Here is a 56,211-nt window from a genome sequence, read left to right as displayed (position 1 = left end):
CAGATTTTTTTCATATTGTTTGCTTAGACTAATGATGAAACTCAATATGGAAGGAGACCTCCTATGCGATATTTAAAATTTTTTGGGATAGTATTGGTAGTTATATTTTTTATGTATGATGTAAATCCCATTTATGCAGATGATATTTTTGAAGGAAAAGATGAGTATGATTATGAGGATAACGGTAGACAACAACACGAGGAAGGACGTTATGAGGATATTGGTGAATTAATTGGTTGGTGTACATTTATAGGAATTGGTGCAGCTGGTATGATTTTTCCTATTCGAACCTTCATGAAGTCTGTAATTCGTACATTCCCACAATCTAAAGGGCTATATTTATCTGCAGCAAAGTTAATAGGTAGATATCATATTCTTTTTGGCACAATGGCATTGTTGTTAGGTATAGGTCATGGGTTAATCATGTACTTTAATGAGGGTGAATTGGAGAATGAAGGAATTATTGGCTTGATTGCAATTATTCTTTTGTCTATTACTGCTATCGCAGGAATGAATTTTTTCAACTATAGAAAAAATCGAAGCTTACGAACAATCCATATCTCCATAGCCGCATTAAGTGTTATTGCAGGAGGGATTCATATTTTTATCTCTTAGTCATGTAAACATGACTCGGCTCATAATTACTCAGCTTAACATTTTTGTTGCCTATTGTATTCTTTTCTATATTTGTTTTATAAACAATGTCTTAGACAAAGAATCTCTAGTATTTGAGCTAAATGCAAAAAGATCGCACTAGGGAAGTGTGATGTGTAATTATATTTAAGTTTATAGTTCTTGTATTGGTTAAGGTATTTTTCCGTATAAGAATTCTACACCTCAACTCGCTGTAGGTGGACAAAACTTAGTCACCGACACGACCCCAAAATAACGAAAAAACTAGGTACGCCAAAGAGGGGTACCTAGTTCTATTATGCAAAGGGACACTTGGGATGGAGTGACCCTAGTACAATTTCGGAGGTGTAAGGCTAATTTAGCTTTACACTACTATATATATGTTGTGATTGCTATAGTTGAATAGTTAATTGCCTGAGAAATAATAAATGAAATGATAAATAGTTTGGGTATTTCATTGATTATCTAGGATAGAAATGGTAAAGTGAACATAACTTTAGGGACAAGGAGGAGAATTCACATGAAAAAAAGAGCTATTCGTTTTTTAAGCATGGGTATAGGGTTCTCCACAGCTGTTTTTTTCTAAAATCAACAAACGAGGGATAAGTCTGCCCTTTTTTAGAAAAATACGATCCTAAAGGAGAAAAGAATATGAAAACAAACATAATACGTAAAAATCCAATACAGGTACCTAGCCCTGTGGGGGAATATAGCCACATCACAATCATTCCGAAAGATGCAACATTGTATGCATTTTCTGGACAAATAGGGGTTGATCAAGATGATCAATTGCCTGTAGGATTAATTGAACAAACGACCAATACATTTAAAAATATTGAAACGCTTTTAGCAACTGAGGGATTGGATGCTTCTCATGTGGTAAAGGTGAATATATGGGCGACAGAGGAGATTGATTGGCATCATTTCGATCAGCAATGGGAAGTAATGTTTGGTCATTCCTATCCCTCTATGACTATTGCTTATGTATCAGCATTAGGGCTACCAGAATTAAAAATAGAGATTGAACTTTGGGCTGCTAAATAGCCTAAAAAACGACAATATCCATGTGGTATTGTCGTTTTTGTATAACATGGTATTAACGTAACATCCTTTTTAATTGTTTCATTTCATAATTTAATTCATCAATTTGCTTTTGTAGTTTGTCAATATCATTGCTATTACTTTCATTTTCCTTTTCCTTCAACTCATCTTCTAGCGCAAGACCAGCCGCAATGGTCGCTAGAGCGTCTCCAAGTGTTGTGATCGCCCCTGCAATGACAGCCAGCTTAGCTGCTTGACTCACGGATTCCAATCCCTCACTATTCCGATTATCTTTATTTTTCTTCATATAATCCTCCCTACAAAAAAGGGTATTATTTGCATTGTATGCTTAGGATAAGTAACAGGTGAAGAATTTATGGGCATCAAAGTATGTAACAAGGGAAGTTGGTTTTTATAAGGCATTTTTCAGAAGTTTATGGTCTTTTCAAAGATGATTCCAATGACATTCAGAGGATAAATGAATATTTTAACTCATGTAAAAATGAGTTGTCAATAATAAATTTGTAATTTTATTAAAAAATGTTATAATAGTATTACGATAATTTTTTATAAACGTATTTCGAATTCCGATGTCCTATTTTGCAGAAAGAATTTGGATACGTTTTTTTATTTTTTAAACGGAAAAAAATCGAAATTGTTTAAAGAAGTTATTTGGAAAAATTTACTATCTAATAGTAACTTAATTTTTATTCCATAAGGAGGACTAGATGAATGAATCTAATTAATAAGAAAGTTACACACAAGCGTTTTGGCATAGGTAGTATAGTTAATCAAAATGATTCAAGTATTGAAATCCATTTTGCATCAGAAAATAAAAGGTTTGTTTTTCCAGATGTATTTGGAAAGCACCTAACAATACATGATAAAAGTGATGCTAAGTTACTTGAGGAAATCATACAAAAAAAGGAAATTGAACGAAAAGAAGAAGAATCGCGGATGGAAGAGGTAAAAGAACTTCAACGGAAAGAACTCTTGCTTCGCTTGGAACACGAAAAACTTATGAGTAATCATAAACTTCATCCCGCATCCCAGATGGTTTTTTGGTGTGATTCAGAGGAACAGAATAGTTCTGTTTCAGAGTGGAATGTTTTTTCAGGTATATTAAAGAGTGGTAATAACAAAGGGAAGCCAAACAAGCCGAGCCGCTTGCACCAAAATAGCGCTGTCCTTTTAACAGCAAGAGATTCCAGCCAGCCTGAAAGTGATAGACGCATCTTAGGTATCTATATGGTGAATGAAAAATTCGTTGGCAAGCTGTGTGAAGATGGACATATTCCTGCCCATTCAAAATACAGAATTCAACTGACAGAGCAGGAATCGGATCAGCTGCTTTTCTGGCAATATTATATAAATGAAAAATTCCCTGAAAAAATGACATGGAAAACAGGGAAATATCGTTATTTTGAAAATTTATGGATGGCTCAAATTTTACTTGATATCATTTCATTAAAAAGTGACCCGAAAGAACGGGAGTTGGCACAACAATTCTTTAAACATTTTTGTAAAATGAATCAGATAGCAGTTCAAGAAATACCAAAGCCTACTGGCGCATTAACCCGCATTTAGAACAGTGAACCAATTTTCAAGATGAAGAGACATACTCGCTTGCAAGAGAAAAATAATGGCAATGAATACAAGTCACGGGATTTTATAATCCCGTGACTTGTATGTTTATGTCCCAGTAACTTTATTTGCTTTTAATACCTATTCCCCACAAAGTACCCCCAATGATTCACTTATTAGGTTTAATAAAAGTAAAAGAAACAGCGTTAACAATGGATTAACGCTGTTTTTAAATTAGTCACTTCGGTGACCAAATAAAATGGGGATGTGTTTCTTGCTGAAGATATGAGCAAAGATGGAAAGCGAGTAGGGTACATTACCAATATATGATGTTTACCACCAAGCTGATAGGTATTTATCCTTTACGATAAATAATCTTTCTTACTTTGTCGTAGGGGAGGAATTGTCCAATATGTCCCGATTCGCCATAGCCATTCCATAGGGCCAAAGCGGAAAAAGTATAGCCATAGCTTACTAAAGAGCAATTGGCAAACATAAATGCCTAAACAAATCCACAAAGATTCAAGATAGCGAAGTTGTCCGATTAAACAGAAAGCATGGCCAATTAAGAGAATGAGCACTGTTTGCCCCAAGTAATTAGTCAAGGCCATGCGCCCATATGCTTTTAACGGTGCCAATAGTCGCTGGAACAAGGTACTTTGTAATAATAGGATAATTGTTCCCATGTAAAAGGCAGAAGCAAATGGGCTAAACTGTAGTCCAATTAATGAAAATTGCTCGATATTTGTAATATGAGGCTCTAGCTGATCCTTGGGCAAATGTTGGATATTAACAAGAGGCTCAGGGACATACTGCCATTGATAAAACCAGCTAGCCATGCTTATAAAGCCCATTACAATCGTCACTAACCTGATTTTATTTCGATGTAACGAGATATTTTCAAATAAATGATATTGACCCGCAGCTAGACCAAGCAAAATCAGTGGAAATGGCATTAAAATTTTTAGACCAAAATAGGCGGTGATGGCTAGTAGGATGAATCCAAGGATGAGATTGATGTCTTTGCGCATTTTATAAAAAGGTAAGGCTACAAAGCCAAAGATAGCATAGACAGTTAAGGCTTCACCTGGTTGGAAATAAAAATGCACAAGCCCCATACACAGTAAAATCAAAAGTCTACGACTAAATAAGGCATAGGCTTTTTCGCCCCTTGCCTGAGCGCGTGAAATAAAGAGATAGAATCCTATTCCAAATAAAAATGAAAAAATGATAAAAAATTTACCCTCTACAAAAAGTGTTAGAAAGCGGCTATAGGCAATATCATTAGCCAATTCAGGTGGTTCAATCCACATTAATGAGGGGATATTGACTAAAATAATGCCTAGTAAGGCGAACCCTCTTAAATAATCTAATGTATCAATTCGTTTATTACTGTTGGTCGGTTGCAACGTATATCTCCTCCTTCAAAACCAATTATAAGGAAGATCTTTTAAAAGTAGTAACGATGAATGTTACGTGAATCTGACAAAATTGTCATCTTATAGAGGCTCTATTGGCTCAGGGTAAATCGCTAATAGCTCATGTGCATGCTGACGCATAAGCTGAATTAATGCTTGCGGTTCTTTAACAATCGCATGTTGTCCAAGGCGAAAGAATAGGGAGCTATTAAAGTGGAGCTCATGTTGATCGATGATCGTATCGATATAACCTGTTCCATCACTTTGATGAACAACCGCTTTTTCAAGATGGGGCTCACTTAAACATTGACGAACGCCCTCGCTTGATAATTCAACATATAAGCGAATAGGCTGCTGAGGCTCATAGTCATTTTCAAGCCATTGCTGCAAATTCATCGTCGTTTTACGGTTTGTTTCACTAACTTTTATGTTTTTAATTCGATCTACACGGAAGAGTAATATTCTTTCATTTGATAGTAGTAGCGCAGGCATATACCATAAGCCATCATGAGCGTACACGCCAATAGGCTGGATATGTTTAGAGGTGATACCAGACTTCGATTCATATTGGATATGCAATTGTGATTGGTTGATGATAGCCTCTAAAACGTCCGTTAAGAGTGGTGTTGTTATGGTTCTTTTAGGGTTCCAAAAAGCAATATAGGATTGCAGCGTATCCACCTTTTTCTTGGCTTCCTTCTGTAAGGATTCATACAGCTTGTGAGAGACAGACTTCATTTCAGTATTAAAAGGTAAATCACGATAATAGTGCAAAGACTGAAATGCAAAGAAAATGGCGACCGCCTCTTCCTCGGTAAATAATATCGGTGGGAGAATGGCATTTGATAGCACCGTATAGCCCCCATGTCTTCCTTGTTCCGCGTAAATGGGTAGCCCCATATCACTTAAATCCAAAAGGTAACGATGCACCGTTCGCACGGAAATATGGAAAGTGTCAGCAATTTCCTGCGCTGTAAATTTCTTTTGCGCACTGACAAATAGCAAAATATCAATTAATCGTTTAGCTTTGGTCATATTTTTTTCACCTTTTTATTTAATCATGCCAAGAGTTGTCATGTTTTATATTTAGTATAGAGATTGTAGAAGAGATTTTCAAAAGAAGAGGAGCTGACATGATGTCACGAGAAATACTAGTATTTATTGCAGGGAGTTTAGATGGATTTATTGCCAAGGAAAATGATGATCTACAGTGGCTAGAGGAAACAGAGGGAGAGGGTGATAATGGCTACGCTGATATGTATCAAACCATTGATACCGTCATTATGGGAAAACGAACATATGATTATATCCTAGAACATATGGAACCTTTCCCCTATTCTGATAAAAAATGCTATGTGTTCTCAACAACTCGAACTGGGGAAAATGAGCATGTGACGTTTATCCAAGAGGATGTCATCACATTTACAAAACGTTTAAAAGAGCAAGAAGGCACAAAGATTTGGATGGTAGGGGGAGGGGACATTTTGGATGCTTTTTTACAGGAGCGGCTAATTGATGAATGGATTATTACGCTTACACCGCATTTACTGGGCTCAGGAATACCCTTGTTTAAATCGCCACGTCCATTCGAAAACTTAAGGCTATTGGAAACAAAGCGATATGGTCAAATGGTACAACTGCATTATGAGGTAAGGAAAGAGGCTTAAATCAAGCCTCTTCTTTATTTGATAAAGGAACGATAGATTTCTCCTAAGAGACCTTGCATTTGATGGACGCCTGTATCGGTGTTAATCATGGCAACAAAGCCTTTGTCTAGGTGGGGGTAGGCCACTAGCATACATTGATAGCCAACGCCCCAGCCAAGCGAGGATATTTCAAGCTGCTCACCAGCACCGTCAAGAAATACACCAAGGCCCAGCCATTCTTTACAGCCCTGAGGACGAATTAGCTCATGGATTGAAGCTAAACCAAGTGTACCTTTTCCCTTTAAGGCCTGCATTACCTCTTGTAATAATTTTGCTAGATCTGACGGTGTTGTCCATAATCCACAAGCTGCATCATACGGGTAAATAGGGTATCTTTGTGCTGTTACGGTGCCATCTTTATGATGACCACTTGCTGTATTGGCAGTTGGAACTGCGGAAGAAAAAAAGCTATTTGTCATGGCTAGTGGTCGAAAAATCAGGTCAGTCATAAGTGTTGAAAAACTTGAACCCATTGTATCCTCAATTAGCAATTGAACAATACAAAAGCCAGCATCTGAATAGTGAAATTCTTGCTCGGCCTCAAAAGTACTATCGATTGGTATGGAACAATAAGGAGTTGTACCTTTTAATAAGTCGACCATCGAAGGCGTCTGCCATAGTGAATGTAAGGGAGAGAAGCTGCCTTTAGGGTCAATAATCCCCGCCTGATGACTTAACAAATGTCGTAATGTTACTTTTTTTTTCTGAGTGTAGCTATGATCTGGCATCTTCCAAGATGTAAGCTTTTGATTAATATCCTCATCTAAATCTACTATCCCTTGCTCGACCAGCTTCATCACTAAAATGCTTGTAACTAGTTTACTAATTGAACAGGCATTGAAGATGGTTTCGGTATTGATTCTGTTAGTTTTCCCGACCTCTAATAGACCAAAGCAATCTGCTTTCTGAAGCTCACCATCCTTTATATAGGCAATGCTGAGGCCAGCTATTTGTTGTTGCGACATTTGCTCAAGTATTGTCATGAATAAAGATCTCCTAGTTTTTCCTTCATCATACCATAAGAGAGAACGAACGTTCTTGGGAAACTATCGTTATGTAAGCTGAAATCTATTGTATAATAAAGGAATTATTTCTACAAAGATACATCTAATGGAGGGGTTCTGTGACAAAAGCGTTTCCACAAAAAATACATATCATTGGGTCCGTTGGCAGTGGGAAAACGACATTGGCGAGGAAATTATCTAAAACCTTGCAGATTCCTTATTATGAGCTTGATAATGTGGCATGGATGCGAAAGGAATCAGGGGATATTCTAAGAAAAGATGAAGAAAAAAAGGAGCACTTACAAACCATTCTTCAAACGAACAGTTGGATTATAGAGGGGATCCATCAGGAGGAGTGGGTTGTTGATAGCTTTCAGCAAGCTGATTGCATTATCTTTCTCGATATCCCTTATAAAATTCGAGTCTTTCGTATTTTAAAAAGATTTATGAAACAGAAAATGGGCATCGAAAAAGCTCACTATCAACCTACTTTTTCGATCTTTTTTAAAATGTTTCGTTGGAATAAACGCTTTGAAAGGGTAGGAAAGCCTAAATTCTTTAAACAGCAACATGCTGTATTGGCTAAACTTTTAATGATTCAGCGCAAAAAGGATTTAGATTCCTATTTTCGACAATTTTAAAGCGTATCCAAATGTCAGGATACGCTTGTTCTTAGGCATTTTTCTTTGTCCGTGTTGTCCGTTTTCTTGTAGCGGGCTTTTTTGTTTTTTCTAAAGAGGCCTGTAGTGCTGTCATTAAATCCGTGACATTTTCAGGAATTGGACGTTGTTTATCGCTTGTAGCGATCGAATTTGTAGCTTTCTTTTCTTCAATTAGTTCTAATAAAGCATTGCGGTAATCGTCTGTATATTTTTCAGGGTTGAATGTAGTTGTTAGCTGTTCCACTAACATGAGGGCTGTATCGAGCTCCTTTTGTACTACATCCTGTTCGCTTGGAATATTAGGTACATCGCCAATACTTCTTACCTCATCTGGATAGTGAATTGTTTCCATCACGAGGGCATTTTGATAAACACGCACGATGGCAAGCTGCTCTTTAGAGCGGATAATGATTTTGGCAATGCCAATTTTTCCTGATTGTTCTAATGTTTTTCGTAACAATGAATAGGCTTTGGCACCCGTCGAATCGGGTGATAAAAAATAGGTGCGTTCAAAATAGATGGGATCGATTTCAGTTAATTGCACAAAATCAATAATTTCCACAGCCTTATCTTCATTTTCCTTACGCAAGTTTTCTAAATCGTCTGGATCCAACACAACAAATTTATTTTTGGCATATTCATAAGCCTTCACGATATCCTCATCTTTTACCTCTTGGTTACAGCCCTCACAAACCTTTTTATAGCTAATCGGCGTATGGCAGTCTTTGTGAAGCTGACGCAATTTGACATCTTTATTTTCAGTAGCAGCATGTAGTTTCACAGGAATATTAACAAGTCCAAAGGAAATACTGCCTTTCCACACTGTATGCATTGTTGTCACCTCGTTTTTCTTACTATGATGTATTTTGAGGTTTTTTATGTATCTTAAAATGAAATCTTCAAACACTGAATATAAAAAGCAAAGTAGGTATAGCGGAATGAAACCAATGCATTTATCGGAAACAAACGATATTCCTAGTGGAGATGAATGGCTATTTGAAACGAAATATGATGGTTTTCGCTGCTTATTAGTTTGGGATGAGGAGCCGAAGCTCATTAGTAGAAATGGGCGACAATTAAATCACCTGTTTCCCGAAATTTTAGCTTTTTGTCAGCAAATATCTGCATCCATCCAAACCTTTTTACCCCTAACCTTAGATGGTGAGTTAGTTTATTTACGCAATCATTATAAAAGCGATTTTACCGTTGTTCAAAAGAGGGGGAGAATGCAAAATCAAGACGTGATTCAGGAGCACGCTCATTTGTTTCCTTTTCACTATCTAGCATTTGATGTTTTAACCCTTAAAGGAGAATCTCTCCAAAACCACTATTTAAAAACGCGTAAGGAGCAATTGGTCAAGCTTGCTACGAAGTTCAAATGGCCAAGCGTTAACTATGAGAACCCAACCCCTATCCAAGTCATACATGGTAGTGAGGAACATGAGAGCTTATGGCAGTCCATCAAGCTTTACAATGGAGAAGGCATTGTTGCTAAGAAGAAAACAAGTAAATGGCTTGAAAACATACGATCAAATCATTGGTTAAAGATAAAAAATTGGCGTTATGTCACAGTCATTGTCACACAATACGATCATAGCAATAGTTATTTTCATGGTGCAGTTTTTGAGAACAATCAATTACGAGAAGTCGTTACGTTTAAGCATGGTATGACAGAGGAAGAGCATCAAACACTTGTCAAATTCTTTCAGACTAATGGACTGCGTAAAAAGCAGTTATGGGTACTTGAGCCTTCTATTTGTGTTGATATTGCCTGTATTGATTTTGATGGTAGTAAGCTTCGTGAACCTAGATTTCATGCCTTTCGATTAGAGATGTCACCTGAGGAATGTCATTGGCTGCACATGCAACGTCAACTGTATCCTATCCCTGAATCAGTTGCTATCACACATCCAGACAAGCCTGTATGGCCAAAAATGGGTATTACAAAGGATCAATACTTGTTCTATTTGCAAAATATCTCGTCCTATTTAATGCCATTTCTAAAGGATCGCCCTCTAACGCTAATACGCTATCCACATGGTGCTCCAGGTGAAAGTTTTTATCAAAAAAGTAGGCCAGAGAAAATACCTAATTTTATGGCAACAGCTGTGATGGATGATATTGATTATATCGTGTGTAATAACTTGGAAACGTTATTGTGGCTTGGAAATCAGCTGGCATTAGAGCTCCACATTCCATTTCAAACACATCATTCTCAATACCCGACAGAAATCGTTTTCGACTTAGATCCTCCCTCAGTACAAGATTTTTCATTAGCCGTTTCAGGAGCACTTGATTTAAAGAACATTATTGATTATTTTCAGCTACAGTCCTTTGTTAAAACATCAGGTGGAAAAGGTTTACAGCTATATATTCCTTTACCAGAAAATACATTTACTTATGAAGAGGTACGTATATTTACAGAATTCGTTTGTCGCTTTTTATGTGAGCAAAAGCCAAATTTATATACAATTGAGCGTTTAAAGAAGAATCGTCATGAAAAATTATATTTAGATTATGTGCAGCATGCAGAGGGCAAGACCATCATTGCCCCGTATTCCACTCGTGGCAATGAAATGGGTTTAGTAGCCACACCGCTTCTGTGGGAGGAGGTTAATGAAAACCTAAAACCCACACTTTTTACGATTCCTTTTGTCATGGAGCGCATGAAAAAAATGAGCAATCCCTTTCAATTATTTCGTGAAGTAGGGGAGCAACAAAATTTTCAAGCAGTTCTAGATCAATTAAAGGAATGAAGACAAGGAAAAGCCTCTATATGTGGAACAGGGCATGGTCACTACTGATGAGATTTGGTGCGCTTTGATCAGAAAAGAGAGCGGGTTCACCTGAAAAAAGAGCACTTTGCGATAAAAAAAGAGCGGATTTTCCAAAAAAAAGATCGCTTCGGCCAATATTATTAGCGAATCTAAAAAAAGGTGTCCACAAAATCATTGGAGACACCTCTTTTCCTATTAAAGTGGAACCTGTGCATTTGCTTTTTCGAGGTAATCCAGTATTCCCATTGCGGACACAATGGTATCGAATGGGATGGTTTGATAGACAGGATGATCGGACGGAATGCCGTTTTCCTGTAGATAGTTGAATAAAAGTTCCTTTAAGCGAGCATCTAAGTAGTGAACTTGTTCTTGGAACTGGCTGGATGCTGCTTGCGCTTTTCTACCTTCTTCTAAAAAGAGCGGTGTCCAATAGCGCACCTGACGATAGGCTTCTGCTGGATTTTGATAAGCCCCATAGTGACCGAAGTATAATTCACTTGCTTGTAGCTTTTCGTACAATTTTAAAGATTGTTCCATTGTTTCAGGGTTGTATTGATTTGGAGAGGTGGACGGAATGATTAAATCAATTGCTTCCTCATCCATTTCGGGATAGCGAACACCTGTTGTATCACCTACAAACAAGCCATTTGTAGCGGAATAAAGCATTGAAACATGATGCTTAGCATGCCCCTCAGTATGATAAAACGTTAAATGATGTTGACCTAATTGCAAACGCTGTTCGTGATGAATTTCAATAATTCTTGCAGCGTCAATGGGCACAATTGGATCAAAAAGGCGGTCAAATTCAGCGCCATAAACCCCTTTAGCACTGAGGATAAGACGACTTGGATCAATCATATGGGCTACGCCTCGTGGATGAACCACGAATTTAGCATTGGGACAGCTTTGCAAAAATAACCCTGCTCCGCCTGCATGGTCTAAATGAATATGTGTCACGATGACATAGTCTATATCCTCTACTGCAATATTTAATTTCTGTAACCCTTCCATAATATAAGGTACAGATGGGCTGGCTGAAGTTTCAATGAGAGCTATCTTTTCATCGATTAATAGATAGGAGCTTGTTCGCTGCTCTCGACCTAAATCATGTGTATCGATACAGTAGAAATTTGGTGCGATTTGTTGGACGCTAGTCAATTTAATTTCCCCCTTTTATTTCAAAAATAAGCTAATTCTGCTTATAAATACAATATTTAGCTACAAAAAGTAGTTGTTATACTATATAATAATAGAAAATTAAACTGAATGTCTATTCATTTTTTTAGGGGGATAGTAATGGAGCATAAAATTCGTTATGATACACGAAAAGTTCATCGTGTAAATTTGGCTATTATCTTAATTTTGGCCATTCTAATATGTGGACCTATGATTCTATCAAAGGGCATACATTTTTTATTTATTGGGTTAGCTGTCATTGCCTTGGCAGTATGTAATTATTTTTTACCTATAAAAACGTATGTCAAAGGCTTTATTTTTGGCCTCATTCCATCAAGTGTTGTGTTTACCTTATTTTTGCTTGATAGCTTTTCATTAAATAAACATTATATTTTACTGTGTACAGTGGCTATTATTGCCCTGTATTTTAAAAAAGAATTGATTGTTTTCTTTGGGATTTTAACTAATCTTAGTTTTTTCATTTTATATATGGTCAACTCGTCATCCTTGTTAGGACCATTTGATGACACCATTGTCTTTGTGACACTTCTTGCAATCATGAATGGGGTCATTATTGCTTTTTATTTGCTGGCAAAATGGGGGAATGAATTGATTCAACATGCAGAAATCCAGCAAAATGAAGTGCAAGCATCCTTCAATCAACTACAAAATACATTTCAGGAAATCGAAAAGAGCAGTCAGGCATTGGACAAGCATGTCACACAATTCCAACAAACAATGCAAAAGATTTCTGGCTCTAGTAAGCAAATTTTAGTAGCAACAGAGGACATCTCTGCAAGTATTCAGCAGGAGGCATCCAGTTTACAAATGATCCACGGTACAATGGGTGACTCGGTTCATTTTGTCAATAAAACATTGACAATTTCGAAGGATACGGTCGTTAAATCTACTGAGCTACAACAAGAAGTATTAGCAGGATGGGATAAAATGCAGGATGCAATGACTCAAATGAGCGTCATGAGTCATGCGATGGGCTCAACTGCGGAAACTGTCAACGAGCTACAACATAGCCTACAAACGGTGGATAGTTTATTAAAGGGAATTACCCATATTGCAGAACAGACTAATTTATTGGCCTTAAATGCGGCAATAGAAGCGGCTAGAGCGGGAGAACACGGAAAAGGATTTGCGATTGTAGCAGATGAAGTGCGTAAGCTAGCAGAAGAAAGCGCTGCAATAACTGTCAGCATTACCAATGTGACGAAAACCTTGTTTGAAAAATCAACAGAGGCCCATAAACGTTCTGATGACGGTGAAAAGGCACTCCAGCATGGAGAACAGCTTTTACAGGATGTCAGTCATTTCTTTAATAGTTTAAAGGATTCTTTTACGGAAACGAATACAGATTTAACAAGAGGGATGCATGAATTAAGCAGTGCCATCTCACAATTCGAGGTAATCCAAAAGCAAATTGAAAAACTGAATCACATGACGGAGCAAAATGCAGCTTCTACGGGAGCTATTTTACATTCAGTGGAGGACGAAAATCAACTTCTTGTTAGCATGACAGATACCACAAACCACATTCAGGCTTTAAGCAACACGTTAAAGTCATTAGTGATGGCAAAGGTATAATAGAACCATTGATATTGAAATAAATGGTAGGGTAAAATAAGAGTAGGATTAACCTACCTAGATGGAGGGTATATAGATAGTATTCATCTACATTTCTACATTGTTTTATCCATATCTGGTTATGGTGATTGTTTTTGAGTTTGTATGAGCCTCAGCACAATAACTTAAATACATTTGTAGTGCGTTTGCTGTGGTGAATGTCACCATTTATATAATAGCTGTAGATATATTCAGACTATAAGTCTGTTGTATGACTTGAAAAGGAGGAGGGATTCCATGAATATTCGTAGTGTACAGAGTTCAGATTACTATACTTTATCTCCATTGATTAATGAGTGGTGGGGCGGTAGGAATATGTCAGATAAGCTGCCTAAATTATTTTTTGATCACTTTACAAATACGAGCCTTATTATGGAGAAGGATGGCGAAATTATCGGCTTCCTCATTGGCTTTTTATCGCAGTCCAAAACGAATGAAGCGTTCATCCATTTTGTTGGGGTCCATCCTGATTATAGAAAACAGAATATTGCAAAAAGATTATATGATGTATTCTTTCATGTGGTGAAGCAATACCATCGAAATATTGTGAAATGTGTTACGTCGCCTATTAACGAAGTGTCCATCGCCTTCCATAAGAATCTCGGTTTTAGAATGGAAAAGGGTGACAAGGTGATCGATAATACGTCCATTCATAGTAATTATGGTGGTGAAAATCAAGATCGTGTGTTGTTTTATAAAATTCTACCGTAATTTACTTTAGATAATTGGCATATAGTCCCGAATAAGGGGGCTATACATGTTTATTAAAAGGTTATTTACGTTATGGTTTCTACTTTTAAGCATTGTTTGTGGTGCATTTTTCTTTTTTGCAAATGCACCTATTCAATATGCTGAAAAAACCAATGTTTCTATGTCACAACCTAGTAATGATGAATTATTGCGTTATATTCAGCAATATCAATTTTTAATTAGTGAGATTTCTTATACATTGCGCAAAGAATCCTATAGCTTTCTATTAGATTATGGAATTTTACCTAATGGAAAAATAGAGCTCCTTGTGTCATTACCCGAGAAGGTCGATCACAAGACAAAGCAACATATAGAAGAAACAATGCTGGACGTTATCAAAGCTAATGAATTAAACCCCATCTCTTTTCAAATAACATTAAAGCAACTCTATGAGCCAGCAGAAACGATCTCAACTCGGCTAAGTTATAATGATGTCATGGCCAATCTATTTGAGACAATGTTTACACAAGATTTTGGCACTTTCAGCGTTGACCATAGTATGACGTCTGAGGAAATTCAAGTAAGGATTAATTTAACAGAAGAGAAAAATGACAAGGCTAAAAAGAAGGCTCAACAGTTAGCCGAAGATACGATAAAGCAACATCAATTTGATGTAGAAGCCTTTTCTATTGAAGTTCAAAATCAGATTAAAGTTTTAGATTAGAAAATTAACACGAATTTTGTTTGACTAGGTATGGTGGTCATTTCAAAGGATGTTCAGTGTAAGGGCTTTGATTTCTAAAAACGGAGCAGACCATTATGGTAATGCTCTTTTTTTATTAATAATCTCAATAACCATCAAAAAGCATGGGGGTAAAAAGAAATGAATAAAACAAAACGTAAAATAGCAATCATTACAGGTGCAAGCCACCCTCAAGATATTGGAACAGCTATTTGTAGAAGATTGGCTACAGACGGTGTCAATGTTTTTTTCGCACACTGGCATGCTGATCGTAAGTGGATAGGAGAATTCAAACAGGAAATTTTGAGTACGGGTGTTTCATGTGAAGAAATGTCAATTGATTTAGCAGATTCCCAAGCTCCAAAAAGGATACTCCAAACGGTTTTCGAAAAACTAGGTGTACCTTCTATTTTAGTAAATAATGCTGCCCATTCAGCACAAGATGGTTATTTAGCGTTAGATGCTCAAACATTAGACGAACATTACGCGGTGAATATGAGGTCAACCTTACTACTTTGTGTGGAATTTGCACGTCTTTTTGAAAAAGCTAATTTAAATTCAGGGAGAATCATTAATATGACATCTGGTCAAGATTTAGGTCCTATGATGGGAGAGCTAGCCTATGTAGCAACGAAAGGGGCAATTTCAGCCTTTACTAGATCATTAGCACAGGAGCTAGCACCACTGGGCATTACCGTCAATGCTGTCAATCCAGGGCCAACAGATTCTACATGGATGAATGATGAGATTAGGGGTTATCTGTTACCTAAATTTCCAATGGGTCGAATTGGGACACCACTGGATGTGGCCAAGGTGATTAGCTTTCTTGCTAGCGAGGAGGCTACATGGATAACTGGACAAATAATCCACTCAGAGGGCGGATTTCTACGAGGATAATTGAGATGAAAAGCCTTGCTACAGTTGTGGCAAGGTTTTTTACGTGCTTATAAGTACGTAAAAAGGGTCACTCCCGAAAATGGAAATGACCAAGGTTTGTTAGGTGTGTTCGTTGGAGGAAAAAATCTTAAAGAACAGATACACTACTATTTTATTCGGTTAGTATAATAATTTCTAGGCTTTGAACCAGTATCTGAGTTTCTTCCTAAGGGCTTTATTTTTTCCCCTCATCAACACTTTTATATTCCTCCTACTTATGTATAGTAGTGCAAAAAGGTTGCTGTAGACCCACTCGATGTTGGGTTGTTATGATGATAATGTACGTAAGTGGGAGGTAAGTGAATTGGAAGCAGAAAGATATAATAATCTTAAATTAGGTGAACGTGGTGCCATCATCAGTATTATTGCATATATAATTTTATCCATCATAAAAGTTGGCATTGGTTACTTGAGTGGTTCAGAAGCTTTAAAAGCGGATGGATTGAATAATACGACAGATATTATTGCCTCTATTGCAGTACTCATTGGACTAAAGCTTTCACAAAAACCAGCAGATCATGATCATCGCTATGGTCATTGGAAAAGTGAAACCATTGCATCAATGGTCGCTTCATTTATTATGATGGCCGTTGGTATTCAAGTATTGGTCGGTGGTTTTTCTTCCATTTTTCAGGGTGGAAAAGAGTCGCCGGATATGGTTGCAGCCTATGTAGGGGGAGGATCAGCATTGGTGATGTATTTTGTCTATCGTTACAACAAACAATTGGCTGAAAAAATCAATAGTAAAGCCGTTATGGCTGCAGCTAAAGATAATTTGTCAGATGCTTGGGTAAGTATTGGAACCGCTGTAGGAATTTTAGGGTCACAACTACATATGCCTTGGTTAGATACAGGAACTGCGATCGTTGTAGGTTTCATCATTTGTAAAACAGCTTGGGAGATTTTTAAGGAAGCTTCTCATGAACTATCGGATGGATTTGATGAGAAAATTCTGCAAACATACAAAGAGATTATTTTAAAAATAGATGGCGTTAAAGGATTGAAAGAAATCAGAGGAAGAAATTATGGGAATAATGAGGTAATTGATGTCGTTATACTTGTAGATGCAAAGCTAGATATCACGAAAGCACATGATGTTGCTTCGGTTGTTGAAAAAAATATGGTGGAAGAGCAAGGAGTTTATGAAGTGCATGTCCATGTGGAGCCTAAGGAAGCATAGGGCAATTATGTCCTAAAATGTAATATTCAGCTTCAAAAAAATATACGGAATTAATGAGGTAAGGAATATCGCTATTGAAATACAAAAATAATTGCCTCTAGCTACGGGTTATCATACTGTTGGGCTAAAGGCTGATGGCACGATGTTAGCTGTTAGCAGGAATAATGAAGGCCAAGGTAATGTAGTTTCCAACTCTTCAATAAATAATCTGTAGCTACTTAATGGCGGTGAAATGACTAATTTTACCCCTTTAAATAAGTGGTATATGCAAGTTTTAGCCTTTCATTGATAAAAAATTTCACTTTACACTGGACTAATACGATTTTTTATCATATACTGTATGTAATAGAATCTTTCTTAAAGAAATAATAAATTCACATATTACAAAGAGTAATCGTGTTTTGTTAGTTACTTTTTGTAATATGTGAATTTTTTTCTTTGGAAGTTGTATGATTTTATTTAATAACATTATTGGAGGTCATTTAAATGACACAAGGTACAGTAAAATGGTTTAACGCAGAAAAAGGTTTTGGTTTCATCGAAGTAGAAGGCGGACAAGACGTATTCGCTCACTTCTCAGCTATCCAAGGTGAAGGTTTCAAATCACTTGAAGAAGGTCAAAAAGTTGAATTCACAGTTGAAGAAGGTCAACGTGGACCACAAGCTGCTAACATCGTTAAACTTTAATTTTTAAATGAAGAAAAACATTCTTAAATAGAGTGTTTTCAGTAGACAAAGTCGATTTTTTCGACTTTGTCTTTATTTTTTTTCTCATTATTTTTCAAAACTTATGGTTTATTAAAAAAATAAATCACTAAAAACTAAACTTAATCATTGACCCATCCACATGTAAAGAATACATTTGTTACTTGCCTATCTCGACGAAAGAAGTGAGGATGTGAGGTTTTACCAAGAAAGGTCTACCATCTAATAAAGGATGTAAAAGCAACAGGAGGGAGTTTGTTCAGTATGACCTGTTTACAAATCAAAACTACCTAAAACCATAAAATCTACAATAACGCCACTTACTGGATTTTCTGATCCTAATACACTAATTCCTAATACTGTCACACCACTAATATTTGTAATATTAGCAGAGACATATTTCCCACTAATATTCTTCTCTCTCATTTGAACTCTCGGTCTTAAGTTTATCGTTGAATTTGTCGAGTATACACTTGCCACTGCATAGTCAATGGTAGATAAGAGCGGATTGCCATTAGCTAATGCATTGTCTGTAAAATATAATGTGGCTATTCCATTTGCATCAGAGGTAGCTTGTCCATAAACAATTCGCTTTACTTTTTTTGGATTTGCATCTCCTGCTTTAAACACTTGCATGACTGTTGGGGCAAGTGTAATAAAATCAATGCTCATAGGCATTCTCCTTTGTTATTTTTAGCCCTAATTATGCTTGATATATTCTATGAACTGTTTGTTAGATTAGTACACTGTGTGAATAACAAACTTGACATATGTAAGCTTCCTACATATATGCTTCTATGCTACAAAGTAAGTAGTAAAAAAGGGTCACCAAGGTGGGAGACGACCCTTTGAACCTAGTATGAATATTTGAGGATATTAGAAGGTAAATATTAATGATATAAGAAAGTAGCGCCAGCAATAATTAAAAGAATAAAGAGGACAACAATTAGAGCGAATGATAAATTATCATGCTTGCCATAGTTTGAACCGTAAACTTCATATCCCATATGAAAGTCCCTCCTTTCGAGAAGCTAGAATATGTAAAGTATAGAAAGCTTCAAGCCAAATAATCGAATTTAAAACGAGATATAAATAAATGAATAAATATTGAAGGGTCACTCGGCTGAAAGTGACCCTAAGTAACAATTAGGGAGGTACAAGTTAAACTAGATTAGCTTAACACTACTATTAATATGAAAAGTTAACTCATTGTGCATAGTTTATTGCCTTTAAAATAAAAATAAGACTATAACGGTCAACCAACGTCACAGCCTATGAAGTGTGCGATACAAATATAGTCTATTTATACATTCAAAAAGCTGCAGCGTCGCAAACGCTACAGCTAAAAATATTTTATTTTTCAGGCCAGGACTATATTCATTTGGCATCTCTGGCATAACAGGTAATGGGAATCCTTCTGGTGGAGGGGACACATTTAATTCTCCACCATTTCTACTTGGAGTTTGTGCTTAGAAGTTTTCCCCTAATCTACCCCTAAAGCATATCCCATCTATACACTATGAGTACTGTACTAAACTAAAGGAATCTTTATTTTTCAGGATAATTAACATGTAATGGTGGTGGTACAAGCCAGCCTTTATTTTTGTTTAAACGTAAAAGTTTTGCACCAAGTTGAGCTTTAGCCATATGGAATTGCCCATACATTAATGCGATGTCTTCACGAGTAGAAGTACCCATTGCCTGACTACATGCAACTAATCCAGCTACTAGGTCAGCAGTAAGGGCAGCACTTATTTCTGGATCATTAAACTTAGCACCTGGAGGAATATCTTCAAGTCTTGCTACAGGTCTCTCAGGTGATGCAGGAGGTAGTGCAATACCGTTTGTTTTTAGAATTTTTTCTAATTGCTTTACTTCTTCCCTACATGTTTCGATGATATCTTCAATAATTTTTTTAAGATCTTCATCACCAGCATGATTATAAAATGTTTGATAGCCAGATATCATGCCATAGTCTGCAATTAAACCCGACCACACACTAAATACCTCACCATAATGCAACGGTTCATCTTTTGGATTTCCACCAAGAATACCCATCTGTACACATCCTTTTCTTATTTTTCGCCGTTAAAGCTAAGTTAGTATGGCTGAAAAAATAAGCAAAATTCACTTTTAATAAAATTTTTAATGTAAAAAATAAAAGAAGCCACAGAGAAAGAAATCTCTGCAGCTCTTTAAGTAGTGAGACACTACGCACTTATAGAATGGGTGTTTTTTGGTTATTTATGCGTTTGATAGCTTTGAAAAAAGTGAAAAGTATAGATTTTCTTAATAAGGCCACTTTAAAGCATATTGGAGGTGAGTGTTTTGTCAAAAGAAAAGCAAAAGAATGAAGCAGAGCAAGAAGAACTAGCAATGGAATTTAATCCTGAAGAATTAGAAGCGGTAAAAGAGGAACAAGAGCAAAAGAAAGAACAACCCTTCAATAAAAAAGAAAAGAAGTAAGGAAAAAACAAAGAAAAAGCCGCAGCGTCGTCACACGCTACAGCCATTGTCTTGCCAATTTAGTCAGATGATTCATTATATCATAAATTATCAAATTGCAACTGCAGAATGGACATATTTGAATGACAAGACACAATCAATGGCCAAGTAGTTAATAGGAGCCTGTTTTGATAATAGCTATCAAAACAGGCTCCTTCTATGTATTTGAATGCCATAGCTCATTTCACGGTAAAATTTCCTTTAAACCCAAAAAAGTGGTTGAACAAATTTTTTAATTGTGTATATAATGTTTATATAGTATATATACAATATAATGAATTGGTGGGGGGATTGTTTAAGTGGTAGGCACTGAAAAAGCGCATGAAAGTAATCTGTTAAAACGATGGATTATCACTATCTGTATATTTTTAATTGTTCAATTGATCTTTATTACGGTCGATGGCACTGCTCTGGAGCCGAACATGAACGATAGTAATAATTTAGTTGCCAGAATGGGAAGATGGATTTTGGATTCGAGGCTTTTCACCGAATGGATAACGCCTTATTCCTTTCCTTTTTTTAATATGTTCATCACAATCCATGTTATTGCTATACTGATTGCAGCACTAGGGAGTATTTTTTCAACGATATTCTCAAAAAAATAAAGAAGAGGGATTGGCATGCAAATAATTATTTCGAACAGTTCAAAGGAGCCAATTTATGAACAAATTACGAATCAAATTAAATCACTTATTTTAGCAGGTGAACTACAGGAGGGCACAGCCATACCATCCATGCGTAACCTCGCAAAGGATTTACAAATTAGTGTAATAACAACAAAACGGGCTTATGAGGAATTGGAGAAGGCAGGCTTTATCTATTCCATTGTTGGCAAAGGATCGTTTGTAGCGGAGCAAAATTTGGAGGTTATACGGGAAAAGAAGCTGAAGGTTATTGAGGAACAGCTGAGTGCGGTCATTGCGAATAGCAGAGAAATAGGCCTGTCACTTGAGGAGCTAAAGGAATTATTGAAGATTTTATACGAGGAGTGAAAGGGATGGAAAATGTAGTCGAGTTAAAGAATGTAACAAAGAGGTTCAAAGGCTTTTCTGTAAATCATATAAATTTACAGGTAAAGCGAGGCTTTGTAACGGGTTTCATTGGAGCGAATGGAGCGGGTAAGTCCACAACGATAAAAACGATGATGAATCTATTAAGGCCAGATGCTGGAGAAGTTAAGCTTTTTGGATTGGACTACAAGACGCATGAGAAGGAGATTAAGCAGCGCATTGGGTTTGTATACGATGGCAATATATTTTTTGAAGGGTTGAACTTAAAAGATATAAAACGTATCGTTGCACCTGCTTACAAGCGATGGGACGATACATTATTTTATCAATACGTAGAACAATTCGAACTACCGCTTAACAAAGCAATCAAAACATTTTCAAAAGGGATGCAAATGAAGGCTTCATTGGCAATAGCCCTCTCACATCATGCAGAGCTAATCATTATGGATGAGCCAACAGCAGGATTAGATCCCATTTTTAGACGGGAGCTGTTAGATCTTTTACAGGAATTAATGGTTGATGGCAATCGCACCATTTTCTTTTCTACGCACATTACAACTGATTTAGATCGTATCGCAGATTACATAGCTTTTATACAGAAAGGGGAATTAGTATTTAATCAATCTATACACGATGTAGCTGAAAACTATGCCCTCGTTAAAGGCGAGTTGAATCTACTTGATAGAGACACTGAAAAAGCCTTTGTTCATGTACATCGTGCATCTACAGGATTTGAAGCATTAACGGATAATATCAAAGCAGCGAAAAATATTTTTGGAGACACAGTTATTATTGAACGTGCCTCTCTGGAAGATATCATGTATTACTTTAAAGGAGGCATCCATCATGCTTAACTTAATTAAACGCGATGTCATACTACAAAAAAGGCAGCTAGTACTTTTTATTCCTTTTATCTTAGTTTTTATTTTGGTGGGGACACCACCCGTTCTAATTTTTCTGGTCGCCAGTATTTTTATTCCCTTTAACACGTATGCATACGATGAAAAAGTTGAGACGAATATATTATTAAACTCCTTACCATACACACGTACAGAAATTATCGCATCCCGCTATCTTGGAGCGATTGCCTATATGATTTTATCCATAGGTGTTACAAGTCTAGCGCTTCTAGCTTTCAATAAACATTTTACGATATCTGACATTGCCATTGGTAGTGGCTTATTCTTACTATTTGCTGCGCTTACCTTCCCATTATTTCAGATATTTAAACAGGGTTATATTACAATTGTTATACTTATAAGCTTTATCCTCTTAACTTGGATTTCACGACCGATTGCATTGTATATGAATGAACACTTAACAACGATTAGTGATTTTGTAGATAACACATCCGTTACGGTTATATATACAGGGTCGACACTTTTCATTATGCTAATCTATATTATTTCTTGGGGGATTACACATATTATTTACCAACGAAAAGCCTTCTGATTGTGTGCTTTTGTTTACTCCTAGAAGATTACTTGAAAGTGGTCAATTTTAAAATTGTATGCAAGATGAATTTAAATGTCTTTATGCAAAAATTAATGAAGTAAAAAAGGTTATAACTGATAATCCTCCTTATGAAGAACCCTAGATACAGGACTGCAAGGTAATTTTTTTCACTCGATTGCTTAATATAAGGGAAAGAATAAAAGCCTCCTTAGTCCTACAAATCGACATATTTAGGCGTGTTTACTTAGTATTTCGTTAGTGATTTTATAGTAACATTTGGTATATATACTGTAGGAGGTTTGATATGCCTGATTTATTACTCATTCTTTTTTTATTTAACTTTTCTTTATTTCTTCTGCACGAAATGGATGCAATAAGACGCTCTGAGTGGCGATTGTTTATAATACTTAAAGATATGGAAGATTCAAAGGCTTATAAAGTATTCACTTTTATTCACCTGTTTCTTTACGTAATAATCCTTTCCTTACTTTTCAGTCAGTATCAAACCATCATTTTTTGGGTCCTTGATTTATTCTTCATTATTCATGCAATCCTGCATTTATTTTTTGAAAGGCATCCTCGAAATGAATTTAAAAATAGTTTTTCAAGATCCATTATTTATCCAATGGGGGTCCTTGCGGTAATACATTTAGCACTATTAATTAATATTTCGACTTAATTGTATTATAAACGAAGTTTTCAGCTAGTAATTTGCAGAAAATTATTCCAATTTGTTGGTTTTCTGCTTATTATAAAGATGGAGGTGATTATCAGATGTATAGTAATACGGCAAATATGTTGAAGCAAACGAACAATCTTATCAATGCATTGAAAAAATTGAAACAAAATCTATCTTTTGTGAAATTGTATATTAATAACGATAGAATACTGGCTATCTATTTTTTAAGTAATGCGTATAGTGATTTTAATTTATTTAAAACAATTTATTTATCTGTAACACCTGGTGATCAAACGATTGATAAGTTTTTACAGGAGTATGAAAAATTCTTTGTAGAAGTGAATAAATACTTAGAAGTCTTTCATGATGATAGCGTTGTGGAGGATAGACTTCATAAGGAAGTTTTGTTTGCAATTAATGAATTAGAAAGATATTTGTTAAATCTGTTAGATGTGTATAGATAAAAAGTTAGACATTCCTTATTTCTGAGGGGTGTCTTTTATTTTAAAGAAACTTCTTAGATAAAGCCTCTCTGTTTATAGGGATAGTGTTAGAAAATGAATAAGGAATGGTAAGGGATGGGAGAATGATTAGAAAAATTGAAATGGGCTTGTTTGTAATTGGAGTAGTCATGGCCTTAATAGGTATGCCTTATTTATTTGGGTATTCAACGAATGCATGTTTAAAATATCCTCTCTATCTAGGGTTAATATTAATGGTTGCCACTATCCCTGTAACCATATCCAAGAGAAAGTATAAGTAACATCAATGCCTAGGTACTCAAATTAATGTAGAGCCTAGGCATTTTTTAGGTGATTTATTTATCTAACGTACGTGTTTTTTTGAAATTTCAAATAAATGAATGACCACAACCTAATAAAGTGGTAAAGTATAGAAAAAGCGAATGGAGAATTATGTAATGGAAAAATTGAAGAAGGTTGAATTAAAGCATTTTTCAAGTGAATATATGCAAGAACTGAACGCTTTTGTCCTTACTGAAGAGCAACAACAATTTTCTGCACTGCCGAGCAATTTTGAGGAAATTAATGAAGGACAGCATCGCATTGTAATTCTAAGTGAAAATACACCTGTTGGTTTCTTTCTCCTAAATTCTAATGAACGAGTTAAGAAATATTCTACGAATAGAAATGCGATGCTCTTATCTGCATTATCAATTAATCATACGGAACAAGGGAAGGGCTACGCAAAACAAGGAATGACATTACTAGTTGAGTTTGTTAAAGCAGAATTTCCTAATTGCGATGAAATTGTTTTAGTTGTAGACAAAGATAATATACCAGCACAGAAACTATATGTAAAAGTAGGGTTTGAAGATACGAATGAAAGGCTAATAGGACGTATCGGCGAAGAAATCATCATGAGGCAATTCATAAAATAAAGATGGACCACAATCGTTACCAGAGTTTATGCTACATTTCGTAGATGAACTCTGGTTTTATGTTCTGGGGGAAATGTCGCATCCATTCTTGAAAAAGAGTTTCATCGTTCAAGGTCAACAAAGGAAATTATTTAAAATAGCCTAATTAAAAATACACCAGCTATCATCACCATTAAACCAATTATTTGTAAAGGTTGAATTCGATTCTTTATCGAGTTAAACAATCCGAATTGCTGTACCAGTAGGCTACCAGTGATTTGACCGAATAAAGCAAGGACTACAGTTTGGCCATTTCCAATTTGATTGACAAGAAACACATTGATGAGAACATAAGATCCTCCTAAGATCCCGCCAATCCATATCCACCAAGGAGCAGATTGTTTAAAAGGCTCTTTAATATTTGTGTAAGAACGATCCTTTAACCCAACGATCATAATCAAGGTAATAGTACCAACAAAGAATGAAACAAGGGCTGCATGAGAAGAAGAGTGAAGAACTTTACCTAATTGCCCATTAACAGCAATTTGGATAGCTAGTAACATTCCTGCTAGAATGCCTACTATTCGCCAAATCCATTGATTTAACATCCTCTCCTTATTTATTTGAGGTGAATACTGGTCATTTTTCTTTCTTCGTATAGCTGTTGCTACAAAGACACCGATTAAGACTAACGATATACCAAAGATTCGATTCCATCCAAAGGAATATTGTGTGGAGTTAAACCATCCATTATGATCGATTAACATACTCATGAGAGTCATTCCAAAGATCGGTAGGATGGCCGTTTGCACACTTCCCAATTTAGGAAACAGAAGAATGTTAGTAGTTATCGCAATAGCGCCACCAATTCCCCCCAACCATATATAGATAGGTTGGTTCAACAATAAATCTAATGGAATCCCCAGTGATGAACCACTACTTACTAATGTAATAGTTAAGAAGATGACACCAATAGCGAAGGAGATCATGGAAGCTAAAAAAGGAGAAATCACAAACTTTCTTAATTGAGCATTAATGGCTGTTTGCACAGCAAAAATAGCTCCAATACTTATAGCCAAAAGTACTGCAAACATAAAAATTCATCACAACCTTTGTTGAAGAAATGTAAAACAACGCATGATTGATTATATCAAAGTACGTGTTGAATTTTATAAAGTTAAGCATTGAACGCTTAGTAGGAAATAGATTTTATTTATATGATGTGGAACTTCACCAACCACATTAAGATAACGATAAAAAATCAGTTTCTCAAAAAAGAAATGATTTTTCATGTATAGAAGCGGTTAAGAAATAGAGCTTTATGTTAATAAAGTATAGTGTAATCTCTTCATATTCTGTATATTGGTGTATGAGGAGGAGATTTAATGGCAAGAAAATGGATACTACCATTATTTATATTACTAGGTGTTTTGATCTCTGGTTGTAGTGAGGGCCAGGAAAAAGGTAGCAAAGATGGTGGGGATGTAGAAGTAACTATTCCAGCTATATTTTTTGAGGGTCAGGACATTGATTCTGTTATTTCAAAGGCAAAAAGCAGTGGGATGAAGGAAGTCAGTAAGAACGATGATGGTTCTTTAACTTATAAAATGTCTGAAACAGAACATAAAGAAATGATGAAAGGTTTAAAAGAAGGCATTCTAGCAAGTGTAGATGAGCTTGAAACAAGTGAAAAGTTCAAATCTATTAAAGATGTAACCTATGACAAATCTTTTTCAGAATTCACTTTATCTGTAAACAAAGAAGAATTTGATAATAGTCTTGACACAATGGCCTCATTCGGACTAGCTTTAACAGGTATGTACTATCAATTATTTAATGGTGTGGATGAAAAGGATTATAAAGTCAAAGTAATTTTTAAAGATGAATCAAATGGAGATGTAATTAACACGATAGTTTATCCAGATGATTTAAACAAGAAAAATTAATCGGAAGAGCACCTAACATAGGTGTTCTTTTTAAATGCTTTGAGTGCAATCGAGTTGTGCAGTAGTAGTTGTTCCTGATTCTTGATGGCTTTTTATTTTTGCAAAGGTTTTGTGTTCAAAGTAGAATGTCAGCAGCAAATTCTTAATGCACACATGAATAGGCATAAGAAAATGATAGAATTTGTTTTGAAAAACGACTGACGATAGCATAGTTGTAAGTAGAGATAGACCTAAATGATTCCACAAAGCCCAGATACTCATTAATTTTGAGCCTGGAATTTATACTTATTTAACTTGTAGTCCCTTTTATTATTCTCAAGATCTGCTGAAGGAGCTATCTAAAGAAATTTTTAATAGCATCCATACGAATTTTGCTATAACATTCTTCGCAACGAAAAATCTTATCGGTTCTTTCCTTTAACTGTCTGAATCTCAGTGACCCCTCGTATACTTTGAATTTATTTCTACAACTAAAACAAATTACCTCATAGTAATGCATAGCTATCCTCCTCAAGTTTTCTGACATATTATTTTTTAGTTGTTTTAACGAATATTGTAATTAGTTCTCTCGTATATTCCTCAACATTTAACTGGGGATTTCTCATTAATTCAATAGTGAAACCGTCAATGGAATTTCTTATCGCTAACGCCATTACTCTTGAACCCAATTTGGTGAATTCTCGGAAAACACCCGCGTGCATTCCTAGTGTAAGTATGTTTTCTATGGGAAGAAAAATAGCATCATCATGGTCCGCCGCAAATCGAAGTTTGCCATCAGCAGTTCTTTCATTAGAAACAATTTCAATGACAGCGAAAACATGTTGCCGATTTTCATCTATGAATCTAAGATTTGATTCAATATAAACGCTAAGCATATCTAAAGGAGATTTTTGATTTTCTATTAGAGGAGCAGTATAAGCTTGACATGCCATATAGTAATCATAAATTACTTGCTCTAATAATTCCCCCTTGCTTGCAAAGTGATAGGAGATAACCCCCTTACTGATTTGTGCACGTTTTGCAATTTGACCTAAAGAAGCTTGAGCGTAACCCACCTCTGCAATGGTTTCAATAGCACATTCGACAATTTGAGTTCTACGAGCTTTTTCAATAAATGACTTTTCTTTTTGATTAGTTGTTTTATTTTTTTACTCATGCATTTATTTTAGCACGGTTGTACTAATCAATCGATTAAAAAAACATTTAGGGAGATTCCTAAATGGAGGCTTTTCTTTTACTTCGAATTTAAACCAAAGCTTGTTCAAGGCTGTTGACATGGAGTCGGCTCCATCTTTTAAGATGAATGAAATCAAAGAATGGAGTGATGGAGATGATAATTTTTACGATTATACTAATTGGGTTGTACGCAGTTTTAATAGGAGTAGCAGGGATAAAAAAATGGAAAGAAGTTGGATTTGAAGTACGAACATTCATATTTGTTATCGTATCGATAAGTATTCTCTTAATACTATGTATACCAAACAAAGGTTGGTTATTTATATTACTAATAATTGCATTTATCTTGTTACATATACTAGCAGTTACAGAAGGGAGGTTAACACATGGACGAATTACTTTCAGCCATCATATCATTCGTTTCATTTTCCATTGTATAATTGCCCTAATGGTTTATAAATTTATATTATAGAAGGGGATCATAATGAAAATTGGTGAATTTGCAATATGTACTGGTCTTAGTAAAGATACGATACGTTATTATGAAAAAATGAAATTATTGCATCCAGAAATTAAAAATAAGCACCGCAATTATAACAAGAAAGACATTGATACAGTGGAAGCAATCCTTAAACTTAAACAAACGGGATTTACTCTTCAAGAAATCAAAATGCTTTTTGATTGGTCGGGAAATATTGATCAAAATAAAAAACTGACAAAAGAAGAAATACAAAACCTGCTTGAAATAAAAGTTATATTCCAAGAAAAGTATGAGCAGATGATACAAAGAGAACATCAGATTATACAAATTAAACAAGTATTATTAAATACAGATAATAAAATAAAACAAATTTTAGAGAAAAATAAAGAAGAAAATTGTTGGTTTTAATGATGTGTTTAGAAAATAAAGGAATAGAATATACCAATAATTAAAGCTGTTTGACGTTCGAATTGAACGTTTGAAACGAACGTCTGAAGATGAGAAACAATATTTTAAGCTGCTTCTATTTAGTTATTTCTAAAAGTGTTGTTCCTTCAACTTATCGAGAAGGTTAGTACAAGAAGGAATAGTAGAATATCACGTTAAAATAGAAAAAATATAGAGTTCCACAAGTAGAAATAAATTATTAAGGAGGATGTATTTGTGACTAGCCATGACTACAAATCACCAATAAAAAACAGAATTGGAGGTGTATTTGTTCCAGTTCGTAACCTAGAGAAAGCAAAAGAATGGTACAGAAAAATACTAGGTTTGGAAGGGGGAGAAGAATATTTTGGACATTTATTCGTGGTACCTATGAAAGGTACAGCTGGATTAATTTTAGATTCCATGCCAAAGTGGAGAAAAGAAGATGGTGATATTTCCACTTACCAAGTTCCGTCAATTCAGCTTTTGACCGATGATATTGAAGCTTCTTATCAATTTATGAAAGAGAATAATGTTGAACTTGTTACAGAGATTCAGGATAATTTTTATTTTGTGTTCAAAGATTTAGATGGCAATTTACTAATGATTTGTAAAGAAGCTTCTTAAAAAGATGTGAACATTGCCTTTGGGACTTACTAAATAAATCAAACCTTATTGAGTTGATCTACAGTCTGCTAAAACTACTGGAGGTATTAATAAAACAGAAAGAAAGTGGTGCTTCAATAGCAACTGAATATGCATTGTACAAACGGAGGTACAAAAGTGCGCGTACCGCAGTTAAATACATTTAGATACGCTTCGTTAGACAGGTATAGAAACCCCTTGATATCAAAGGGGAGGGGAGGGGAGGTTCGGTTAAACCGTACCTCATTTGTACCCCACTTTTAATAGTTTTAGAGAGATTGATCAAAATGAAAGAATTGACGCATTACTTGCAACGGACCAGTCCGTGAAATTGCAGATTTAATAAAATTAGAAGATAGTCTATAACAATGAAAGCAAAACAACAAAAATATCCAAGATTTTATGATATTTTGTTCAGAAGTTGTACAGGTAGAAGTGTTAATCTACAAAAGCAATACTCCGACGACAAAAAAGCCCAGGTACTCAATTAATTTTGAGCCTGGATTTTTTTGTATTTAATATTTTATCATTAAAAAATTAACGAGTTATATATAAATCTTAGCTTTATAGTATTTAGAAGAAAGAATTTAATCACTATCAAATAACAAAATATTTTTATTTTCATAAATTTTACCTTGCTAAAGAGCAAACACTTGTTCTATTATAAGTACAAACGAATGTTCTGAAAAAGGAGAGGTCAAAATGGCGAAAATATATAATTTTCCAACTAAAACATTTCGAGATATAACAAAAGAAAGAGTCGATGTTGTAACTATTGCTTCTGGTTTTATGGGTGGTGTTGTAAAGGTATATGAATGTGAAGGGACAGTCATTATTCATAGTGAAAATAAGAAATCTAGCCATGCTAGTATTTCAAATGATCTTGGTCAGGTTAAAGAATGGGAGATTAGATATACAATAGAACATATTTTAAAAAGAGGCATTACAGAGGTGAATATAAAAGTTAGTAATACAGGAGTTGTTCATATTCGTAATAAAGAAATTAATTTACTTTCTCAGTAAAGTCAGGTCACTTATAAAAATATGAGTACTGGTTATATCGTTAATAGTCTTTTTTAAACGTAGATGGCAACTATCACTTTGACTGTTAGAGGCTTTTTAAATTGTTCCTGCTAACTCTGATAGCAAGTAATTATCAAATTGCTTGGAATGATCATGTACAAGAAATAACAGGTCAATTGGAGTTAAATATCTAAGAGATATTGTTCTGTAAAGTTATTTAACTTTTAGAGGTTTTACAAAGAATGAAATGGACATAACAGAAACCCCTATAGCAATGAATAGTATTGCAATAGATTTATTTGAAATAAATGAATTGTATTCTAGAGCACCAGTTAATCTCGCTGATCCGATTGAAAGTGATACGATGCCTAAAACAAATATGATATGTCCAATTTTAGAATGTGTTTTCATTTTATAACAACTCCTGATATTTAGGTAATGACTTACGAAATAATAACATGATTAGGTAATATTTGAAAATATGGTTTGGTTTGATTATTGCACAATATGAGTATTTGATGTTGATGGAGGAAGTACAAAATTGCGAAAGTCAATATGGGCTGTCAGTAAATTGATATGAATTGATAATAAAGGAGTATGTTTTATGAAACCATTTATGTTACGTCATAAGCTGGGGTGGCTACCTAGCAAATTAGAGTATCGCAGAACCTATACCATAGGTTTTAAAGTTGAAACATACGATAGTTATACTTTCAAGCTAACAAAGAATAGTAAGTATGTAAGATTAGTAAATAACAATAAAGAAATGGTTGTTAGGAAAAGAGAATTAAAGAGATATTTCAAGGATGGTTGTTTACAGTTTCTAACTACACAATATGAGGAAGGTGCTTGAAAGATAGTAAACTATTAACCTTTTTCTTTTTTTGGTTTAACAAAGTAAGAAATGAACATTACAAAAACGCCAATAGGTATGTATAGTAGTGCAACAGATTGATTTGGAATAACTGAATCATATTCAAGGAAACCAGATAATCTTCCCACTCCAGTTATCATCAAAGTAATACCGAAAATAAATATAATATATCTATTTGTAGAATGTATTTTCAACGCATAACAACCCCCGAGGCTTCCTAATAATTTATATAAGGATAACATAAAGTGGTAAATATTGCATTATTCAGATTGATTCAATTATACATTATGAATATGCAAAAAAAAACACGTTCACTTGTACGTGTAGAAACGAGCAATTGAGACAACTAATCATTAAGAGTTTCAAATCAAAATGACAATAATATTAGGATAATGCTCATGTGCGCCAAGTATTGCTTTCGTTTTGGCTGAAATTATAGGGAAATTTGCAGGGTTATTACATTTTAATCACCAACCATTTGCTGTCCTTTCGAATACAAATCAGTTGATAGAAAAAGAATAAATAATTCATTTCCAAGTGATCATACCATATTATTTTTTTCATTCTATATGTCCCTTTGGTTATTGAAAAAAGGAAAATGGATTCTATGGATTTTGCTTGCTATATTAGTCTGAATTTCACGTATTTGGATAGGAGTTCATTATCCTTTAGAGGTAATTCTAGGTGCTCTTATTGGAATTATTTCTGCAATAATCATTTATTTTACACTTTCGAAATTAACACTAAGGGAGAGGAACTACAGGCTGTTAGAAAAGTTAGAGTAAGAACCACGCTAGAAGCGGCTAATGTTAACGATAAGCAAGGTGCAAAAAATAGAAGAAATGGTGCAGAATGTGCCTGAAATAGTGGATGAATCTGTCAAAGAACAAAAATATGAACAGCTGAGTTTGTTTTGAAATTAACATATACAAGTTTAGTTTTTTATAGCTCTGTAGTGAATTGAAAGTATTATTCATAAGTACAGTTAATAAATAAAAAAACCGACATTTAGTCGGTAATGTTTCTTTATCAATATTGGTTAATAAAGAATAAAAACCAAACTGCGTGATTCTGTTCGTCTGAAGCATTTGAACTAAATTGATTACTAATATAAGGAATATTATATTCTCTAGCAACACGGTGATAAAATTCAACTGCTTCTTGTTCATCTTTAAATGCAGTTAGGATACCACTCTTAAAATTCTGTGGTAATGTTTCGTTTATCTGTGGAGATGGTTGTTGACCAGTTAGGTAAGTATAGGTATAAACAAAACCTTGGAAATGTCTCATTTCATCTTTTCGTATTTCTAGTATACGATTTTTAACTTCTTCATTTGGAGCAAGTTGTGCTAAATGCTTATAAAATCGAATAGCATTATATTCGCCATTAATGGCTTTATTAAGGTCGAGAATTAATCTATTGTTTAAAGTTTGTTGTACATTGTATTGCAAATGTTTACCCTCCTTTTTACTTATTATTTTCAATGTCATTTTTAAAAGTATTTAGGAAAAATTAGGTTATTTCATTAATTTTTTTACTTGTTTTAGTTCGTTTATTAAATAATCTATTTGCTTCTGAAGATCTTCTACTTCTTTAGATTGGTCACTATTTTTGGCTTGAGGATTCTCGTTATTTGATTTTTCTAGAGCATTTAATGCTAAACCAGCTGCAACAGCAGAAAGACCATCGCCCAGAGTTGCAATTGAGGCCCCAATATAGGCAAGTCTTGCTATCTGAATTTCTGTAGTCACAGAAGGTTGTTGTGGATTATTTTTATTCATTTTAATTAATATCCCCTTTACTTTCATAGTGATGAATTACCTCAAACGTATTCTATGTATTTCAGTATAGAAAGGTGACGACAAAAATTGACTGTAGGGTTTTACTCAAAGCCTCGATCAGAGAGAAATTGAAAGGGGAAATGAATAATACGAAAAGCCTTATAACTGAGTATAAGGCTTCCTAGATTTTAATTGATAAAATCTGTTTATAAAATTAAAGAATCGGTGTTAATTCTGAGTTCACAAATCGTTGGGCATCGATGATTACACCTGAAGCTGTTCGACCGTAAACGCTGTATAATCCGCCTGTTTGATTAGGAACAATCTCAACTTCATATTGAGCAGATCCACCTACACTTGGCGTTACAAAAGTAGAAGCGTTGGCATTAGCAGCAAAAGGTGTTGTTGATAATAATTGTCTCGTGCCGTTTAGTCTGAAAACCCTTACTACTCCTGTTAATAAACCTCCAGTGAGATTAAGAACTTTGATACGAACGCTAGATGCATTAGCTGGTAGATTTCCTGTATTTTCAATTGGCCCAGTAGTTAAAGGCATGTAATTTTCACCTCCATTTAACGAAAGATTAATAATCTGCAGATTACCTTTTCATAATATGCATTACGCTTCTACATTCATTAGACTTATTAATCAAGTTTCTTTAAAAATAAAAGCAAAGTGTGAATTGTTTAGTAGAAAGTGTAATAGAAGTGAATCTGTAAACAAAGGTGAATCCATATACAAAGACAAAATACCGTAGTAGTAACACCTAATATTGTGTAAGCGATATTGAAAATTTTAAAGATTAAACGAAAATAGAACGATTATACATTTTTAGAAGATTTATTTGGTAAAATTATGTATCGTTTAGAAAACAAATTTTGAGGTGTCAAATGGATTTAAAATTAATGGAGCAGTATAGTTGAATAACGATATGGGTTTTTGTGGTAAAATAGTAGACGGTAGGTGCATCTTAATCTTTACAGGAAAGAATAGCCAAACCAGAAGCAATAATCTTTGAGAAAGCAGCCTTAAACTAAGAGGCCCGATGTAGTTAAGTTTATGAAATGTTACAAATGTGCCAAATGGAGGGGAGGTCGGACAGGTAAATCCTTCTTCACTTGGTATTTATAAAAGCCTAAATGCAAACAATATGTGCGGGTTGTGAGAAAAATGAATGTTTCTTTAGATTCTAAGCCCCATGTATATCAGAAAATGCAATCATAACTGGATTAGTTTTAAATGTACGTGATAATACACTAACAGCTGCAGATACAGTAACGGCTGAAGAAAGTTATTAGTAGAAGCTGTGGTTTTACTGACCCCATTTCAACAGGTGTTATTGCTTCAGTAACAGGGCCAAATACTGCCGCAAACCCCAATTGCTGTGGTTCAACAACAGCTAACTATGCTATAAATAAATGTGATTTATTATCTGTCAGAATTGTAACAGGTGATGGGGCTCTTCCATTTGGAGCAGCAGTGACAGTTATGTATGTACTTCCTTCATTAATTTACAAAGCCATAACCAATAGGTGTGGCTTTTTTATTATGCAATTAACTATGAAAATGGTAATTTGTTAAATAAGTTAAACACCTTTATAATGGTGTTAATTAAATAGGATTTAAGAGGTGTTTTTATTCCATTTCCTAAGATGTTAATTAATATCTCATGTATTAAAAATATACATGGTAAAGATGACTTTATAGAGAGAAAGGAAGAGTCGTTAAATGATTAAAGACACAAACAATCAGGATGATATATTGGATACTGAAAAGATTTTAGAAAAATATATGGAGAATTTAGAATTAATTCAACAGTCATTAAAACAGCTTGAACTAGACACTTCTAGATTGCAAAGTCAGGGATTTGTTGAAATAGAAAAGTTGGCTAATGAGTTAAGTATGTTGCAGAAACTTTCAACAAGTATAGAATTTAAAGCTAAGCTTATTACATGTAATAAACATGATTCCATAGAGTCATTACCGGATGAATAAAATACAAAAGTTTATTTATACTTTATGTGTAACAGAGTTTTTTGATAAATAAATATAGCTTTCAGATCACGTTCATTCGAGCGTGGTTTTTTATTTTCATTGAATTAAGCAACTAGCATAATGGGGTGATTACAAAACAAAAAAATGAGATATGGCTAGAGCAAGGGATCCAAGACGTGACCAAGCGTATAATATTTACAAAGCACATAACGGTGATATAAAGCAAAAGGATATAGCTGAGCAACTAGGTGTATCTGATGGAACTATACGTGGGTGGAAAAACAAAGATAGCTGGTATGATCGTCTTGAAGCGGAATCGCAAGCAACTGTACAGTTTGATATTGTCCCAAGTGACGGTCTCAACGATAAACAGTTGCTTTTTTGTATGTATTACGTTAGATACTTCAATGCTACAAAAGCTTATCAAAAAGCATATCAATGCGACTAGATAACAGCTAATCGAAATGCTCATCGTTTGATGGTAATTGAAGGTATAAAAGAAGAAATCATGCGGTTAAAACAGCAATTAGCTGACAGTGTGATGTTAGATGCTCGTGATGTGTTGCAAAGGTACATTAATATAGCATTCGCTGATATTACGGATTATTCAGATTTTGGCAAGGTTGAGGAAATTTTAAAAGATGAAACCGGCAAGCCGCTTCTACCGTGATTATGTTGAATATGTAAATCTTAGCCATTATAAGCGCTTTTTTCATACTGAATTAATTTGTGATGTGCTCCAACGTGTGGTCGATGGTGAACAGTTATCTATATTAATAGAGATGCCACCACGACATGGTAAAAGTATGACGGTAACAGAATCGTTTCCGTCTTTTTGATAAGCGGGTAATAGCTGCTGCATATTCAGATGGGTTAGCAACCAAGTTTGGGCGTCTAAATCGTAATAAGTTTAAGTTTTCACATGATCTATTTAATGTGCAATTGTCCGAGTCCAATGCAGTTTTGGTCTAAATAATTTTGCTAGAGTAGTAAAGTAATTTATGGATAACCATATTAATATTTCCTTTTTGTAATTAATCCGAATTCATATATAGCTTCTAACTTACCATTATAAAATTCTAAACTTACCCTAGAATTTTCTTCTACACCGTTTTCTCCCTTATAATTAAGTTTATCTCCATCTTTGTGCAAGGCACCGTATCCTACGATTTCTTTTACGGTTTCTTCACTCATACCTACTTTGAGCTTTCGAAACTTTTCGGGCGTAATGGTTGAGATTTGTTTTATTGGCTTTTCTTCGTCTGAAAAAAACAATTCTATGGATTGTCCAATTACTAATAATCCTATTATACTAATCAAAATTAGTGCAATTTTTTTCGGCCATCTTGATGGAGTCACTTCTCTATAATAGTAGGTTCTATTTTCTGACTCTCTTACTGTTTCCGAATGATTAAATTCTATATGAGTTTCTATTGTATAATCTTCTGATACTGCACCACAATATTCACATACGTATATTTCAGTGTTTTCTTTGTGAAATTTTTTATATGAGTTTGTAGCTAAACAGTTAGGGCAATTTTTCATAAATACCCCTCCTTACCTTTTTATGGCCTATTTACCATTTTGGGAAACTTCGTTATACGTGTATATAAAAAAGCACAGGTACTTAAATATTTGTGCCTGGGCTTTTTTCATTCTTTTAACAGAAAGATTGAGATAGCATAAATACCCTTGTTCATATAACAAACTTTTATTTTATAATTTAATATAGTTTAGATATAGTATCAATAATAAAATAAAGGATCATAAGTCCTATCCCAATTGCTAGAGCCTTACCTGAAGATTTTTCTTTTTGCACATCATTTTGGACTTCGTTTCGTACTCTCTCCGACACTTCTCTTGTTTTTCTCGTCGTAATATCTTCAAAAATCGTATTACAGTATTCACATTTCACAAATACTAAACCATCTCTATATACTTTCTTAAAAGGATTACTAGCTAAACAATTAGGACAATTATTCATTTGTATTCACCTCAATATATCTAACTACTATTTACCATTTTAGGTAATTAGATATGTTTTGTACATAGAAATAAAAGTCGGTCATCGGTTTTATGGAAGGGAATTAACCTAAAATGTAGGAATATCTATAAAAAGGGGTGAAGATTATGAGCTATGAAGTAATAGTGCCAGCAAAATTTTTATTCAAACGCAAGCCTGACAATGTACCAATTATAGGTTTATCAAGCTTACATTTAACACACGAAGAACATAAAGCACTAACAGACGATGTTGCTTTCAACCTTTTAAGGGCAAAGGGTTACAACGTAATCAGAATGGTCCGCAGAGATGAAAATATCATACCCGTTGTTACAAAGTAGAATGAAACAAAAAGAGCCAAAAAGTAGTTAATGAATAATGAAGCTGTTTAAATATGGAAAGTTCATTATCTGTTCGCTTATAATTAAATAAGTGAACAGATGTTTTTTTTAAAAGGAGAAAAAATTAGTATTCAATATAGGAAGGGAAGAAGGGTACGGAAAAAGCCGTATAGTTAGTAGAAACTCTTGAAAAAGTTAGTTCAGATAATTTCTAGTAGGAGCGTGTAAAATGAATTTAAAAGAAAAGTTGATAGTAATAAAAGAAAATGGGTACCAAGCACCACCCGATAGATTTCAGTTGATACTAGAAATGATAAATAACATCGGTTCTTTGGATGCCCAACTACGTGATGAGCTAATTTATACAACCTTATCACACTGGATTCCTGATAAATCTCTAACTGCAAACGAACTAGAACAACTTTTACCAGTTGTTTTGGATAAAAGCCATTTGCTTTTTAAGCTTGGTGAAACAAATACAGACTCTGTCTTCACTCGATCTTTCTCCATGCTAGTCATACCGCTCCTCTTCACGAGGCATAGAGAATCACCATTTCTCTCAAGTGAGCAAATTCATCACATAAAAGAGAAAGTATTTTACAGTGTACAAGAAGAGCGAGATTACCGTGGGTATGACGAAGAAAAAGGCTGGGCTCATGCCATAGCCCATGCAGCGGATGCTTTAGATGATTTGGCACAATGTTCCGAACTGGATAAAAATGACCTCTTAACTATCCTCGATTTGGTTTACGAAAAGATGACCATAACAGATCGAATTTACTCCGATGGGGAAGATGAGAGAATGGTAAAATCCATAATTAGTGTTTTAAATAGAAAAATACTTAGTCAGGCTCATGTAGAGCAATGGATTCAAAGTTTCGGTGATGTGAAGAAAAATTCAGAATTTCTCCCTGCCTTTAAGCAAAAAAATAATATAAAGAACTTTTTGAAAAGTTTATACTTTCGAGTTAAATTTTACAAAGTGGATGCCGTTCTCTGCTCGACTATCGAGCAAACATTATATAAAGTAGAAAAAGTTTACTATTCTTAATTAAAAAAATGAGGGGAAAGCACCCCAAGTTGAAGAGATTATAGCCAGTTATGCTTATAAAGAAAGTCACTAATTCGAAAAACAGTGAGTGACTATTTTTGCATTATTTTCAAGTGAGTACATATTCTCTATCACCGTTGCCTGAGTTAAGTGCTGCAGGCATGGAATTCGGAAAAAAATTAGAGAGTGATGAACTGTACTTTGGTGATTTTATGGATGGTCGATATGCATGGGAGCTGAAAACAATGAAAGTTTTACTTGAACCAGTGCCAGCTAAAGGACAATTGAGCTTGTGGAATTGGGATGATGGGAGCAAGTGAAAGAAATTGTTCAGTAAAAAAGTAACCAAAAAGAATAAATCTCTTAGGTTACTAGAAACGTAAATAATATGTTTCAACTTAATTTTTTAATACTAAGTTATTTGGAGAAGTTTTTATAAACTTATTAAATAAAAAACGTACAATTGGTCCCATAATAATAATTTGCAAAGGTAATGCTACAATAAAATTCCTACAAAACACAGAAAGGAATTCTTTAATAATCGAATTGGAATAAAATCCATTGTGAAAATAACTTGTTATCAAACCATAAATAGACATAAAAAAAGCCATTCCAATAACCATGCATGTAGATATTGTTAGAATCTTAAATAGAACATTTGATGTATTTGCTGTTAATTTGAAAGCTATTTTTTTAGCTATAGGTCCCACTAGGTACAAGTCAAGAATGATAGCAACAATAAAACCTATTAAAAAATTAGTAATTCCACCTAAGAAAGAAATTTGTCCAAATGTATCATTAAGGTAGAAGTTATAAAGGGTCATAAAAAGTACCATTCCAAAACACATTATTAAACCAAAATATAGACTTTCTTTTCTAGTAGTTGGCATACGTCAACACTCCTTTCGTTACTTGAGTAAGTATATAAATTTTATAAATACTTAGTAAGTGACAATTCTGTGAAGGTTTTTGTGGGAATTATAAATATATATTACTGCACAATATGAGGGTTAAATGAAAATAGAGCGATTATAATATCGCTCTAAAAAACTCATAAAATCCCATGTTCATTGGGATAGCCCAAATAAAGAATCCAAGAAGGGCAATTGGGCCAAGCAAAAAGTTGTAAACCTTCTTTGGCAAAATACTGCCCAATAGGATTTTATAAATTACGGCACATCCTATCATTACAACTGGCAGTAAGATCAGTGGTGGTATAAAAAATAACAGACTGCCGCCACTCGATATATCTGTAAATATATCCATTTAATTACCTCGTTATGTATTTTTTTGTAAATTGTAACACAAAAAAGTTACAGTGTCCTAACTGGTAAAGCAAACTAAAAAGGATGTAAGGAAATACTAAAAAAGGAAATAGACATAATCGTCTATTTCCTTTTTCATAGCTTTTAATTTTGCTTTATGTTTGGCTTTTGGAATCGAGTGATACTGCTCGTATCGGCACATTCTACAAGAGCAATGAATTTTTCCTTTGTTTAATGTACCACGTACAGGCATGAACTCACTTTCACGTAACATTACATCTTTTAAAATTGACCATTTCTTTCGGATAATTCGCTCTCTCTGATGACGAATATAGGCTTTAGAACGGTTTTTCATCAATATCAGCTCCCTTGAGAAACCCAAGCTTGCAGGGAGGTCAAGGGAAGAATCAGCACTCCCTACAAGCTTGGTTTGTAGCTGACATATAGAATTAATTGGTTCACATCATCATTCCTTTTTTGAAAAAGCCGCAGCGTTTGCACACGCTACAGCTCGAATTGGTTTATGCCCTTTTAAGACAATCTAGTAAAAGTAGTATATCACAACTTAGGAGGGCAAACCTATGTTAAAAGAAAGAACACTAACGATTACACCAGATGCTTTAGATTCAATGATTACAGACTACCACTGGATGGTTAACGCCATCAAAGAAATGCGAGCAGAAATGGTTATAGGGGCAAAAACGGCACAGTATGGGATTGAGGCTACACTACCAAAGGCAGTAGGTGGTGTAGGCGATCCAATTATGCAGGAAGCTATTAGACGTTCTAAAAATATTAAGCGTGTTGCAGAGTATGAGAAGAAGCTTTTAGAGGTTCAGAAGCTAATTGAACGAGTTAATGGCGATAGAGAAGTTCAGGTATTGAACTGGATGTTAGACGGCAAATCACAACGTTGGATAGGCCAACACATGGCTTTATCAGTAACGAGCATTAAACGTATTAAGGATAACATTGTAAATCAAATGATGGAATGATGTAGGGGCCTTGTACCCCTACAAATAGAGTTGTTTTTATTCCATTTCTACTTGTTTCATATAAAATTCTATTGCTTGATTAAACCATTTTTGTTCATCTTCAGTGAAAGGAGAAATTGTCATATATTCAAGTTCTTGAATATCCAGTTCTTCCACATTAGTATCAGCTAACTTTTGTATCAAATCGTCACCAAGAAATGAAAAAATTGAATCTAAATAGTTTTTGACCATCTCTTGTACTTTATAGTCATCTATAGGTTTACCATATAATTGTTTCATTTCTTTAGATAATTTAATAAATGTTTTATCCAAGGTAATTTTATCATCCTCTGATTTGATTGAAAGCTCTTCTTTGATGTCCGTTAAACTATGACGTTCCATCCATTCTTCGTGTTTATGTTCTACTTTCATATTGTATATAAGGCTAAATAATATCGTACTATCTACTTCTCCTTCTTCTTCGACTAACTTTATTACTCTATTAATCGCTTGGATTGATTGTTCAATTTTTTCCTTTTCACTTACTAAAGCATTTAAATGCAGAGATAAACTTTCATTCAAATCAACGTTAAAACTTGACTCATGTAACAAAATAGCTATTTTATCTAGACTATACCCTAGGAATTTTAGGCTGAGAATTTTTTGCAAGGTAATAATATCTTGAAAATAGTAAGTGCGATGCCCTGAAGAAGGATTCTTTTCGGGTTGTAGTAAACCAATTTCATCATAGTAATGCAAAGTAGGAATTGGAATTCCTGTCTTTTCAGAAAATTCACCAATAGAAAACTTTTTAACCTTATTCATCAAAATTCCTCCTATCAAAAGTATAGGTTTATCATATAACCTAAAGTAACTTGAGGTTCAAGAGGGAATTTTAAAAAGTTCTTGAAAATTTGTTGTAAAAGTTACAAATGTGATAGATGTTACAAACGTTATATATGTTACATTCGTTATAGATTAGGTGAGCTAAAAATAATAATGTAAAATGGGAGGCAGGACGGCGTGGTAAGGTTTTCCTATATTGGTATTTATCAAAACCTAAATATTAGGGAAAGACAGACCGACGACCGGACCCGCGCTCCACAAGTTCGTTCGGAGCATGACATACATGGCCGGCTCATATTTTTTAAGAAATGTGCAACTAGCATAATGAGGTGATTACAAAACAAACAAATGATGGAGGTGGTGGTGTATGAGATATGGCTAGACCTAGAAATCCGAAACGTGATGAAGCGTTTCAAATGTGGCTTGAAAGCAAAGGGCAAGTGCTCCTGAAGGATATTGCAGAGCAGTTAGATTTATCCGACTCACAAATCAGAAAGTGGAAGGATCAAGATAAATGGGATGATCAATTGAAAGGTAACGTTACTAAATCCAATGGTAACGTTACTAAACGAAGTCGGGGGGCTCCATCAGGTAATTCCAATGCTAAGGGGCATGGTGCACCAAAGCAAAATCAGAATGCAACAACACATGGATTCTTTGCTAAGTTCTTGCCTGAAGAAACACTCGAAATCATGGAAACGATGAACGAGCGTTCTCCAGCCGATCTAATCTGGGATCAGATAATACAATATGCTGCAATTATAAGGGCTCAACGTATTATGCACGTTGAATCAAAAGACGAAATCATAAAGGAGCTCAAAAAAGCAAAATACGAATACTATCCGCGTTCTAAAGAAGATGACGGAGGCGTAGAAAAGGCTGTAACTGAAGAAGAATATGAATTCCAATTCGCATGGGAAAGACAGGCGCAACTACTCACTGCACAATCAAGAGCAATTGGGGAGTTGCGTTCTTTTATTCGTCAGTTTGTTGAGATGGCTGACCAGGACGATGAACGACGCTTGAAGCTTGAGCAGATGCAATTGTCCGTCGATAAAACAAAAACCGAAATTAGCAAACTCAAAAACCCTGATAGTAATAAGCAAGAATCAGAAATTGCGAAAATGTTACGTCGTATGGCAGGTGATGAATAATGTCAGAGCTCACACCAAAACAAAAAGAGGTTATGGACTGCTTTATTCATGAAAAACCTAAAATATTAGCTGCTAGTGGTGCCAAGAGGGCAGGTAAGACATTTATTCTTATACTGCTTTTTTTAATGCATATTGCTAAGTTCGAAAACCAAGGGCTCTCTTTTATTATTGGTGGATCCACACAAGCAAGTATTCGTCGGAATGTGCTTGATGATATGGAGGCTATCTTAGGTAAAGAATTAAAGTTGGATAAAACTAATGCTGTTCATGTATTCGGTAATAAGGTTTATTGCTTTGATGGAACCAATGCGGATGCATGGAAAAAGGCACGTGGTTTTACTGCAGCAGGTGGATTTTTAAACGAAGGTACCGCATTACATGACATGTTTGTCAAAGAGGTTATCTCACGGTGTTCATATCCAGGGGCTCAAATCCTCTTAGATACTAACCCAGAAAATCCAGCACATCCAGTTAAGACAGACATTATCGATAAAGATGGACAGTTACGTATAAACTTATGGCGCTTGAGAATAAATGCAAAACGATGGAGCGAAAGTTTACGACAGCTTTACGTTACCAATTCAAAGTTTTATGTAGTGCATGGGCCAAAAAAGGTATTTGCTCAAAAGACGATTACTTGAAAGTTTGGTATGAATATAAACGCAACATTCCTATTGATTTGCTGTCCGAGGCTCAGGCATCACAAGCGTTAAAAGGATTAGTGTCAGAGCGTACTCGCCTTTCTAAGTTGTCTGTTGTTGATGATGTGGAGTATGAACTTGAAGAAATGCAGAAGGATGAACAACTGTTTGGTAATGGGCTTGAACCTTTGAATGAGGATGACGAAGATTCGAAAGAAGTTGATGAGTCATGAATCAACAGAAAATCAATCGTATCTTAGATGATTTAGAAGCTAAAGCTGAGAGGGATATTGAGATTGTTTTTGGACGACGATTAAAGACGATACTATTTCAAATGCTTGAGATGCATAAGAAGTTCGGTAAGAACGGTCAAGCTACTTGGACAGACGTTAACAAATACAATCGCTTTAATCAAGAGATGAAGTTGATTGCACAACAGTTGAATGCTGATTACAAAGAGATTATTAAACTCATACAAGCTTCAGAGGAACGACTTTATATTGAGAGATACTTACTAATGGCTTATCTCTTACAACAGTCTACAGGCGAAGAAATGGGCTTTAAAATACCATCTGTTGAGGTGATTCAAGCAGCGTTAACAAATCCTGTTGAATTTTTAACACTTCCGAAGATATTTGAAGCTCATAGGAACGAAATTATTAGGCGTTTGAACATCGAGATAGCTCAAAGCCTACAGGCTGGTGAAAGCTACACAGACATGGCAATTCGAATCGAGAACGCAATGGGATGGACAAGGAAAAGACTATTCTTGTTGCCAGAACAGAAGGTGGTCGAGTAAGGTCGCAAGTTGACCTAGCTATTGAGGAACAGGCGAGCAAAACAGCAAAATTAACAAAGGTATGGATGTCATCACTTGATATGAGAGTTCGTAAGTCTCATAAAAAGCTAGATGGTCAGAAAGCTGATAAAGATGGCTACTTTCACTATGGCAAGTGGAAATCAAAAGCACCGAGGTTATGGGGCATTGCTTCAATGGATATCCAGTGTCGTTGTCATACGATATACATGATTAATGGCAAGCTTCCTGAATATCTAAGAGGTAGAGATTACATGGATGATACTTACCAAAAGCAATTGGCTGCGCGTATTGATGCTTATATGTCTGATCAAGGGCTAACTTACAGACAAGCTTTTAACAAAGCGTATCAACAGGTTAAACCGCCGAGTGTAACGGTGCCATTTATGAGTTATGAAGAGTGGAAGAAAAAATTTAGTGCAAATTGAAGTTTGAAAATTTCTCAAGGGTAATCAAAATTATTTTGTAATTAAGTAAGGAAAGTTATATAAGAATTTTAATCGTGTGGTAAAATAAACCATAATAACATATTGAAATAACAAAAAAACATTTAATTGGGAGGTGGATTTTATGAATGATAAGAAGAATAATAAATTACAAATTTTAGCGATATTGCTGATGATATCATTATTGGTTGGGGCATTTGTTATTTTTTACTTAGGTCATTACATGGTGGGCTCAGCTTTATTTGTAATTTTTATGCTTATTTTGAACGGTATTAGTAGTTGGAAGAAAATGAAAAATGATGAGTACATTCATTTGAAAAATTATAAAAATAATGAGAAATGGTAATTAAACTACTTATTCTGCTTTTTCAAAACTTGGTTTTTTCTCATGATATTAATCAAAATTGTTATAAACCTACACAAGTCATTCACTTAGAATGGCTTTTTATTTTTGTCTTTACTCTTGTAGACGCTTTAAAAAACGAGAGAAAATAAACTTTTGAACGGTTTAGGGGCTTGATGAGGCAACTAAATTGGGCAAGGAGGAAAACATGAAATACAATCCATTCAATCTTAAAACTTTAATACCTTTAGATATTCAAATGCTTGCCGACGGTGGGGAAGGAACACCTCCAGAGGATAATCCACCTTCAGGGAATGACGGTAACGGTCAAGGGGCTACATTGACACTAGAATCGGTTCAATCATTTCTAAACGACAATGATGAGGGTAAGAAATGGCTTCAATCATTTGCTGATACTCGAGTAACTGATGCGATTAAAACGTACGAAACTAAAACTCTTCCAAAGAAACTAGAAGAAGAGATTGCTAAACGCTACCCACCAGAATCAGAGGAAGCAAAACAGTTAATTGAGTTAAAGGCACAATTTGAGCAATCTCAAAAAGAAGCTGCACGTGAAAAGCTAGTTAATCAAGCGCTATCTACTGCTACTGAAAAGAGCTTGCCAGCAAAATTAGTAGAGTTCTTTGTTGGTGAGGATGCAGATAAGACAACTGCCAATTTAGGCATCTTAGAAAATATTAACTTTAAAGGAATTTATATCGTTCTTTCCTTATAAGAGAGTACCTGTCCAAACTTCCTTTATCTACATTTTTACGAACTGGGGCACCATTTTAAAAAAGTTACAGGTGCCCCAGCAAGTGCCCCAAAAAGTACCCCAGTTAAATACATTTAGATATGCTTCGTTAGACAGGTATAGAAACCCTCACTAATACAAAACCTTGATATTATGCACATCAAAAAATTAAAAACATCAGGATAGAAACCAAGGTCATAAGTTATGCTTATCAAAAAAGATAATATTAATGTAATTTACTTATGAATATAAATGCGCTATCATGGGTATTGGAGAAAAGATGCTACACATTTTTAAAGCCTTTTCAAAAAGATATATATTAGGGGGATCCGCAAATGGCACAAGGTAATTTACACAACAGCCGTGCATCATTCGAAGTGAATGGTAAAACTTACAATTACTATGACTTAGCTGCGATTGAAAAAGCTGGCGTTGCAAAAGTTTCAAACCTTCCTTACTCAATCAAAGTATTATTAGAATCTGTTTTACGTCAATATGATGCGTATGTAATTAAAGAAGAACACGTAAACGAATTAGCAAAATGGGGTAACGGTGCTGACCCAGAGGCAGAAGTACCATTCAAACCTTCTCGTGTTGTATTACAAGACTTTACTGGTGTACCAGTAGTTGTTGACCTTGCATCTCTTCGTTCTGCAATGAAAGAAATGGGCGGCGACCCAAGCAAAATCAACCCTGCTATTCCAGTTGACCTTGTTATTGACCACTCAGTACAAGTTGACAAATATGGTAATGCATCTGCATTACAAGCGAACATGGACCTAGAATTTGAACGTAACGCTGAGCGTTATAACTTCTTAAAATGGGCTCAAACTGCTTACAATAACTTCCGTGCTGTACCACCAGCAACAGGTATCGTTCACCAAGTAAACTTAGAGTACTTAGCTCCAGTTGTACACGTAAACGAAAATGCTGATGGCACATTCGAAACATTCCCAGATTCAGTAGTAGGTACTGACTCTCATACAACAATGATCAACGGTATCGGCGTTCTTGGATGGGGTGTAGGTGGTATCGAAGCTGAAGCAGGTATGCTTGGTCAGCCTTCATACTTCCCAATTCCAGAAGTTATCGGTGTTAAATTAGTTGGCGATCTTCCAAACGGAACAACTGCTACTGACTTAGCATTAAAAGTAACACAAGTATTACGTCAACGTGGCGTAGTTGGTAAATTCGTTGAGTTCTTCGGACCTGGCGTATCTAAATTACCACTAGCTGACCGTGCGACAATCTCTAACATGGCTCCTGAATATGGTGCTACATGTGGTTACTTCGCAATCGACGAAGAATCATTAAACTACATGCGTTTAACTGGTCGTGACGAAGAGCACATTGCGGTTGTAGAAGCTTACTTAAAAGCGAACCACATGTTCTTCGATCCAACATTAGAGCCAGTTTACACAGATGTTTTAGAAGTAAACTTAGCTGAAATCGAACCAAACCTTTCTGGTCCAAAACGTCCACAAGACTTAATTCCACTATCTCAAATGCGTTCTCGTTACAAAGAAGCAGTAGTGGCACCACAAGGTACACAAGGTTTCGGTTTAACAGAAGATGAATTCGCAAAAACTTCTGTAGCGAAATTCGCTGAAGGCGATGTAGAAATTCCAACAGGTGCTGTTGCGATAGCTGCGATCACTTCTTGTACAAACACTTCTAACCCATACGTATTAATCGCTGCGGGCTTAGTGGCGAAAAAAGCTGTAGAAAAAGGTCTAACAGTGCCGAAATGGGTAAAAACTTCTTTAGCACCAGGTTCTAAAGTTGTAACTGGTTACCTTGAAGATTCAGGTTTACAATCATACCTTGACCAAATCGGTTTCAACACTGTAGGTTATGGTTGTACAACATGTATTGGTAACTCAGGTCCATTATTACCTGAAATCGAAGAAGCAATTAAAGCAAATGACTTATTCGTAACTTCAGTTCTTTCTGGTAACCGTAACTTTGAAGGTCGTGTACACCCACTTGTAAAAGCTAACTACTTAGCTTCTCCACCACTTGTTGTTGCTTATGCACTTGCTGGTACAGTGGATATCGATCTACAAAAAGATTCATTTGGTAAAGACAAAGATGGTAACGAAGTATTCTTCGCTGATATCTGGCCATCAACTGAAGAAGTTAATGCAGTATTAGGTACTGTTGTTAACCGTGAGTTATTCCAAAAAGAATACGAAACTGTATTCACAGCGAACGAAAAATGGAATGCAATTGAAACATCAACTGAGTCTCTTTACACATTTGATGACAAATCAACTTACATCCAAAACCCACCATTCTTCCAAGGTCTTGCAAAAGAGCCAGAAGCTATTAAAGGCTTAGACGGCTTACGCATTATGGCGAAGTTCGGTGACTCAATCACAACTGACCATATTTCTCCAGCTGGTGCAATCGGTAAAGAAACACCTGCAGGTAAATATTTAATTGAAAACGGTGTTGCAATCCGTGACTTCAACTCTTACGGTTCTCGTCGTGGTAACCACGAAGTAATGATGCGTGGTACATTTGCAAACATCCGTATCCGTAACCAAGTTGCTCCTGGTACAGAGGGTGGATTCACTACTTACTGGCCAACAGGCGAAGTAGAGTACATCTATGACGCATGTATGAAATACCAAGAACAAGGTACTGGCTTAGTCGTACTTGCTGGTAACGACTACGGTATGGGTTCTTCTCGTGACTGGGCTGCGAAAGGTACATTCCTACTTGGCGTGAAAACTGTTATCGCACAATCTTACGAGCGTATCCACCGTTCTAACCTAGTAATGATGGGTGTTCTTCCACTTCAATTTATGCCAGGTGAATCCGCTGATACATTAGGCTTGACTGGTAAAGAAGAAATCTCTGTTAACATTACTGACAACGTAAAACCACGTGAAATCTTAACAGTAACTGCTAAATCTGAAGACGGCACAGTTAAAACTTTCCAAGCTTTAGCTCGTTTCGACTCAGAAGTAGAAGTAGACTACTACCGTCATGGTGGTATCCTACAAATGGTTCTACGCGCAAAAGCTGCTGAGTAATCATCATCATAAAAACCGATCTCTTAGGAGGTCGGTTTTTTTATTTATTAAGAGAGTGTTGGATAGAAGTGGCCAAAATATGTATAAATAGCACCAAATGACGGATTTAATGGATAATTATAATTTAATTTCCAATGAACCTAGCATTTTTCCAATTCTTTCGGTAAAATTAATAGGTAAGGATAAAATTTTTACATAAACGGGGGACGATTGATTATGACAAAGAAAAAACATAAGTTTTATACAGCGGCAACAGCTGCAATGGCGGTTACTGCTGTTGCTGTAGTACCTGTATCGGCGGCTAGTCCATTTTCAGATGTGAGCGAAGATTATGCACATTTTAATAGTATTTCCACATTGCATGCAGCAGACATCATTAATGGCTTTCCAGATGGTACATTTAAGCCCTCAAAGGATGTAACACGCGGACAGGCAGCGAAGATGATAGCAAGTGCATTTCATCTAACTACAACGGATACGGCTGTCGAGAATCCGAATTTTAAGGATGTCGACTCATCTAGCCCATACTATAAAGCGATTGTTACATTAGTTAATCTTGGCGTTGTACAAGGCTATGAGGATGATACATTCCGTCCAGATGACACAATTACTCGTGGTCAAATGGCGGTAATGGTAGCAGAGGCTGCAGGTTTAACAGCAGAAGGTAAAAGTCCATTCACAGATGTACAGCAAGATAGTCCATTTGCAGATGCAGTAACAGCCCTGTATGAGGCAGGCGTTGCGAAGGGTGTTACTGCCACAGAATTTGGTGTAGATAAAAATGTTACACGTGGTCAATTAGCAACATTTATTGTGAACGCATTAGGCTTAGCTGAGGATACACAGCCTACAACGGAAGTAAAAGAGGAAGAGCCTAAAGAGGAGCAAGTAACAGAAGAACAGCCTACTACAACACAGGATAGTGCTTTGTTAGAGGAAGTATTTACGAAAACATTAGCCAAGCAAAAAGAGCTAAAAAGCATGAAGGCTACCATGACGATCTCTCAGACAGTAGAGGCAAACGATGGTAAGGAAACCATGAAAATGGATTCTAAAGGCAACATGAAGATGGAAATTGTTACAGAGCCAATGCAATTCTTTGCTGATGGTTCAATGGCTTTAACAGATCCAACAAGCGGTGAAGCGATTAATTTGCCGATTAAAATGTATATGACGGCTAAAGATGGTATGTATATGTATGAGGCAGAACAAAAGGCCTGGGTAAAGTTCCCGAAACAATTATTTGAAGATGTACTGAGCCAAACAGGAATGCAGCCAGATGCAACTGAACAATTGGAAATGCTACAAGCATTTGCTGAAGATTTCACATTAGTAGAATCAGCAAACCGTTATGAGTTAACATTAAAAGGTTCTGGCGATAAATTCACAGAGCTAGTGAAGCAGCAGCTTGGCGCAATGGATTTAGGAATGGAAGCCGATCTAGAGGCACAATTAGGCAATATTTCCTTTGATGGTCTCACATATAAATTATTGATTAATAAAGAAACATTCGATGTAGAAGAAATTGCTATGGATATGACATTAAAGATGCAAGTAGAAGGCAATTCGATCAAAACAAGACAGCAAACAACGATTAAATATCATGATTTCAATGCGGTAACTACAATTACGATTCCAAAAGATGTGCTAGACAATGCAAAGGAAATGGATTTAAGTGCATCAGAACCAGCACCAGTAAGTAAATAATACAAAAAGTAGGTTTATGCCAAGTATATTGGTGTAAGCCTACTTTTTTATGCTTTAGTGGAAGCCCATTAATTCTTTTACTTTCGCTGTGTTTGGAGCAGATGTTAGAGTTTCTAGTAAGCGAAAGGCAACATCAAAGGCTGTTCCTGGATTGGAGGAGGTGATGATATGATCAGTTTGCACAATACGCTCGTTGACAATTGCTGCGCCATAGCCCTTTAGCTGTGTTAAACGTTTACTTGTTGGATGATTATAGGTTGTTGCTTGACGATGCAGAAGAATCCCACTGTGGCCTAAAATAAGAGAAGCTACACAGATTGTTGCAATCGGTTTTTTCTGTTCATCAAAGTGACGAACGACTGCCTGGAATTCCTCGCTAAACGCATCCTCATAAAAACCGGCTTCCTCAAAGCCTCCAGGAATCGCTAATGCATCAAAATCCTCTAATACAATTTCATGGAGCAATTTTTCAGGAGTGACTTTAAAATTCCAGGTGCATTGCAGCTGTTCATGCAGGCCGACCGTAACCACATCTGTTGTACCATCTCCTTCCCACTTATTCCAGCCGAGCACATCAGTAAAGACGCTTGCCTCCACCGCTTCAAAGCCATTTGCTAATAGTAACAATATTTTTTTCATGTTTGATTTGCCTCCTTTATTGATATTATTGTAAACAAAAGGGAGAAAAGATTACATACCTTGTATAATGGATTTTAGGTAAAAAACTTTATTTGAAAAGGTATTATGTTATAAATAATTTATTTAGAAAGGTGATGGACCATGGATCATATTGATACACAAATATTACAGCAGTTACAGCAAAATGCCAAAATCTCTATGAAGGAATTAGCCACTACCGTTCATTTATCCTCTCCTGCCGTTATTGAAAGAATCAGAAAGCTAGAGGAGCAGGGTGTGATTGAGGGCTATCATGCAAAGGTAAATCTGAAAAAGATGGAGCGTACGATTGAAGCCATTATTTTATTTAAGTCCATTGATTGTAAAAGTCTTTCTTCATTTTGTAATGCTCATCCTGATGTTTTGGCATGTTATCGAGTGGCTGGGGAAATTAGCTATATTGTTAAATTAGCGACCTATTCAGTAGAAACATTAGAACAATTTATTGATGCGGCTATGCCCTATGGCACACCTTCTACTAATATCGTGCTATCTTCAACGGAAAAACAAGTGATTACACCATTTGCTGACAATGATTTGGGGTAATTGACAAAAAAGCAAACCTCGAAGCCGCGAGCTCCGTTTATAGGGTAGAGAGGAGGAAGAATGTTGCTAATTCATGAACTGGAAAGAATAATGGAACAGCATACAGAGAGGCTTATTCGTCTTGCCTTTTACTATGTGAGAGATTTACAAAGTGCCGAAGATATCGTACAGGATGTCTTTATTAAATTCTATGATAAACAGCAAAACTATGAGGAACGTGGGGAGCTAAAGGCGTATTTATCGAAATTAGTTAGTAATCGAAGTAAAGATTATTTACGCAGCTGGACCTATCGGAAAATTCAAGTGCAACAGAAGATTTTTCCGCAGCAAACCGTTATGAGAAGAGATATGCTTGTACAGCAAGATGAACGTACTTTGATTGAAAATGCGATTCTAGCTCTCCCTTTCAAACAGCGAGAGGTCATTATACATTTTTATTTTGAAGAAATGCCTGTGGTAGACATTGCAGAGCTGTTAACGATTCCTGAAAGCACCGTTAAAACAAGGCTACGTCGTGGGCGAGAGTTATTGAAGCTACAATTACAGCATGTTGAATGGGAGGTGCTCCTGCATGAGTAAAATGGATGCTCGCGTAGTAAGGGATTTATCAGAAAGTAAAAAGCGTGTGATGACAAATGTGGTTCAGCATTTACAGCAACGCCATGAAAAAAAATCGGCAAAACGCTGGCCATATGGTGTTTTGGCTATGATTTTAAGTGTCTGCATAGGGCTGTTTATATATCAGCAATATAATGAACAACAACAGCAAGCTTCTACTATTCCACCCGTATTAGATGAGCGGATTTTAGAGCTATATTTACAACTTGATTCTTTTATGAACGGAAAGAATCGTTTATATAAGGCAAGCTTTGATAATTTTTTATATTTTGAATCGACCTTTGCTTATGCGCAATCGAAAAAATTAGTACCTACACAAGAGCAAGTAGATAAGGCACTCGAACAGTTCATGCAAGAGTGGAGCTATGAGGATGATACTCGGCCAACTTATGATAAGCTTCTGCAAATGTTGCAAGTCACAAACGAAGGGTTTATAGAGAACTATGGCAAGCCAATTGCCTATAAAATGGCTACATTTGATTTATTATGGGAGGTAAGCCAAGCCGATTATAAGGATGTAAGTAATCCCATTCGTACATGGCTTGTTGAGCAAGCAGCCATGAATTATTTAGAACAACATTATCATAAAGACATTGCCTCCTTAAGAGAAAAATATAAAATCCCAGAAAAGGACAGCCAAATGAAGCTCATCAGAAGTGGAACGGTCTTAGCGATCAAGGAACATGAATTTTTAGTTGTCTCAGGCGTCTTGGCTAGCGAGGTTGGGCAAAAATCTGTAGATGAATTAGTGCAAAAACATAGTAATGGTACATGGTTCCCTCTAGTGGATGTTCCGCAAACACTTTCAGTTGGTGATCGAGTAGAAGTACAGTATAGACAGTCGATTGGGAACGATGACACTCAGCCATTCCTTGATTATAAGGATATCGTAGAGATGAAAATAGTAAAGGAATTTCACTAACAAGAAGCTAGACATTCAATGATTTTAGAATGTCTAGCCTTTTCTTTAGATTTGGATTCATATACAATAGTTGTAATATTTTTCTAAAATAGAGGTGTTGATTTGGTATTTGCTATATTAGATAATGCGACAGCGTTTTTCCTAAGCTTACCTCTTCTACTGATTTATTTAAAAAGTATGTCACAGGAAGAATCCTTTTGGCGTTGGTCAATGCCCTTATGGCTGTTGAATTACTTTTGCATTCGATATTTTGTCTCGGATGGAGAAATTTTTTGGGTTGTCCTCTTTTGGCAGCTACTATTTTTATGGCCAATTAGTCTAGCAATCTATATCTATTTATACAACAAGGAAAAGAAGTGGGCATTTTATATAGGCTTAAAGAAAAAGCATGTTGTGATTGTGGCAACATTGATGCTGCTATTTGGGAGCTCACTCGTTTATTCACTTTATCAGGCAAATCAGCAGGTGATTGCGTTCCATCAGCAAGTAATGCAGGAGCTTGAGGATAGTTCAAATCGACAGCTTTATTTGATGCACAATACAATGAAGCCTACGACGCTTCTTGAAGTAGCGGATGATATAGCTGATGTGCGAAAGGGGCAGGCGAATGCATTTACCTTTCCTTGGCGCAGTAAGGTGATTGTACACCAAGATAATTGGCAAAAGGAATTTACATATGTCCGTTTTAATGAGAGCTGGAAGTTAGATGGGATATACCGAGAGAGTGAGTATCAAAATAAATAAGCAAAGGGGAGTCAAAGAGTTGATACAAGATGTACTGAAGGAAGAAGAATTAAAGGATCGATTAAAGGCATTGAAAAAGGGGCAAGCAATAATGGAGCTAGAAAATCAAGAGCAGCTTGTGCATTCCATGTTAGCACATATCGGTTCTATTGATAGTGAGCTACGAGATACTTATATTTATGGCAGCTTTTATGAATGGATTTTAGAAAAAAACTTGCTAGACCATCGTTGCTTAACGGAGTTATGGGATTATAGCTTAAACCATTTAATAGTTAAGGGGATTGGAGAAAAGGAATCAGATTGGGTCTTTACTCGCTCCTTTACATCATTATTAGTAGCGCTTATTTTAGCAAGAGATCTACAGGATAATTTTTTGCCCAAGGCTAGCATAGAGGACTGTCAAACAAAGTTACTAAGCTATGTATCATCTGAAAAGGATGTAAGAGGCTATGTGCCTGGCAAGGGATGGGCACATAGCGTGGCGCATGTTTCAGATGCTATCGATGAACTAGTGAAAAATCCAAAATCATTGAAAACAGCCTATCCGGATATGTTACATGCATTATGGTCCATCTATTTACAACCGGATTACATTTTTATCCATGATGAGGATGACCGACTATTAGTGCCTATATTCGCGATGTTGGAGCAGGGGCTGGAACAAAATGAAGTCATCCATATAGTGCAGCAAATGCCATTAACCTTAGCCTCAATGAAGGAACATCTGAGTGAAGAACAATACAGAATAGTGCTATTCAATAGTAAAACATTGCTGAAGAGCTTTTTGATTCAAACCATTCAACAGCCACAATATGCTGATCTCCATCAAAGTATTGCCACTTGTCTCAACGAAATTTTTTAAGATTGTCCATTGTTGACAGACAATTGGTAATTTGCTAAGATGAAGGACAATAAAAGCATACAAATTCGTTGATGAGAAAGAGTAGTGTTTCACTTTGTTCTACAGAGAGCCGACATTTGGTGGAAGTCGGTGTGCAGGTGTTACATGAAAATCCTCTCTGAGAAGATTAGCTGAATGGAGTAAGCTAATCCGGGTGTCTACCGTTAAAAAGAACACGTATGATTGTACGTTGCTGAGTGCTATTGGCCATCGTGTCAATAGAATTAGGGTGGTATTCGCGGTTAACCCCGTCCCTTTTCCTTGGGACGGGGTTTTTTGTATGCCTTTTATACAAATTCGCTTGTATAGGAGGAACTAATATGCAGAAAGAACAAAAGAAAGAAACAACGGTTGAACGAGAAACAAGGATTCGTACATTATGGGCGCAAGAAGGGACCTTTGCCAAATCCGTAAGTAATCGCGCTGGACAGCAGCCCTTTGTATTTTATGAGGGACCCCCAACAGCAAATGGTTTACCACATGTCGGCCATGCCTTTGGTAGAACCATAAAAGATGTGGTGGCACGTTACAAAACAATGCAGGGCTATTTAGTTGAACGAAAAGCAGGTTGGGATACACATGGGTTGCCTGTGGAATTAGGGGTAGAAAAGGCATTAGGGATCTCAGGAAAGCAGGAGATTGAGAACTACGGGGTGGAGCAATTTATTCAAGCATGTAAGAAGAGCGTTTTTACCTATGAGCAAAAATGGCGTACCTTTACAGAGCAGCTTGGCTACTGGCTTGACATGGATGAACCTTACCTAACTTTAAGTAATGACTATATTGAAACTGTATGGCATATTTTAAGCCACGTTCACAAGGAAAAACTGTTATACAAAGGACATCGCGTCTCACCTTATTGCCCTAGCTGCCAAACTTCCTTAAGCTCTCATGAGGTGGCACAGGGCTATAAGGATGTCAAGGATTTATCCGTCACTGCAATGTTTAAGCTAGAGGATCGAGACGAATATATCTTAGGCTGGACAACGACGCCTTGGACATTACCAGCCAATGTAGCCTTGGCTATGAATCCTGCTCTTCGATATGTCCGTGTTAGGCATGCAAACAGCATCTATATACTAGCCAAATCGTTGGTATCAAAGGTTTTTTCAGAGCCTGTAGAAATATTAAGTGAGCATGACGGACAGGAGTTTG

The 56,211-nt window shown here is 35.7% G+C and carries 70 protein-coding genes, 3 pseudogenes and 1 other annotated feature (1 of these 74 cut by a window edge); of the genes and pseudogenes, 48 read left to right on the top strand and 25 right to left on the bottom strand.

From position 1 onward, the window contains the following. Positions 1–63: 63 nt before the first annotated feature. Positions 64–615, top strand: coding sequence for a hypothetical protein (locus HCH28_RS21060; RefSeq protein WP_221682947.1), 552 nt, complete (start codon positions 64–66; stop codon positions 613–615). A gap of 669 nt (positions 616–1,284) precedes the next feature. Further along, positions 1,285–1,677, top strand: a complete 393-nt coding sequence (locus HCH28_RS21055; protein ID WP_221682946.1) for a RidA family protein — start codon at positions 1,285–1,287, stop codon at positions 1,675–1,677. Positions 1,678–1,729: 52 nt separating this feature from the next. Here the strand turns inward: HCH28_RS21055 and HCH28_RS21050 are convergent, their stop codons facing one another. After that, the gene (locus HCH28_RS21050) at positions 1,730–1,981 is read right to left on the bottom strand and encodes a hypothetical protein (RefSeq protein ID WP_221682945.1); all 252 of its coding nucleotides are present in this window, start codon (positions 1,979–1,981) and stop codon (positions 1,730–1,732) included. A 425-nt stretch (positions 1,982–2,406) separates the two neighbouring features. On the opposite strand from HCH28_RS21050, the gene HCH28_RS21045 reads away from it, so the two are divergent. Next, entirely contained in the window at positions 2,407–3,261 is an 855-nt protein-coding gene (locus HCH28_RS21045) for a malate synthase (protein WP_221682944.1), read from the top strand. Between the two features lie 359 nt (positions 3,262–3,620). Here HCH28_RS21045 and HCH28_RS21040 read toward each other — a convergent pair whose 3' ends face one another. Together HCH28_RS21040 and HCH28_RS21035 are read right to left on the bottom strand one after the other, a co-directional pair. Continuing rightward, positions 3,621–4,667 (bottom strand): DUF418 domain-containing protein, encoded by a 1,047-nt coding sequence (locus tag HCH28_RS21040; RefSeq protein WP_221682943.1) that lies wholly within the window; start codon positions 4,665–4,667, stop codon positions 3,621–3,623. A gap of 90 nt (positions 4,668–4,757) precedes the next feature. Next, entirely contained in the window at positions 4,758–5,711 is a 954-nt protein-coding gene (locus HCH28_RS21035; protein WP_221682942.1) for a helix-turn-helix transcriptional regulator, read from the bottom strand. 101 nt (positions 5,712–5,812) lie between these two features. Between HCH28_RS21035 and HCH28_RS21030 the strand changes: the two genes are divergently transcribed. Further along, positions 5,813–6,343, top strand: a complete 531-nt coding sequence (locus tag HCH28_RS21030; protein WP_221682941.1) for a dihydrofolate reductase family protein — start codon at positions 5,813–5,815, stop codon at positions 6,341–6,343. A 14-nt stretch (positions 6,344–6,357) separates the two neighbouring features. On the opposite strand, the gene HCH28_RS21025 is transcribed toward HCH28_RS21030, so the two are convergent. After that, positions 6,358–7,365: a serine hydrolase domain-containing protein gene (locus tag HCH28_RS21025; protein ID WP_221682940.1), complete on the bottom strand. Its 1,008-nt coding sequence runs from the start codon at positions 7,363–7,365 to the stop codon at positions 6,358–6,360. A gap of 140 nt (positions 7,366–7,505) precedes the next feature. On the opposite strand from HCH28_RS21025, the gene HCH28_RS21020 reads away from it, so the two are divergent. Further along, entirely contained in the window at positions 7,506–8,027 is a 522-nt protein-coding gene (locus tag HCH28_RS21020) for an AAA family ATPase (RefSeq protein WP_221682939.1), read from the top strand. Between the two features lie 31 nt (positions 8,028–8,058). On the opposite strand, the gene ku is transcribed toward HCH28_RS21020, so the two are convergent. Beyond that, on the bottom strand, positions 8,059–8,880 hold the full coding sequence (gene ku / locus HCH28_RS21015) for a non-homologous end joining protein Ku (protein ID WP_221682938.1): 822 nt from the start codon (positions 8,878–8,880) through the stop codon (positions 8,059–8,061). 106 nt (positions 8,881–8,986) lie between these two features. Between ku and HCH28_RS21010 the strand changes: the two genes are divergently transcribed. After that, positions 8,987–10,804 (top strand): DNA ligase D, encoded by a 1,818-nt coding sequence (locus tag HCH28_RS21010; RefSeq protein ID WP_221682937.1) that lies wholly within the window; start codon positions 8,987–8,989, stop codon positions 10,802–10,804. A 216-nt stretch (positions 10,805–11,020) separates the two neighbouring features. Here HCH28_RS21010 and HCH28_RS21005 read toward each other — a convergent pair whose 3' ends face one another. Beyond that, positions 11,021–11,983, bottom strand: a complete 963-nt coding sequence (locus tag HCH28_RS21005) for an MBL fold metallo-hydrolase (RefSeq protein WP_221682936.1) — start codon at positions 11,981–11,983, stop codon at positions 11,021–11,023. Between the two features lie 138 nt (positions 11,984–12,121). Between HCH28_RS21005 and HCH28_RS21000 the strand changes: the two genes are divergently transcribed. From HCH28_RS21000 to HCH28_RS20975, 7 genes are all read left to right on the top strand, one after another. After that, positions 12,122–13,597 (top strand): methyl-accepting chemotaxis protein, encoded by a 1,476-nt coding sequence (locus HCH28_RS21000; protein ID WP_221682935.1) that lies wholly within the window; start codon positions 12,122–12,124, stop codon positions 13,595–13,597. A gap of 276 nt (positions 13,598–13,873) precedes the next feature. Continuing rightward, positions 13,874–14,347 (top strand): GNAT family N-acetyltransferase, encoded by a 474-nt coding sequence (locus tag HCH28_RS20995; protein ID WP_221682934.1) that lies wholly within the window; start codon positions 13,874–13,876, stop codon positions 14,345–14,347. A 46-nt stretch (positions 14,348–14,393) separates the two neighbouring features. Next, positions 14,394–15,050: a hypothetical protein gene (locus tag HCH28_RS20990; RefSeq protein ID WP_221682933.1), complete on the top strand. Its 657-nt coding sequence runs from the start codon at positions 14,394–14,396 to the stop codon at positions 15,048–15,050. Between the two features lie 159 nt (positions 15,051–15,209). Further along, entirely contained in the window at positions 15,210–15,965 is a 756-nt protein-coding gene (locus HCH28_RS20985) for an SDR family oxidoreductase (RefSeq protein ID WP_221682932.1), read from the top strand. A gap of 343 nt (positions 15,966–16,308) precedes the next feature. Then, positions 16,309–17,184 (top strand): cation diffusion facilitator family transporter, encoded by an 876-nt coding sequence (locus HCH28_RS20980; protein WP_305068592.1) that lies wholly within the window; start codon positions 16,309–16,311, stop codon positions 17,182–17,184. Positions 17,185–17,275: 91 nt separating this feature from the next. Further along, entirely contained in the window at positions 17,276–17,398 is a 123-nt protein-coding gene (locus tag HCH28_RS25505; RefSeq protein ID WP_341275683.1) for a hypothetical protein, read from the top strand. A 272-nt stretch (positions 17,399–17,670) separates the two neighbouring features. Continuing rightward, positions 17,671–17,871, top strand: coding sequence for a cold-shock protein (locus HCH28_RS20975; protein ID WP_004225195.1), 201 nt, complete (start codon positions 17,671–17,673; stop codon positions 17,869–17,871). Positions 17,872–18,162: 291 nt separating this feature from the next. Here the strand turns inward: HCH28_RS20975 and HCH28_RS20970 are convergent, their stop codons facing one another. From HCH28_RS20970 to HCH28_RS20960, 4 genes and pseudogenes are all read right to left on the bottom strand, one after another. After that, on the bottom strand, positions 18,163–18,561 hold the full coding sequence (locus HCH28_RS20970) for a hypothetical protein (RefSeq protein ID WP_004225196.1): 399 nt from the start codon (positions 18,559–18,561) through the stop codon (positions 18,163–18,165). A gap of 218 nt (positions 18,562–18,779) precedes the next feature. Then, positions 18,780–18,896 (bottom strand): YjcZ family sporulation protein, encoded by a 117-nt coding sequence (locus HCH28_RS20965; RefSeq protein WP_004225198.1) that lies wholly within the window; start codon positions 18,894–18,896, stop codon positions 18,780–18,782. Positions 18,897–19,244: 348 nt separating this feature from the next. Beyond that, a pseudogene (locus HCH28_RS25500) lies at positions 19,245–19,352 on the bottom strand (manganese catalase family protein); the annotation flags it as partial. An 85-nt stretch (positions 19,353–19,437) separates the two neighbouring features. Continuing rightward, entirely contained in the window at positions 19,438–19,947 is a 510-nt protein-coding gene (locus HCH28_RS20960) for a DUF3231 family protein (RefSeq protein ID WP_004225199.1), read from the bottom strand. A 270-nt stretch (positions 19,948–20,217) separates the two neighbouring features. Here HCH28_RS20960 and HCH28_RS20955 point away from each other — a divergent pair, with 270 nt between their 5' ends. The 8 genes from HCH28_RS20955 (at position 20,218) to HCH28_RS20920 (ending at position 24,937) form a co-directional block, all read left to right on the top strand. Continuing rightward, positions 20,218–20,355 carry a hypothetical protein gene (locus tag HCH28_RS20955; protein ID WP_221682930.1) on the top strand — a complete coding sequence of 46 codons (138 nt, stop codon included), beginning with the start codon at positions 20,218–20,220 and terminating at the stop codon, positions 20,353–20,355. Between the two features lie 338 nt (positions 20,356–20,693). Then, the gene (locus HCH28_RS20950) at positions 20,694–20,999 is read left to right on the top strand and encodes a YfzA family protein (RefSeq protein WP_221682929.1); all 306 of its coding nucleotides are present in this window, start codon (positions 20,694–20,696) and stop codon (positions 20,997–20,999) included. Between the two features lie 15 nt (positions 21,000–21,014). Beyond that, positions 21,015–21,386 carry a GntR family transcriptional regulator gene (locus HCH28_RS20945; RefSeq protein ID WP_036076388.1) on the top strand — a complete coding sequence of 124 codons (372 nt, stop codon included), beginning with the start codon at positions 21,015–21,017 and terminating at the stop codon, positions 21,384–21,386. Between the two features lie 5 nt (positions 21,387–21,391). Then, positions 21,392–22,258 (top strand): ABC transporter ATP-binding protein, encoded by an 867-nt coding sequence (locus HCH28_RS20940; RefSeq protein WP_004225204.1) that lies wholly within the window; start codon positions 21,392–21,394, stop codon positions 22,256–22,258. Beyond that, a complete protein-coding gene (locus HCH28_RS20935; protein ID WP_221682928.1) occupies positions 22,251–22,856 on the top strand; it encodes an ABC-2 transporter permease in 606 nt (201 codons plus the stop codon). Before HCH28_RS20940 ends, HCH28_RS20935 begins: the two co-directional genes overlap by 8 nt. Positions 22,857–23,163: 307 nt before the next feature. Then, positions 23,164–23,538 carry a DUF6713 family protein gene (locus tag HCH28_RS20930; protein WP_221682927.1) on the top strand — a complete coding sequence of 125 codons (375 nt, stop codon included), beginning with the start codon at positions 23,164–23,166 and terminating at the stop codon, positions 23,536–23,538. 95 nt (positions 23,539–23,633) lie between these two features. After that, a complete protein-coding gene (locus HCH28_RS20925; RefSeq protein WP_221682926.1) occupies positions 23,634–24,002 on the top strand; it encodes a hypothetical protein in 369 nt (122 codons plus the stop codon). A 455-nt stretch (positions 24,003–24,457) separates the two neighbouring features. Further along, the gene (locus HCH28_RS20920; RefSeq protein WP_221682925.1) at positions 24,458–24,937 is read left to right on the top strand and encodes a GNAT family N-acetyltransferase; all 480 of its coding nucleotides are present in this window, start codon (positions 24,458–24,460) and stop codon (positions 24,935–24,937) included. 131 nt (positions 24,938–25,068) lie between these two features. Here HCH28_RS20920 and HCH28_RS20915 read toward each other — a convergent pair whose 3' ends face one another. Beyond that, complete coding sequence (locus HCH28_RS20915) at positions 25,069–26,010, bottom strand: DMT family transporter (protein ID WP_221682924.1); 942 nt, start codon at positions 26,008–26,010, stop codon at positions 25,069–25,071. 291 nt (positions 26,011–26,301) lie between these two features. Between HCH28_RS20915 and HCH28_RS20910 the strand changes: the two genes are divergently transcribed. Then, positions 26,302–26,862 (top strand): hypothetical protein, encoded by a 561-nt coding sequence (locus tag HCH28_RS20910; RefSeq protein WP_221682923.1) that lies wholly within the window; start codon positions 26,302–26,304, stop codon positions 26,860–26,862. A 334-nt stretch (positions 26,863–27,196) separates the two neighbouring features. Here HCH28_RS20910 and HCH28_RS25210 read toward each other — a convergent pair whose 3' ends face one another. Beyond that, positions 27,197–27,361, bottom strand: coding sequence for a DUF2197 domain-containing protein (locus HCH28_RS25210; RefSeq protein ID WP_255601713.1), 165 nt, complete (start codon positions 27,359–27,361; stop codon positions 27,197–27,199). A gap of 28 nt (positions 27,362–27,389) precedes the next feature. Next, complete coding sequence (locus tag HCH28_RS20905; RefSeq protein WP_370635390.1) at positions 27,390–27,950, bottom strand: TetR/AcrR family transcriptional regulator; 561 nt, start codon at positions 27,948–27,950, stop codon at positions 27,390–27,392. Between the two features lie 572 nt (positions 27,951–28,522). On the opposite strand from HCH28_RS20905, the gene HCH28_RS20900 reads away from it, so the two are divergent. The 3 genes from HCH28_RS20900 to HCH28_RS20890 all read left to right on the top strand — a co-directional run bounded on the left by HCH28_RS20900 (position 28,523) and on the right by HCH28_RS20890 (position 30,613). Next, positions 28,523–28,927: a helix-turn-helix domain-containing protein gene (locus HCH28_RS20900; RefSeq protein WP_221682922.1), complete on the top strand. Its 405-nt coding sequence runs from the start codon at positions 28,523–28,525 to the stop codon at positions 28,925–28,927. 255 nt (positions 28,928–29,182) lie between these two features. Then, positions 29,183–29,572, top strand: coding sequence for a VOC family protein (locus HCH28_RS20895; RefSeq protein ID WP_009370423.1), 390 nt, complete (start codon positions 29,183–29,185; stop codon positions 29,570–29,572). Between the two features lie 720 nt (positions 29,573–30,292). Next, entirely contained in the window at positions 30,293–30,613 is a 321-nt protein-coding gene (locus HCH28_RS20890) for a DUF1827 family protein (RefSeq protein ID WP_221682921.1), read from the top strand. A gap of 213 nt (positions 30,614–30,826) precedes the next feature. On the opposite strand, the gene HCH28_RS20885 is transcribed toward HCH28_RS20890, so the two are convergent. Next, positions 30,827–31,024, bottom strand: a complete 198-nt coding sequence (locus tag HCH28_RS20885) for a hypothetical protein (protein ID WP_221682920.1) — start codon at positions 31,022–31,024, stop codon at positions 30,827–30,829. Between the two features lie 193 nt (positions 31,025–31,217). On the opposite strand from HCH28_RS20885, the gene HCH28_RS20880 reads away from it, so the two are divergent. Continuing rightward, positions 31,218–31,466, top strand: coding sequence for a hypothetical protein (locus HCH28_RS20880; protein ID WP_004225224.1), 249 nt, complete (start codon positions 31,218–31,220; stop codon positions 31,464–31,466). Positions 31,467–31,480: 14 nt separating this feature from the next. Here HCH28_RS20880 and HCH28_RS20875 read toward each other — a convergent pair whose 3' ends face one another. The 4 genes from HCH28_RS20875 to HCH28_RS20860 form a co-directional block, all read right to left on the bottom strand. Next, on the bottom strand, positions 31,481–31,681 hold the full coding sequence (locus HCH28_RS20875; protein WP_221682919.1) for a hypothetical protein: 201 nt from the start codon (positions 31,679–31,681) through the stop codon (positions 31,481–31,483). Positions 31,682–32,516: 835 nt separating this feature from the next. Then, a complete protein-coding gene (locus HCH28_RS20870; protein ID WP_221682918.1) occupies positions 32,517–32,939 on the bottom strand; it encodes a ferritin-like domain-containing protein in 423 nt (140 codons plus the stop codon). A gap of 66 nt (positions 32,940–33,005) precedes the next feature. After that, on the bottom strand, positions 33,006–33,269 hold the full coding sequence (locus HCH28_RS20865; protein ID WP_255601712.1) for a translation initiation factor 2: 264 nt from the start codon (positions 33,267–33,269) through the stop codon (positions 33,006–33,008). Positions 33,270–33,483: 214 nt separating this feature from the next. Further along, complete coding sequence (locus HCH28_RS20860; protein ID WP_004225235.1) at positions 33,484–33,825, bottom strand: hypothetical protein; 342 nt, start codon at positions 33,823–33,825, stop codon at positions 33,484–33,486. A gap of 1,173 nt (positions 33,826–34,998) precedes the next feature. Here HCH28_RS20860 and HCH28_RS20855 point away from each other — a divergent pair. The 3 genes and pseudogenes from HCH28_RS20855 (at position 34,999) to HCH28_RS20840 (ending at position 36,104) form a co-directional block, all read left to right on the top strand. Beyond that, entirely contained in the window at positions 34,999–35,265 is a 267-nt protein-coding gene (locus HCH28_RS20855; protein WP_221682916.1) for a hypothetical protein, read from the top strand. Between the two features lie 151 nt (positions 35,266–35,416). Then, positions 35,417–35,935, top strand: a pseudogene (locus HCH28_RS25205) (terminase small subunit). Further along, entirely contained in the window at positions 35,907–36,104 is a 198-nt protein-coding gene (locus HCH28_RS20840) for a hypothetical protein (RefSeq protein WP_221682968.1), read from the top strand. Before HCH28_RS25205 ends, HCH28_RS20840 begins: the two are co-directional and overlap by 29 nt. A gap of 175 nt (positions 36,105–36,279) precedes the next feature. Here HCH28_RS20840 and HCH28_RS20835 read toward each other — a convergent pair whose 3' ends face one another. Then, positions 36,280–36,810: a hypothetical protein gene (locus tag HCH28_RS20835; RefSeq protein ID WP_221682913.1), complete on the bottom strand. Its 531-nt coding sequence runs from the start codon at positions 36,808–36,810 to the stop codon at positions 36,280–36,282. 178 nt (positions 36,811–36,988) lie between these two features. After that, positions 36,989–37,249 (bottom strand): hypothetical protein, encoded by a 261-nt coding sequence (locus HCH28_RS20830; protein ID WP_221682912.1) that lies wholly within the window; start codon positions 37,247–37,249, stop codon positions 36,989–36,991. 146 nt (positions 37,250–37,395) lie between these two features. Between HCH28_RS20830 and HCH28_RS20825 the strand changes: the two genes are divergently transcribed. The 3 genes from HCH28_RS20825 to HCH28_RS20815 all read left to right on the top strand — a co-directional run bounded on the left by HCH28_RS20825 (position 37,396) and on the right by HCH28_RS20815 (position 38,979). Continuing rightward, the gene (locus HCH28_RS20825) at positions 37,396–37,608 is read left to right on the top strand and encodes a hypothetical protein (protein ID WP_221682911.1); all 213 of its coding nucleotides are present in this window, start codon (positions 37,396–37,398) and stop codon (positions 37,606–37,608) included. A 229-nt stretch (positions 37,609–37,837) separates the two neighbouring features. Further along, a complete protein-coding gene (locus tag HCH28_RS20820; protein ID WP_221682910.1) occupies positions 37,838–38,659 on the top strand; it encodes a DUF2785 domain-containing protein in 822 nt (273 codons plus the stop codon). A gap of 98 nt (positions 38,660–38,757) precedes the next feature. Next, positions 38,758–38,979: a hypothetical protein gene (locus HCH28_RS20815; RefSeq protein WP_221682909.1), complete on the top strand. Its 222-nt coding sequence runs from the start codon at positions 38,758–38,760 to the stop codon at positions 38,977–38,979. A 78-nt stretch (positions 38,980–39,057) separates the two neighbouring features. Here the strand turns inward: HCH28_RS20815 and HCH28_RS20810 are convergent, their stop codons facing one another. The 3 genes from HCH28_RS20810 to HCH28_RS20800 all read right to left on the bottom strand — a co-directional run bounded on the left by HCH28_RS20810 (position 39,058) and on the right by HCH28_RS20800 (position 40,279). Then, positions 39,058–39,549, bottom strand: coding sequence for a DUF2798 domain-containing protein (locus tag HCH28_RS20810; RefSeq protein ID WP_221682908.1), 492 nt, complete (start codon positions 39,547–39,549; stop codon positions 39,058–39,060). Positions 39,550–39,688: 139 nt separating this feature from the next. Continuing rightward, positions 39,689–39,925, bottom strand: a complete 237-nt coding sequence (locus HCH28_RS20805; protein WP_221682907.1) for a hypothetical protein — start codon at positions 39,923–39,925, stop codon at positions 39,689–39,691. A 96-nt stretch (positions 39,926–40,021) separates the two neighbouring features. Further along, positions 40,022–40,279: a hypothetical protein gene (locus HCH28_RS20800; RefSeq protein WP_221682906.1), complete on the bottom strand. Its 258-nt coding sequence runs from the start codon at positions 40,277–40,279 to the stop codon at positions 40,022–40,024. 226 nt (positions 40,280–40,505) lie between these two features. On the opposite strand from HCH28_RS20800, the gene HCH28_RS20795 reads away from it, so the two are divergent. Further along, positions 40,506–40,919: a LuxR C-terminal-related transcriptional regulator gene (locus HCH28_RS20795; protein ID WP_221682905.1), complete on the top strand. Its 414-nt coding sequence runs from the start codon at positions 40,506–40,508 to the stop codon at positions 40,917–40,919. A gap of 36 nt (positions 40,920–40,955) precedes the next feature. On the opposite strand, the gene HCH28_RS20790 is transcribed toward HCH28_RS20795, so the two are convergent. Then, positions 40,956–41,723 (bottom strand): MerR family transcriptional regulator, encoded by a 768-nt coding sequence (locus HCH28_RS20790; protein WP_221682904.1) that lies wholly within the window; start codon positions 41,721–41,723, stop codon positions 40,956–40,958. Between the two features lie 395 nt (positions 41,724–42,118). On the opposite strand from HCH28_RS20790, the gene terS reads away from it, so the two are divergent. From terS to HCH28_RS20745, 9 genes and pseudogenes are all read left to right on the top strand, one after another. Then, positions 42,119–42,898 carry a phage terminase small subunit gene (gene terS, locus HCH28_RS20785; protein WP_221682903.1) on the top strand — a complete coding sequence of 260 codons (780 nt, stop codon included), beginning with the start codon at positions 42,119–42,121 and terminating at the stop codon, positions 42,896–42,898. Next, positions 42,898–43,437 (top strand): annotated as a pseudogene (locus tag HCH28_RS20780) (PBSX family phage terminase large subunit); the annotation flags it as partial. The gene terS and the pseudogene HCH28_RS20780, both read left to right, overlap by 1 nt. Then, on the top strand, positions 43,416–43,772 hold the full coding sequence (locus HCH28_RS20775; protein ID WP_221682902.1) for a phage portal protein: 357 nt from the start codon (positions 43,416–43,418) through the stop codon (positions 43,770–43,772). The pseudogene HCH28_RS20780 and the gene HCH28_RS20775, both read left to right, overlap by 22 nt. Further along, the gene (locus HCH28_RS20770) at positions 43,769–44,338 is read left to right on the top strand and encodes a hypothetical protein (protein WP_221682901.1); all 570 of its coding nucleotides are present in this window, start codon (positions 43,769–43,771) and stop codon (positions 44,336–44,338) included. The genes HCH28_RS20775 and HCH28_RS20770 overlap by 4 nt, the downstream gene beginning before the upstream one ends. Beyond that, positions 44,287–44,784 (top strand): phage minor head protein, encoded by a 498-nt coding sequence (locus tag HCH28_RS20765; RefSeq protein ID WP_221682900.1) that lies wholly within the window; start codon positions 44,287–44,289, stop codon positions 44,782–44,784. Before HCH28_RS20770 ends, HCH28_RS20765 begins: the two co-directional genes overlap by 52 nt. Before the next feature lie 142 nt (positions 44,785–44,926). Further along, entirely contained in the window at positions 44,927–45,148 is a 222-nt protein-coding gene (locus HCH28_RS20760) for a hypothetical protein (RefSeq protein ID WP_066036394.1), read from the top strand. 205 nt (positions 45,149–45,353) lie between these two features. Then, a complete protein-coding gene (locus tag HCH28_RS20755) occupies positions 45,354–45,881 on the top strand; it encodes a DUF4355 domain-containing protein (protein ID WP_221682899.1) in 528 nt (175 codons plus the stop codon). Positions 45,882–46,234: 353 nt separating this feature from the next. After that, positions 46,235–48,940, top strand: a complete 2,706-nt coding sequence (gene acnA / locus HCH28_RS20750) for an aconitate hydratase AcnA (protein WP_004227840.1) — start codon at positions 46,235–46,237, stop codon at positions 48,938–48,940. Between the two features lie 216 nt (positions 48,941–49,156). Beyond that, on the top strand, positions 49,157–50,647 hold the full coding sequence (locus HCH28_RS20745) for an S-layer homology domain-containing protein (protein WP_221682898.1): 1,491 nt from the start codon (positions 49,157–49,159) through the stop codon (positions 50,645–50,647). Positions 50,648–50,701: 54 nt separating this feature from the next. Here HCH28_RS20745 and HCH28_RS20740 read toward each other — a convergent pair whose 3' ends face one another. Beyond that, positions 50,702–51,286: a DJ-1/PfpI family protein gene (locus tag HCH28_RS20740; protein WP_221682897.1), complete on the bottom strand. Its 585-nt coding sequence runs from the start codon at positions 51,284–51,286 to the stop codon at positions 50,702–50,704. Between the two features lie 141 nt (positions 51,287–51,427). Here HCH28_RS20740 and HCH28_RS20735 point away from each other — a divergent pair, with 141 nt between their 5' ends. The 6 genes from HCH28_RS20735 to ileS all read left to right on the top strand — a co-directional run. Then, a complete protein-coding gene (locus HCH28_RS20735) occupies positions 51,428–51,871 on the top strand; it encodes an Lrp/AsnC family transcriptional regulator (RefSeq protein WP_221682896.1) in 444 nt (147 codons plus the stop codon). Positions 51,872–51,934: 63 nt separating this feature from the next. Next, on the top strand, positions 51,935–52,450 hold the full coding sequence (locus HCH28_RS20730; protein WP_221682895.1) for a sigma-70 family RNA polymerase sigma factor: 516 nt from the start codon (positions 51,935–51,937) through the stop codon (positions 52,448–52,450). Beyond that, positions 52,443–53,411, top strand: coding sequence for a DUF3221 domain-containing protein (locus HCH28_RS20725; RefSeq protein WP_221682894.1), 969 nt, complete (start codon positions 52,443–52,445; stop codon positions 53,409–53,411). Before HCH28_RS20730 ends, HCH28_RS20725 begins: the two co-directional genes overlap by 8 nt. A 102-nt stretch (positions 53,412–53,513) precedes the next feature. After that, a complete protein-coding gene (locus HCH28_RS20720) occupies positions 53,514–54,155 on the top strand; it encodes a hypothetical protein (RefSeq protein WP_221682893.1) in 642 nt (213 codons plus the stop codon). 19 nt (positions 54,156–54,174) lie between these two features. Then, positions 54,175–55,017 carry a DUF2785 domain-containing protein gene (locus HCH28_RS20715; protein WP_221682892.1) on the top strand — a complete coding sequence of 281 codons (843 nt, stop codon included), beginning with the start codon at positions 54,175–54,177 and terminating at the stop codon, positions 55,015–55,017. A gap of 59 nt (positions 55,018–55,076) precedes the next feature. After that, positions 55,077–55,315, top strand: a binding site (T-box leader). Between the two features lie 61 nt (positions 55,316–55,376). Beyond that, on the top strand, positions 55,377–56,211 hold the beginning of the coding sequence (gene ileS, locus HCH28_RS20710; RefSeq protein ID WP_221682891.1) for an isoleucine--tRNA ligase. It continues 2,258 nt past the right edge of the window; only the first 835 of its 3,093 coding nucleotides appear in the window; its start codon is at positions 55,377–55,379; the stop codon falls past the right edge of the window.

The organism is Lysinibacillus sp. K60, assembly GCF_019731275.1.
GTDB lineage: Bacteria > Bacillota > Bacilli > Bacillales_A > Planococcaceae > Lysinibacillus > Lysinibacillus capsici.
This window is presented reverse-complemented; position numbering and strand designations above follow the sequence as displayed.

Bases quoted from the DNA above. Each gene is read 5' to 3' on its own strand.
- HCH28_RS21060 (WP_221682947.1), top strand. From the start codon at position 64: ATGCGATATTTAAAATTTTTTGGGATAGTATTGGTAGTTATATTTTTT.
- HCH28_RS21055 (WP_221682946.1), top strand. From the start codon at position 1,285: ATGAAAACAAACATAATACGTAAAAATCCAATACAGGTACCTAGCCCT.
- HCH28_RS21050 (WP_221682945.1), bottom strand. From the start codon at position 1,981: ATGAAGAAAAATAAAGATAATCGGAATAGTGAGGGATTGGAATCCGTG.
- HCH28_RS21045 (WP_221682944.1), top strand. From the start codon at position 2,407: ATGAATCTAATTAATAAGAAAGTTACACACAAGCGTTTTGGCATAGGT.
- HCH28_RS21035 (WP_221682942.1), bottom strand. From the start codon at position 5,711: ATGACCAAAGCTAAACGATTAATTGATATTTTGCTATTTGTCAGTGCG.
- HCH28_RS21030 (WP_221682941.1), top strand. From the start codon at position 5,813: ATGTCACGAGAAATACTAGTATTTATTGCAGGGAGTTTAGATGGATTT.
- HCH28_RS21025 (WP_221682940.1), bottom strand. From the start codon at position 7,365: ATGACAATACTTGAGCAAATGTCGCAACAACAAATAGCTGGCCTCAGC.
- ku (WP_221682938.1), bottom strand. From the start codon at position 8,880: ATGCATACAGTGTGGAAAGGCAGTATTTCCTTTGGACTTGTTAATATT.
- HCH28_RS21010 (WP_221682937.1), top strand. From the start codon at position 8,987: ATGAAACCAATGCATTTATCGGAAACAAACGATATTCCTAGTGGAGAT.
- HCH28_RS21000 (WP_221682935.1), top strand. From the start codon at position 12,122: ATGGAGCATAAAATTCGTTATGATACACGAAAAGTTCATCGTGTAAAT.
- HCH28_RS20995 (WP_221682934.1), top strand. From the start codon at position 13,874: ATGAATATTCGTAGTGTACAGAGTTCAGATTACTATACTTTATCTCCA.
- HCH28_RS20990 (WP_221682933.1), top strand. From the start codon at position 14,394: ATGTTTATTAAAAGGTTATTTACGTTATGGTTTCTACTTTTAAGCATT.
- HCH28_RS20985 (WP_221682932.1), top strand. From the start codon at position 15,210: ATGAATAAAACAAAACGTAAAATAGCAATCATTACAGGTGCAAGCCAC.
- HCH28_RS20975 (WP_004225195.1), top strand. From the start codon at position 17,671: ATGACACAAGGTACAGTAAAATGGTTTAACGCAGAAAAAGGTTTTGGT.
- HCH28_RS20970 (WP_004225196.1), bottom strand. From the start codon at position 18,561: ATGAGCATTGATTTTATTACACTTGCCCCAACAGTCATGCAAGTGTTT.
- HCH28_RS20965 (WP_004225198.1), bottom strand. From the start codon at position 18,896: ATGGGATATGAAGTTTACGGTTCAAACTATGGCAAGCATGATAATTTA.
- HCH28_RS20960 (WP_004225199.1), bottom strand. From the start codon at position 19,947: ATGGGTATTCTTGGTGGAAATCCAAAAGATGAACCGTTGCATTATGGT.
- HCH28_RS20945 (WP_036076388.1), top strand. From the start codon at position 21,015: ATGCAAATAATTATTTCGAACAGTTCAAAGGAGCCAATTTATGAACAA.
- HCH28_RS20940 (WP_004225204.1), top strand. From the start codon at position 21,392: ATGGAAAATGTAGTCGAGTTAAAGAATGTAACAAAGAGGTTCAAAGGC.
- HCH28_RS20935 (WP_221682928.1), top strand. From the start codon at position 22,251: ATGCTTAACTTAATTAAACGCGATGTCATACTACAAAAAAGGCAGCTA.
- HCH28_RS20930 (WP_221682927.1), top strand. From the start codon at position 23,164: ATGCCTGATTTATTACTCATTCTTTTTTTATTTAACTTTTCTTTATTT.
- HCH28_RS20925 (WP_221682926.1), top strand. From the start codon at position 23,634: ATGTATAGTAATACGGCAAATATGTTGAAGCAAACGAACAATCTTATC.
- HCH28_RS20920 (WP_221682925.1), top strand. From the start codon at position 24,458: ATGGAAAAATTGAAGAAGGTTGAATTAAAGCATTTTTCAAGTGAATAT.
- HCH28_RS20915 (WP_221682924.1), bottom strand. From the start codon at position 26,010: ATGTTTGCAGTACTTTTGGCTATAAGTATTGGAGCTATTTTTGCTGTG.
- HCH28_RS20910 (WP_221682923.1), top strand. From the start codon at position 26,302: ATGGCAAGAAAATGGATACTACCATTATTTATATTACTAGGTGTTTTG.
- HCH28_RS25210 (WP_255601713.1), bottom strand. From the start codon at position 27,361: ATGCATTACTATGAGGTAATTTGTTTTAGTTGTAGAAATAAATTCAAA.
- HCH28_RS20900 (WP_221682922.1), top strand. From the start codon at position 28,523: ATGAAAATTGGTGAATTTGCAATATGTACTGGTCTTAGTAAAGATACG.
- HCH28_RS20890 (WP_221682921.1), top strand. From the start codon at position 30,293: ATGGCGAAAATATATAATTTTCCAACTAAAACATTTCGAGATATAACA.
- HCH28_RS20885 (WP_221682920.1), bottom strand. From the start codon at position 31,024: ATGAAAACACATTCTAAAATTGGACATATCATATTTGTTTTAGGCATC.
- HCH28_RS20880 (WP_004225224.1), top strand. From the start codon at position 31,218: ATGAAACCATTTATGTTACGTCATAAGCTGGGGTGGCTACCTAGCAAA.
- HCH28_RS20865 (WP_255601712.1), bottom strand. From the start codon at position 33,269: ATGAATAAAAATAATCCACAACAACCTTCTGTGACTACAGAAATTCAG.
- HCH28_RS20860 (WP_004225235.1), bottom strand. From the start codon at position 33,825: ATGCCTTTAACTACTGGGCCAATTGAAAATACAGGAAATCTACCAGCT.
- HCH28_RS20855 (WP_221682916.1), top strand. From the start codon at position 34,999: ATGATTAAAGACACAAACAATCAGGATGATATATTGGATACTGAAAAG.
- HCH28_RS20840 (WP_221682968.1), top strand. From the start codon at position 35,907: ATGAAACCGGCAAGCCGCTTCTACCGTGATTATGTTGAATATGTAAAT.
- HCH28_RS20835 (WP_221682913.1), bottom strand. From the start codon at position 36,810: ATGAAAAATTGCCCTAACTGTTTAGCTACAAACTCATATAAAAAATTT.
- HCH28_RS20830 (WP_221682912.1), bottom strand. From the start codon at position 37,249: ATGAATAATTGTCCTAATTGTTTAGCTAGTAATCCTTTTAAGAAAGTA.
- HCH28_RS20825 (WP_221682911.1), top strand. From the start codon at position 37,396: ATGAGCTATGAAGTAATAGTGCCAGCAAAATTTTTATTCAAACGCAAG.
- HCH28_RS20820 (WP_221682910.1), top strand. From the start codon at position 37,838: ATGAATTTAAAAGAAAAGTTGATAGTAATAAAAGAAAATGGGTACCAA.
- HCH28_RS20810 (WP_221682908.1), bottom strand. From the start codon at position 39,549: ATGCCAACTACTAGAAAAGAAAGTCTATATTTTGGTTTAATAATGTGT.
- HCH28_RS20805 (WP_221682907.1), bottom strand. From the start codon at position 39,925: ATGGATATATTTACAGATATATCGAGTGGCGGCAGTCTGTTATTTTTT.
- HCH28_RS20800 (WP_221682906.1), bottom strand. From the start codon at position 40,279: ATGAAAAACCGTTCTAAAGCCTATATTCGTCATCAGAGAGAGCGAATT.
- HCH28_RS20795 (WP_221682905.1), top strand. From the start codon at position 40,506: ATGTTAAAAGAAAGAACACTAACGATTACACCAGATGCTTTAGATTCA.
- HCH28_RS20790 (WP_221682904.1), bottom strand. From the start codon at position 41,723: ATGAATAAGGTTAAAAAGTTTTCTATTGGTGAATTTTCTGAAAAGACA.
- terS (WP_221682903.1), top strand. From the start codon at position 42,119: ATGGCTAGACCTAGAAATCCGAAACGTGATGAAGCGTTTCAAATGTGG.
- HCH28_RS20775 (WP_221682902.1), top strand. From the start codon at position 43,416: ATGGCGCTTGAGAATAAATGCAAAACGATGGAGCGAAAGTTTACGACA.
- HCH28_RS20770 (WP_221682901.1), top strand. From the start codon at position 43,769: ATGAATCAACAGAAAATCAATCGTATCTTAGATGATTTAGAAGCTAAA.
- HCH28_RS20765 (WP_221682900.1), top strand. From the start codon at position 44,287: ATGGACAAGGAAAAGACTATTCTTGTTGCCAGAACAGAAGGTGGTCGA.
- HCH28_RS20760 (WP_066036394.1), top strand. From the start codon at position 44,927: ATGAATGATAAGAAGAATAATAAATTACAAATTTTAGCGATATTGCTG.
- HCH28_RS20755 (WP_221682899.1), top strand. From the start codon at position 45,354: ATGAAATACAATCCATTCAATCTTAAAACTTTAATACCTTTAGATATT.
- acnA (WP_004227840.1), top strand. From the start codon at position 46,235: ATGGCACAAGGTAATTTACACAACAGCCGTGCATCATTCGAAGTGAAT.
- HCH28_RS20745 (WP_221682898.1), top strand. From the start codon at position 49,157: ATGACAAAGAAAAAACATAAGTTTTATACAGCGGCAACAGCTGCAATG.
- HCH28_RS20740 (WP_221682897.1), bottom strand. From the start codon at position 51,286: ATGAAAAAAATATTGTTACTATTAGCAAATGGCTTTGAAGCGGTGGAG.
- HCH28_RS20735 (WP_221682896.1), top strand. From the start codon at position 51,428: ATGGATCATATTGATACACAAATATTACAGCAGTTACAGCAAAATGCC.
- HCH28_RS20725 (WP_221682894.1), top strand. From the start codon at position 52,443: ATGAGTAAAATGGATGCTCGCGTAGTAAGGGATTTATCAGAAAGTAAA.